The organism is Mycolicibacterium sp. SMGY-1XX (assembly GCF_059132455.1).
The window spans coordinates 6,647,979-6,705,151 of record NZ_CP101139.1 but is presented as its reverse complement, the minus strand read 5'-3'; the positions used below and the strand labels follow the sequence as shown (position 1 = coordinate 6,705,151).

Genomic DNA, 57,173 nt, shown 5'->3' with positions numbered 1-57,173 from the left:
CGGGTTTGGTCTCCCAGATCCGCTGGCTTTCCGCGGTGGTGTGCTCCGAGCCGACGGTGAGCACACCGACCAGCGTCTGCTTGTCGCCGAGCACCGCCACCGGGCCGAGCCCGAAGTTGCCGGGGTATATGGACCCCAGCGCGGACAGGTGCAGCGTGCCGTCCGGGTCCACCCGCTTCACGATCGTCGACAGCTCGTCGAGGTGAGCCATCACGCGCACGCCAGGGTGGTGCACCGGACCGCGATCGCCGCGGATCAGGCCCACCAGGTTTCCGGCGTCATCCACCCACAGGTCGTCGACCAGCTTCTCGAGTTCGCGGCGGCAGATGTCGCGCACGGCATCTTCTTGGCCGCAGGGTCCGTACGCCCACAGCAACTCCTGCAACAGCTCGCGGTTCAGGTCGGTCACATGACGCGGGTACCCACGGCACGCTGACTGCTCACCAACGAACTCACCGATGGATGACGACTTTGCCGACCATGCGACCGGACTCGACCTGGCGATGCGCTTCGCGGATACCCTCGGCACTGAAGTCGTCGATGGCCGCGGTCACCGTGCTACGCACCGTGCCGGCGTCCACCAACTCAGCCACAGAATTGAGCAGGTCCTGCTGGTAGCTCAGGTCATAGCCGTAGAGCGACCGGGTGAACATGAGCTCCCAGTGCCAGGCGATGCTCTTCTGCTTGAGGGACACCAGATCCAGGCCCGGCGGCTCGTCGATCGCGGTGATCTCGCCGAACGGCCGGACGATCTTCGCATAGGTCTCGATGTTGCCGGCGCTGTGCGGGGAGAACAGATAGCTGACGCCATCGGGTGCCACGTCCAAGGCCTGAGCCTCGAGATCACGGTGATCGATCACGACGTCGGCGCCCATCTGCCGGGCCCAGTCCCGTGAGTCATCCCGGCTGGCGGTGCCGATCACCCGGACACTGGTCAGCGCCTTGGCGAGCTGGATCATGATCGAGCCCACGCCGCCGGCGGCGCCCAGCACCAACAGGTCACCGGTGGACTCCTTCGTCAGCCGGAACCGTTCGAACAGAGCCTCCCACGCCGTGATGGCCGTCAGCGGCAAGGCCGCAGAATCCTTGAAGGACAACGACTTCGGCTTGCGCCCGACAATGCGCTCGTCGACGGCCTGGAATTGCGCGTTGCTGCCCGGCCTGCTGATGTCCCCGGCGTACCAGACCTCGTCGCCGACGGCGTACGTGCTGACCTCGGGGCCGACGGCTTCGACCACCCCGGCCGCGTCAAAACCCAGGATGACCGGTGTGTCCGAAGAATCGAGGGACTTGCGTCGTTTGACGTCGACAGGGTTGACCGACACCGCCTCGACGCGGACCAGGATGTCGTGGGGCCGAAGCTCAGGGATGTCGATGTCGATGTCTTGCAGGACATTTGGGTCGTCGACTGAGGAGCCGGCGAAGGAACCGATGGCTTTCATTGAGGACATGGTGCGATGGTAGGCCCGCTACCGCGGTTCCCTGCAAGGGCACTAACTTCCCTGTAGGGAAGGTTCGCCGGTCAGCGCGTCGACGCGAGCTGGCACGTGGTCGATGTGGTCTTCCACCCACTGCCGCAGGCGTGCCAGCGGGTCGCTGACGCTGATACCGAGTTCGGTGAGGTGGTACTCGACGCGTGGCGGCACCTCGGCGTAGACGGTACGGGTGAGCAGCCCTGCGTTCTCCAGGCGGCGCAATGTCTGGGTGAGCATCTTGGGCCCCACCCCTGGCAGGCCGGCCTGCAGGTGAGTGAACCGCTGCGGGCCGTCCTCGAGCAACCCGATGATCAACGCCGACCACTTGTTGGCCAGCAGATCCAGTAACGCCCGACAGGGGCAGGCTTCGGCGTACACGTCATGGTGGTCGTGCTGGCCCGTGGGACAGGTGCTCATGGCAGTGCCAACGGCTCGTCAGCCGGGATGCTTCCCGAACGGAAGTGGGTAAGTTTCCGCCCGGCCCTGGCGGGGCACAGACAGGCATGTCGGCAATCACCAAAGCCAAGTCAATCGTCAGCACCGCCGCGCGGACAGAGCGGCGGGTCGTGCGCATCCAGCGCCGCGTCTGGCTGGCACAGATCCTGCTGTGGCCGACACTGCTCGTCACCGCGGTGGCCGGCGCCGCGTGGCTGATCACGTCCCGCAAGCGCGCCGAACCGGTGCCGGCGAGCCCGCCGGCCGTCCAGTTGCCGTAACCCCGGCACGCCCGCCTATCCTTGCCGGAGTGTCCGAGAAGTCCCGCAACGAGCTCTATCAGCGGCTGGAGGCACTGACCTTCCGGGACGAGGCGCTCCTGCGCCGCCGGCTGCGCAGCCTCCGGGGTGATGACCCGGCCAAGCTCGAACCGATCGCGCAGCAGATCGCCGCGGCGGAAGCCCTGGTGGCGACCCGGCTGGCGGCCGTCCCGCAGATCACCTACCCGGACCTGCCCGTCAGTGACCTGCGTCGCGATATCGCCGCAGCGATCAGCGACAACCAGGTAGTGGTGGTAGCCGGGGAGACCGGTTCCGGCAAGACCACGCAGCTGCCCAAGATCTGCCTCGAGCTGGGCCGCGGGATCCGGGGCACCATCGGACACACCCAGCCGCGCCGGCTTGCCGCGCGCACGGTCGCCCAACGTATCGCCGACGAACTCGGCAGCCCACTGGGGGAGACGGTGGGCTACACCGTCCGGTTCACCGACCAGGCCAGCGACCGCACCCTGATCAAGCTGATGACCGACGGCATCCTGCTCGCCGAGATCCAGCGTGATCGTCGCCTACTGCGTTACGACACCCTGATCCTCGACGAGGCGCACGAACGCAGCCTCAACATCGACTTCCTGCTGGGCTATCTGCGCGAGCTGTTGCCCCGCCGCCCCGACCTCAAAGTGATCGTCACCTCGGCGACCATCGAGCCCGGCCGATTCGCCGCCCACTTCGGTGACGCACCCATCGTCGAGGTGTCCGGCCGCACCTACCCCGTCGAGATCCGGTACCGGCCGCTCGAGGTGGGCGTAGCGCCGGAGACCGACGACGACCCCGACGATCCCGACCATGATCTGGTGCGCACCGTGATGCGCGATCAAACCGAGGCGATCGTCGACGCGGTGGCCGAACTCGAGTCCGAGCCCCCCGGTGATGTCCTGGTGTTCCTGTCCGGCGAGCGCGAGATCCGCGACACCGCCGAAGCGCTGCGCGGTGCACCGGGTTTCAACCGGCACACCACCGAGGTGTTGCCGTTGTACGCCCGGCTGCCCACCGCCGAGCAGCAGAAGGTGTTCCAACCGCACGCCGGCAGGCGCATCGTGCTGGCCACCAACGTCGCCGAGACGTCACTGACCGTGCCGGGCATCCGGTACGTCGTCGACCCCGGCACCGCCCGCATCTCGCGCTACAGCCGGCGCACCAAAGTGCAGCGGCTGCCCATCGAGCCGATCTCGCAGGCGTCGGCCGCGCAACGCTCCGGACGGTCGGGCCGTACCGCGCCCGGTGTGTGCATCCGGCTGTATTCGGAGGAGGATTTCCAGAGCCGGCCGCGTTACACCGACCCGGAGATCCTGCGCACCAACCTCGCTGCCGTCATCTTGCAGATGGCCGCCCTGCAGCTCGGCGAGATCGAGGCATTCCCGTTCCTGGACCCTCCGGACAACCGCAGCATCCGCGACGGTGTGCAAGTGCTCCAGGAACTCGGCGCCTTCGACGGGCAGAGCACCTTGACCGAGGTGGGGCGCAGGCTCGCTCAGCTACCGCTGGATCCCCGCATCGGCCGGATGATCCTGGCCGCGCACGACGAAGGCTGTGTACGCGAGGTTCTTGTGCTGGCGGCGGCGTTGTCGATACCGGACCCCCGCGAGCGCCCGGCCGAGCACGAGGAGGCGGCCCGGCAGAAACACGCCAGGTTCGCCGACGAGCACTCCGACTTCATGTCCTATCTGAACCTGTGGCGATATCTGTCGGAGCAGCGAAAAGAGCGCTCCGGCAGTTCGTTCCGGCGGATGTGCCGTGAGGAGTTCCTGCACTACCTGCGGATCCGCGAATGGCAGGACCTCACCGGGCAGCTGCGCAGCATCGCCCGCGACCTGGGTATCCGCGAAGCCCCCGAGTCCGACGAACCCGCCGATGCGGCCACCGTGCACCGGGCCCTGGCCGCGGGTCTGCTGTCACACATCGGTGTACGCGAGGGGGAGACGCGAGACTTCCTGGGAGCACGCAACACCCGCTTCGTCCTGGCCCCGGGTTCGGTGCTGACCAAACGGCCCCCGCGGTGGGTGGTGGTCGCCGAACTGGTGGAGACCAGCCGGCTGTACGGCCGCACCGCCGCGCGGATCGAGCCGGAGGCCCTCGAGCGGATCGCGTCGCACCTGGTCCAGCGCACCTACAGTGAGCCGCACTGGGACGCCAAACGCGGTGCCGTGATGGCCTTCGAGCGGGTGACGTTGTTCGGACTGCCGCTGGTTCCGCGCCGTCGGGTGGGTTACGCCGAGGTGGATCCGGTGCTGGCCCGGGAACTGTTCATCCGGCACGCGCTCGTCGAAGGCGATTGGCAGACCCGGCACCATTTCTTCCGTGACAACACCCGGCTTCTGGAGGAGTTGGCGGAGATCGAGGAGCGGGCCCGGCGACGGGATCTCGTGGTGGGCGATGACGAGATCTACGCGCTGTACGACGCGCGAATTCCCGAGTCCGCGGTATCGGCAAGGCATTTCGATGCGTGGTGGAAGAAGCAACGACACAAGACCCCCGAGCTGCTGACCTTCAGGCGTGAGGAACTGCTGCGCAGCGACGACGACGCGGGCGACCGCCCGGACACCTGGCGGTCCGGCGAGGTCTCGCTTCCGCTGACGTACCGATTCGAGCCGGGGGCCGCCGACGACGGCGTCACCGTCCACGTGCCCGTCGAGGTGTTGGCCAATCTCGGTGGCCACGAATTCGCCTGGCAGGTACCGGCTCTACGTGAAGAACTGGTGACGTCGTTGATCCGCTCCCTGCCCAAGGAACTGCGCCGCAATTTCGTACCCGCACCGGACACCGCCCGCGCGGTACTGGCCGACCTGTCCCCGGACGAGGGCGCCCTGCTGGAGAGTCTGCAGCGAGAACTCAAGCGACGCAGTGGAATCCTGGTGCCGATCGACGCCTTCGACCTCGAGAAGCTGCCGCCGCATCTTCGGGTGACGTTCGCGGTGGAGAGCGCCGACGGCACCGAGGTGGCACGTGGAAAAGATCTGGACGCGCTGCAGACCCAGTTGGCGGCCCCGGTGCGCCAAGCCGTGGCCAAGGCCGTGGCAGGAGAATTGGAGCGAACGGGCCTGCGCGCGTGGCCGGCTGATCTCGACGAGATCCCGCGCAGCGTGTCCCGCAGCGGCGGCGCGCATACCGTGCGCGGCTACCCCGCGCTCGTCGACAACGGTGCCACCGTCGATCTGCGGGTGTTCGCCACCCAGGCCGAGCAGCAGGCCGCCATGGGACCGGGCACCCGTCGCCTGTTGCGGCTGACGGTCCCGTCGCCGTCGAAAAACGTCGAACGGGCCCTGGATCCGCGGGCACGGCTGACTCTGGGGTCGAACCCGGACGGGTCGCTGGCGGCGCTCATCGACGATTGTGCTGACGCCGCCGTCGCCGTCATCACACCTGCACCGGTCTGGAGCAAAGCCGATTTCACGGCAGCGCGAGACCGGGTGGCCGCCTCCTTGGTGCCCACCACGCTCGACATCGTGAAGCGCGTGCAGAAGGTACTCGTCGCGGCCCACGACGCGCAGATCGCCCTGCCCGAGCGCCCGACGGCGGCGCAGGCCGAGGCCGTCGCCGATATCCGGGCCCAGCTGAACGAGTTGATGCCACGGGGATTCGTCGCGCGGACGGGCGCGGCCAAGCTGAATCATCTGACGCGGTACCTGATCGCCATCGTCCGGCGCCTGGAACGGCTGCCGCAGGCGCCCGCGGCGGACCGGGAGCGGATGCAGCGCGTTCACGCGGTGCAGGACGCTTACGACGAACTGCGGCAGGCGCTTTCGCCGGTACGCGCCGCCGCCGAAGACGTGCGGGACATCGCCGTGATGATCGAGGAGCTGCGGGTCAGCCTGTGGGCCCAGCAGCTGGGGACGGCAATGCCGGTCAGTGAGAAACGGATCTACCGGGCGATCGACGCGATCACCTGAGTGAAATCAGTCCCGGACGATGACGGCGATGTAGCCGATCGGGATGCCGGTGTGCGCGGCGATGCATTCGCGTGCGGCTGCCGATACCGCGGCCCGGCGGCGGGCATAGGTCACGGCGTCGATCTCGGGCACCCGGATCACCCATCCGGACGCGTCGCGGCTGACCTCGATGTCGAAACACTGTCCGACGGTGGTGAAGCTGGCGCGCGGGGCAACACGTCGTCTGCGGAGACCGGACGCATGCGCGAGCGTGGGCTGAATGGGCATGAGTTTTCTTTCTGGGAGCGCTTCGACTGTCGTCGCAAGACCGCAGCAAAGATTAGTGCGTTTCGTCGTCAGCACCTAATCGGCGCAGGTACTCGCCGTGAACTGTGCGTGAACGTGCGGTACGCGACGCGCAACGGGTACAACTGCGGTCATGGCCTTGCGACGCGCTTCCGCCTTTCTCGTTGCCGCTGCGGCACTTCTGGCCGGTGTCACGCCGGTGGCGCGGGCCGAGCCGATCCCCATCCCGGTGGTGCAACCGGTGGTGCTGGCCGAGATCCCGCACGACCCGGGTGCCTACACCGAGGCCTTCGAGATCGAGGGCGACACACTGTACGAGGCCACCGGACTGATCGGCCGCTCCGAACTGCGTGAGGTGGACCCCGGCACCGGAGTGGTGCGCCGCGCGGTCCCGCTGCCCGGCGACTACTTCGCCGAGGGCATCACGCTCGTCGACGACACCATCTGGCAGCTCACCTATCAGGACGGTGTGGCGATCGTGTGGGACAAGGCCACGTTGACCCCGCTGCGCGAGATCCCGGTGGCGGGCGAAGGCTGGGGATTGTGCCGTGACGGCGGCCGTTTCATCATGAGCGACGGCACCGGCCGGTTGCAGTTCCGCGAGCTGGGGAGCTTCGCCGAGACCGGCGCCGTGACCGTCACCCGCGATGGCGTGCCGGTCACCGGGCTCAACGAGTTGGAATGTGTCAACGGCCACGTCTGGGCCAGCCTCTGGCCCACCGACGAGGTGGCGCGTATCGACCCGGCGACCGGGGCGATCACGATGATCGTCGATACCTCGGGGCTGTGGCATTTCGGTGAGCGCTCGCCTGCCCAGGTGTTCAGCGGCATCGCCCACATCGACGGTGAGGAGTTCCTGCTGACGGGCAAGAACTGGCCGGCGATGTTCCGGGTGCGCATCCCAGGGGCCTAGCCGACCCGGTACAGCCGTTCCGGGCGGCCGCCGCCGTACTTGAGCCGGACCTTGGCTTCCCGTACCTCCACCAGGTACTCGAGGTAGCGCCGGACCGTCGGCCGGGCCATCCCGGTGGCCTCCGCACACGTCGTGGCCGACAGCTCCTCGCCGCCGGCCAGCGCGGCCCGCACCAGGTCGAGGCTCTCGTTGCTCAATCCCTTAGGGGGCAGGGGCGCAGTCGCACTCACCGTGCGGGGTTGCGGTGACACGGAGAAGGCGGCGTCCACCGCGTTCTGGTCTGCCTTGCCAGCCGTGAGCCGGACCCGCGCATAGCGCAGGATGCGCGCCTTGAGCTCGTCGAGATCGAACGGCTTGATCAGGTACTGCGCGGCACCGCCGCGCAACGCCGCCTTCACGTACTCGGCGTCGCGCTCGGCGGTGACCACGATGGCATCGACGTCATCCCCACGCTCACGCAGGCGTCGGAGCACATCGATACCACTCATGTCTGGCAGGTGGACGTCCAGCAGCAACAGGTCCGGCGTCAATGACGTCACCATGTCCAATGCCTGCTGCCCATTGACCGCGGTGCCCGCGACCCGGAAGCCGTCGACCTCCTCGACGAGTTCCGCGTGGATACCCGCCACCATGAAGTCGTCGTCGACTACCAGGACCGCGAGGTCAGCCGTCTCTCCCGGCCGCATTCGCTTACGATACGGGCTGTTGGGCTTCGCCCGACCCGCGCACGAAGCGTTTTTCGATGTCGAAGTAGGACTCGATGTCGAACAAGGCGTACCAGTCGTCCGGGGCCAGCATCTGAGGCCGGACGCTGGTGGCCTGCCCTTCGTCCCGCAGGGTCTCCAGCGCTCTCTTGGCGGCGGCGGCCATCGAGAACCGGATGGGCCCGGGGTACAGCGCCAGCGAGAATCCCAACTTCTCGATCTCGGAGATGTGCAAGGTGGACATCGGCCCTTTTTCCTCGACCAGGGTGAGCAACGGGGTGTCGATGATCGACATCACGGTCTCGATGTCCTCGCGTTCCCGCACCCCGATCACCAGCGCCGAGTCCGCGCCGGCTTCGATGGCGCGCTTGGCGCGCTTGGCGGCTGCCTCGACACCGAGGGTGTTGGCGGCATCGGTGCGGGCGATGATGAGGAAGTCGGGGTCCTTACGCGCCCAGAGGGCGGCCTCGATCTTGCCGAGGTACTCACGCTCGGTGACCACGGGAATCGGAACATCCAGCACGCCACAGCGTTTCGGTGTCACCTGGTCCTCGAGCTTGATGGCCGCGACGCCGGAGTTCTCGAACTCCTGTACGGCGCGCGTGACATTGAGTGCGGTCCCGTAACCGGTGTCCGCGTCGAAGATCACCGGAATTTCCACCGCGCCAGCGATATTGCGCGCCACCTGGGAGCTCTCCGTCAGTGACACCAGGCCGACGTCGGGCCGCCCGAGCAGGCTGGCGGCCACCCCGTTGCCCGTCACGCTGACGGCCTGGAAACCGGTGGCCTGAGCCAGGCGAGCCGAGATGCCGTCGAAGACGGAAGGCACCTGGGTGATGTCGGGGGACTGCAGCAGCTGCTTGAGTTTCTGGCGGGCGTTCATCGATCTCCTTCGTTACTGGTGAGATCAAGGTCACTTGCCGACCGAAGTGTGGTCAATCTTGAGCTGACATTTGTCGTTGTGCTCTTTGTGGTCGAGACGCTCCTAGTTGGCGTGTCGGCGACGGACCCGCGTGACGACGAACCAGATCACGAAGCCGACGACCGCGGCGAGCACAACGTATTGCAGTGCTGCGGTGTAGGGCTCGATCGCGTGCCAGTTGGCACCCAGTAGATATCCGGCGCCGATGAACACGCTGTTCCACGTGACGCTGCCCAGGAGCGTGAGAAGCGTGAAGAGCGCGAAGTTCATTCGCTCGGTGCCGGCAGGCAACGAGATGAAACTCCGGAACAGTGGAACCATCCTGCCGAAGAACACCGCTTTGGTGCCGTGGCGGGCGAACCACGCCGTGGTCTTGTCGATGTCTTCGACGTCGATCAGGGGGATCTTCGCCGCAAGCGTGCGCAGGCGTTCATGACCCAACCACGCTCCGAGGCCGTAGAGGACCCAAGCCCCGAGCACCGATCCGAGCGTGGTCCAGACGATCGCCTCGGTCAGCGAGAGTTGACCCAGCCGCGCGGCGAACCCCGCCATCGGGAGGACCACTTCGCTCGGCACCGGAGGAAACAGGTTTTCGATGAAGATGGCCAGCCCGGCTCCCGGGCCTCCGATGCGTTCCATCAGATTCACCGCCCAGCCGGCGAGGCCACCGAGTTCGGCGGTGTCTGTTGGCAACGAGCAACCCTTTCTGACGGGCCACCCATGCTAGTCAGGTGCCGGAGCGGGCGCCGTGACCTGTGGGGATCTCGGCGGTGAACACCGCGCCGTCGTCATTGTGCACAGCGACGTGGCCTCCGCGTCGCTCACACACGTTGCGGGCCAGCGCCAGGCCGATACCGCGGGTGCGGTCGGTGGACTTGGTGCTTACGCCGCGTTCGAAGATCGAGCTCATCACGGTGTCGTCGACACCGGGACCGTTGTCGCGCACCTCGATCCAGATGCAGTCGCCGCGGTCGACGAGGAGCAGGTTGATGCTCGGACTCGGCGTTCCCACGCAGGCTTCCAGTGCGTTGTCCACGAAGTTGCCGAGCACAGTTTCCAGGTCGGCGGCCAGGTCGAGGGTCAGCGCGCCGACGTCGGAGGCCTGGTCGACGGTGAACTCGACCCCACGCTCGGAAGCCAGACTGCCTTTGGCGATGACGAGCGCCGCCAGGGTTGCGTCGTCGATGCGCGATGTCACTGCTTTCAGGAACTTGTTGTGCCCGGTCTGGACCTCGGTGACGTAACGCTGGGCGCGTTCGACGTGGCCGAGCTTCAGCAGGCCCGCGATGGTGTGCAGCCGGTTGGAGAACTCGTGGGTCTGGGCACGTAAGGCGTCGGCGGTGTGCCGGGTGACGTCGAGTTCCTGTTGCAGTCCCCACAGCTCCGTGCGGTCACGCAACGTGACGACAGCGCCGATGACCCGCCCCCTGGTGGTCACGGGCATGCGGTTCAGGATGAGGTGCCGGGCTTCTGTGTCCAGGATCCGGTCGGTGGTTCGGCGTTTGTCGGTCAGCGCCTCGACCACCTCCGGACTGAGGCTGAGCTTCGCGAGTCGCTGGCCTACGGCGTCGTCGGGCAGCTCGAGCAGTTCGATGGCCTCGGCGTTGACGATGGTGATGCGGTGCTCGAGGTCCAGGCCCAGAACCCCTTCCTTGATCCCGTACAACAACGCCTCGCGGTGCTCGACCAGGCCGGCGATATCGCGAGGTTCCAGGCCGAACGTCTGCCGTTTGATGCGGTTTGCCAGCAGCACCGACCCGAGCAATCCGAGTGCCGAGGCCACCCCGAGGTAGATCAACAGGTCGGGAACCGCACCCTCCAGACGTTCGACGACACTGCGCGAATAGCTGCCGATCACCACGTACCCCAACCGGCCGCGGTTGTCGGGGTCGAGTACCGGGACGTGCGCTTGCATCGACAGCCGGCCGTCCGGCAGGGTGGCCGAACCCACCCACGCCCGCCCGGACAGCACGTCGCCGCTGGCGAACGACCACGGCTGGCCGAGATGGCTCGGATCCTGGCTGGCCAGCACTTCGCCGTCGCGGTCGACCACCACCACGAAGTCGACACCTGACACCGACTGGACCCGTGCCGCGGCCGGTGGAATCGAGCTGAGCGGCAAGTCGCCGCGTAGCGCAGAACGCACCAGCTGATCGGTGGCGAATGTCTCGGCCAGGCCGAGCAGACGGTTGCCGGTCGAGCGCTGGAAGTCGGTGGTGGACTGGGCATATGTGATCGCCACGACGACGCCGAGGACCGCGAGGATGAGCACGAACTGCAGCACCAGGAGCTGCCGTGCCAACGGCAGTCTGGCGAGCCACCGGACGGGCGTGGGTCTCGCCACCGGGGAGGTCACCTCCGATCACAAGGAGCACAAGAAAATCTGTCAGCGCAAGCGTGACAGGCGCGTGTGGTCGCCGTCACTGTTCGATGGAAGCGTAGTGCTCACCACAGGAGGTACAACATGAGTCGGCTCACGAAAGTCGTTGCGCTCACCGCAGCCACGGCGGCTGTCAGCCTGGTGGCCGCATGCGGCTCCGGCTCTGGCGCCAGCGGTTCCGGTGACCGACTCGGCCAGTTCCGTTATCTGGTGCCGAACTCGGCAGGCAGCGGCTGGGACACCACAGCCCGGACGGCAGCCAAGATCATGGAGGACGAGAGTATCGCGCATCGCATCGACGTGTTCAACGTCGACGGCGCCAACGGCACCGTGGGGTTGTCCCGTCTGGTGGACGAAAAGGGCAATGGCGAGCTGGTCATGCAGATGGGTTTCGGCCTTGTTGCAGCGACGGTTTCGCAGTCGTCGCCGGTGAGTTTCGCCGACACCACGCCGATCGTGAAGTTGCTCGACGAATATCTCGCCGTGATCGTGCCCGGCGATTCGCCGATCAACACCTACGACGATCTGGTTGCCGCATGGAAGGCGAATCACCGCCTCAACGTGGGCGGGGGTTCGGCGATCGGCGGCGCCGACAATGTCGCGACCCTGCAGATGGCCGAGGCCAATGGTATTCCGCGTGCCGACGTCAACTATGTGACCTTCGGCGGCAGCGGGATCCTCCCTGCCGTGCTCGGCGGCCAGGTGGACGCCGGTGTCACCAGCGCCGCCGACGTCGTCGAACAGGTGAAGTCGGGCGATCTGAAGGCCATCGCCGTCACCGGCGCCGAGCGGGCCGAATTCCTGCCCGAAGTCCCCACACTCACCGAGGAGGGCGCCGATGTCGTGGTGGCCAACTGGCGCGGCGTCGTTGCGCCGCCGGAGATCAGCGACGAATCCACAGAAGCCCTGATCGAGGCCTTCGACAAGATGCATCAGACAGAAGAGTGGAAGGCCGCCGTCGAACGCAACGGCTGGGTCGACGCATTCATGTCCGGCGAAGAGTTCGGTACCTACCTCAGCGACCAGGCTGCCGACATCAAGCAGGCACTTGATGGGGTCGAGCCGTGAGTGCGCTGACCACTTCCCGGGCCCGTCTGTCTGGGAAGTCCGAATTACTGGTTGCGGTACTGCTTTTCGCACTCGGCGCCGTGGCGCTGATGGATGCCGCGACGCTGGAGACCAATGCCGCCAGTGTCGGGCCGCTCAGTTCGGCAGTGTTCCCCACAGTGGTCGGCGGGCTGCTGCTCGTCGTCGGGGTGGCGCTGGTGGTGGACGTTCTGCGCGGCGGGCGCGGTGAGATGGAGGGTGGCGAGGACATCGACCTCGACCAGCCCACCGCGTGGATCCCGTTCTTCGCCGTCGGCGGGTTTTTCCTGGCCAACGCCGTGCTGATCGAATCGGTCGGCTGGCCGATCACCGGCACCCTGCTGTTCTTCGGCAGCGCGGTCGCCCTCGGCAGTAAGCGCATCGTGATGACACTGGCGGTTGCCGCGGTGATCGCCCTGGGAAGCTATCTGCTGTTCGTGTACGCGCTGGGTGCCTACCTGCCGGCCGGGATCCTGCAGGCGGTGATCTGATGGACTCACTGACACTTCTGCTCGACGGCTTCGCGTCCGCGCTGACACCGACTTATCTGCTATACGCGTTGATCGGCGTGCTGCTCGGCACCGCCGTGGGGGTACTGCCCGGCATCGGACCCGCCATGACGGTGGCTCTGCTTCTGCCGTTGACGTTCAGTCTCGATGCCACCGGGTCCATCATCATGTTCGCCGGCATCTACTACGGTGGAATGTACGGCGGCTCAACCGCTTCGATCCTGCTCAACACCCCTGGTGAAGCGTCGGCAATGATGACGGCGATCGAAGGCAACAAGATGGCCAAGGCCGGCCGCGCCGCCCAGGCGCTGGCCACCGCGGCCATCGGGTCCTTCGTCGCCGGCACCATCGCCACGGGCCTGCTCGTCATGGTCGCTCCGCTCGTCGTCGACATCGCGATCTCGATTACTCCGGCCGACTACTTCGCGCTCATGGTGGTGGCCTTCGGCGCCGTCACCCTGGTGCTGGGCAAGTCGCGGATCCGCGGATTCGCCTCCCTCGGAATCGGTTTGTTCATCGGATTGATCGGCATCGACGGCTCGACCGGCCAGGAACGGCTGACCTTCGGCTTACCCCACCTCATGGACGGCATCAACGTCATCGTGGTCGCGGTGGGGATCTTCGCGCTCGGCGAAGCGCTGTGGATCGCTTTGCATCTGCGGCGGCGGGCACCCGAGGTGATCCCGGTGGGGCGCCCGTGGATGGACCGCCAGGACTGGTCCAGGTCATGGAAACCGTGGTTGCGCGGTGCGGCTCTGGGCTTCCCGTTCGGGGCGATGCCGGCCGGCGGTGCGGAGATCCCCACCTACCTCTCCTACGCCACCGAACGGAAACTGTCGAAACACCCTGAGGAGTTCGGCAAAGGCGCCATTGAAGGCGTCGCCGGACCGGAGGCCGCCAACAATGCCTCCGCTGCCGGTGTACTGGTCCCGCTGCTGACGTTGGGCCTGCCTACGTCGGCGACCGCAGCGGTACTGCTGGCAGCCTTCCAGCAGTACGGAATACAGCCTGGGCCACTGCTTTTCGACAACGAGCCAGCCCTGGTGTGGGGTCTGATCGCCAGTCTGTTCATCGGCAACTTCCTGCTGCTCGCGTTGAACTTGCCGCTGGCGCCACTGTGGGCAAAGCTACTGCTCATCCCGCGGCCCTACCTCTATGCCGGGATCCTGGTGTTCGCCGCCGTTGGAGCCTACGCCGCGGACGGTTCCAACATGGGCCTGTACCTGTTGCTGGTGATGGGTCTTCTCGGGGTGATCATGCGGCGGTTCGGGTTGCCCGTGGTGCCCGTCATCATCGGGGTGATCCTGGGACCGCTGGCCGAGCTGCAGCTGCGGCGCGCGATGCAACTCAGTGGCGGTGACCCCAGCGCTCTGGTGGCCTCGGGATTCTCCCTCGCGCTGTACGCCTTGCTGGCACTGGCGCTCGTGATGCCGCTGCTGTGGCGGTGGCGCAGAGGTAGAACAGAACGTCTTGTCGCGGACAATGTTCCAGAGGACAAGGTGCCGGCCAGCCAGGAGCATGGCCGCTGACCTAAGGCCGCGTGGCAGGTGGGGTGCGTGGACTCCGATCGGGGTCCACGCACTCTGCGTGCAGGCGGTCGGGTTGTCGGTTCGTCCGGCCGTGGCGTACGCAGCCCTGGATGCCGGTGTGGCGCCGGCATTGCTCGGTGTCCTCTCTGCGAGCTATGCGTTGGCGCCGCTGGTTCTCGCGCTTCCGACGGGCCGCGTCGTGGACAAGGTGGGGGAGCGGCCGGTTCTGATCGCGGGGGCCGTGCTGGCGGCCGTCGCCTGCGTCATCCTGATGGGGGGAACCGGGCGGCCGGCGCTCCTGATCGCCGGACTGATGGTTGCCGGCATCAGCCACCTGTTGTGTGTCGTCGGCGAACAGACGGCAGTGGCCAACATGTCCGACGGTTCAAGCGACAGCCGCTTCGCCGCTTACACTTTCGCGTCATCTTTGGGTCAAGCGGCGGGTCCGCTGCTGCTGGGTCTCGGTGATGGATCGCTGTTCGCCCTGGAACCCGTGTTGTTCGGGGCGCTGGGGTTGTCTGCATTGGTGCTGCTGACGTCGTTCTTCATCGGGACCGGCACGCCGGCTCCCAGTGTGCGCCCCACCGGCGGCGCCATGGCCTTGCTGAGGGACAAGAGGATCCGCGCAGCGGTGGTCGTGAGCGGCATCGTGATGGCCGCCGTCGACATCACCGTGATCTATCTGCCCGCTCTCGGGCAGGAGGTCGGGTTGAGTGCGGCGTTCGTCGGGGTGGTGCTGGCGGTACGGGCGCTGTCGTCCATGGCGATCCGGATGGTGACCGGAGTGGCGGTCCGTGTTCTCGGGCGCTCTCCTGTACTGCTCACCGGAATGTTCACGTCGGCCGCCGCACTGGTGGCGGCCGCAGCGTGGCCAACGCAGGCGGTGCTCGTGGCGGCCGCGGTGGCGCTGGGCGCGGGGCTGGGGGTAGCGCAGCCCGTCACGATGGCCACGGTGGCCGATGGCGCCCCGTCAGGTCAGCGCGGAACGGCAATGACGCTGCGGTTACTGGCCAATCGACTCGGCGTGGTGGTGCTGCCGGTTTCGGTTGGTGCCGTGGCCGCCTCTCTGGGCGCCGCGGGAGTGCTGGCCGCCACCGCCGCCGTTCTGTGTGCCGGGTGCGCTGTGTCGCTGCGACGGTGACCCAAGTGGTCAGCCCACCCGGGCGAGTACTCGCCCCGGGGTGCCGATGCGGTCGAATCGCAGTGTGCGAGCAGCGATGCCGCTCTCGTGGTGGTCATGGCCCAATGCGCCCAGTTCGTGCTGCACAAGCCGCCCGACCCGCCGGCAGAACGCCTCCGGCTCATCTGCGGCATCGGGTACTTCGGCGATGACGGAGTCGACGACACCTTGCTGATACAGGTCCATGGACCGGATGCCCTGCCTCTCGGCCATTACCTCGGCATGGGACACATCGTGATGGAGTATCGCACTGGCACCCTCGGGTGGTAGCGGGGACAGCCACCCGTGCTGCGCCGCCAGGATCCGGTCAGCGGGCAGGAGCGCAAGAGCGCCTCCTCCGGTGCCCTGCCCGAGCAGGACAGATACGGTAGGCACCGGAAGGGCGATGAGATCAGCGATGCAGCGGGCGATCTCACCGGCCAGACCACCTTCCTCGGCCTCCTTGGACAGTGCCGCTCCGGCGGTGTCGATGACCGTCACCAGCGGCAGTTCGAGATCAGCCGCCAGCCGCATACCGCGGCGGGCCTGGCGAAGCGCGCCGGGGCCCAGGGGAGCGTCGGGCGTCTGGGCACGCCGATCCTGGCCCAGCAGTAGACACGGGATGTCGCCGAACCGGGTCAGGGCCAGGAGCAACCCCTCTTCGTTCTCGCCTTGGCCGGTTCCGTTGAGTTCCAGGACATCTGAACCGGCATACCTGAGGAGGTCGCGAACGCCCGGTCGATCCGGCCGCCGGGTGGCGCAGACAGCCTGCCAAGCGGTCACCTCGGACACGGCTCGGGCGGGGACGGCGGTCATCGATACCGAGTTCGGGGGCGTCCGCGTGAGGATCGTCAAAGCGCGGTGCAACACGTCGCCGATCTCGTTGTTGGCCACCACAGAATCGACGAGCCCGCGCGCATAGAGGTTCTCGGCTGTCTGCACACCGGTGGGGAATGGGTTGCCGTACAACGCCTCATAAACGCGCGGTCCCAGGAATCCCACGAGCGCGCCCGGTTCGGCGAAGGTGACGTGCCCGAGCGAACCCCATGAGGCGAAGACGCCACCTGTCGTCGGGTTGCGTAAGTACACCAGGTAGGGCAGGTGGGCAGCCTTGTGGGCCACGATCGCCGAGCTGATCCTGACCATCTGGAGGAACGCCGTCGTGCCTTCCTGCATACGGGTTCCACCGGAGGTCGGCATGGCCAGAAGTGGTAGTCCTTCCGCGGTGGCACGTCGGATGGCGTCGGTCAGCCGTGCCCCGGCTGCCACACCTATCGACCCTCCCAGGAATCCGAAGTCACATGCCAGCAGCGCGATTCGGCGGCCGCGCAGGGTCGCTGTCCCAGTGATCACGGCTTCGTCGAGACCGGTGGCTCCGCGGGCGCGGGCCAGGTCGGCGGCATAGCCTTCGTCGGTGTCGATGTCGATCGGGGTGGTGTCCCAGGACGTCCACGACTGGTCGTCGACAACCTCGTCGATCAATTGAAGTGCTGTCAGTCGCGTCATCGCTGCTCCGTCTCCAAGGCGTCGATGAGGTTGTTGTCGGCGCCCAGCACCGGAGGTGCGGTATGTGAGCGCCGAGTGCGTTCCTCTCCGTCCAAGTCGAAGAACCGCAAGGGAGGCCCGGGTAGCGTGATGGTGCCCAGCGTGTCATGGTCGACGTCGACCAACAAACCCTGGGATCGGGTCTGATCCCACTCGTACACCTCGCGGATGTTGCGGATCCGCCCGGCGGGCACGCCGATTCGATCCAGCTTGGCGAGCAGTTCGTCGGTGCTGTAGAGCGCGAAGGCGCTCTGAACGAGTTCGTTGACACGCTTCTGGTTGGCAACCCGTTCGGGGTTGGACTCCATACCGGCGGTGGTGGGGTCGATATCGAAACCCTCGCAGAACCGCATCCACAGTCCTTCGCTGCCGACGGCGATCTGCACTGCACCATCCGCGCTGTCGAAGAGGCCGTACGGACAGATGGAGGGGTGGTGGTTGCCCGTCGCCTCACCCACTTGGCCGGCGACGGTCCATTTCGTGCCCTGGAAGGCGTGTACTCCTACAACGGCAGCCAACAGTGACGACCGCACCACCTGCCCGTTCCCGGTTCTGGCTCGTTCCTGCAGCGCGGCGAGGACGCCGAAGGCCCCGTACATGCCGGCAAGCAGGTCAGCGATGGGAACCCCAACCCGCTGGAGGTCATGCGGGCTGCCTCCGGTAATTGACATCAAGCCGGCTTCCCCCTGGGCGATCTGGTCGTATCCCGCACGTCCGGCCTCGGGTCCGTCATGGCCGAAACCACTGATGGACAACATGATCAGGCGGGGATTGAGTTCGCGGAGTCGCAATTCGGAGAAGCCGAGGCGCGTCATCACACCGGGCCGGAAGTTCTCCATCAATACGTCCGCGCGTCGGACCAGCGCTTCCAGTGCCTGGCGGCCCGAGTCGGCCTTGAGGTCGAGCGTGACGGACTTCTTGTTGCGGTTCGCGCAGAGGAAATACGTCGATTGACGGTCGGCTTCGGCGCCGACGAACGGTGGTCCCCAGCCGCGCGTGTCGTCACCGTCCGGGCTTTCCACCTTGATGACCTCGGCTCCGAGATCGCCGAGCATCATCGCGGCGTGCGGGCCTGCGAGGGCCCGGGTGAGGTCGACGACGAGAAGCCCATGGAGGGGGCCCGACGAGCCTGGCGTGGTGCTAGCAGTCGTGAAGTGAGTCATGGGAGTCCTTGGCCGGTGGAGGAGAGAGCTACTGGCTGAGTGGCCTAGCCAATTTAGGAAAACACGCTTGCGGGCTGGAGTCAACCTTGTGCTCATTGAATTTCGTGGCATGCATCACTGCCCAAAAGGTAACGTGCCCTGCGTAATTCACGCAGGGCACGTTGTTTCTTAGGACTTAGAGCCAGCCGGGCAACACCAGCACTCCCCAGGCGATGAGTGGTCCGATGATCACGACGAGCGCGCTGTACTTGAGGATCTGTTTGTAAAAGACGTCGCGGTCCACGCCCTGCGCGTTGGCCAGAACGAGGGCCCCGTTGGTGGAGAACGGGCTGACGTCGACGATGGTGGAAGCGATCGCCAGGGCCACGATGACTCCGACCGGGCCTATCTCACCGGCCATCAACAGTGGCACGGCGAGCGGGATGGTGGCACCGAGGATGGCCACCGAGGAGGCGAATGCCGAGACGATGGCGCCGAGGTAGCACAGAAGTAGCGACACCAGCAGCGGCATGCCGATCTGAGCCACGCCGTTGCCCACCCACTCGACGCTGCCGGCCTCCTGCAGGACGCCCACGAAGGTCAGCACGCCACCGATGAGAAGGACTGTGGACCAACTGATCTGCGATACTGCGCCCTTCTGCGCCTTGGGGGATGCCAGCGCGAGAACTGCGGCCACTGTCATGGACACGAACCCGATGTCGAGGTCGAGGATCAGTGACAGCAGGGCGAGTGCGCCGAGGCCGATCAGGGTCAGCACCTGGTCGAAGGAGACAGTGTGCCGGGGTAGCGGACTGGTCGGCGTATTGGGCGGTGCGGTGAGCGTTTTCGCCGAGGCGGCGGTGCCGTGACCCGAGAATGTCGGCGTGTCAGTGTTTTTCGGCGGCACGCTCGAACCGACCGCTCCCGGACCGGTTCCGTCGACCTCATCGTGGGTGGAACGGCCCAGCAGAGAACGCCCGCCGAGGAAGATGAACAGCAGTACGCCGATGCCGGCGTTGAAGAGCAGGCTGCCGAGAAACAGGGTCAGCGGGCTGTTCACCAGGCCGGCCTTGGCTGCGATGTTGTTCACGGTGACGCCGTAGATGCTGATCGGAGAGAAGCCGCCGGCCTGGGCCCCGTGAATCACCATCATGCCCATCAAAAGGGCGTTGATGCGGTACTGGCGGGCGAAGGTCAGTGCTATCGGCGCGATGATCGCGACAGCGGCGGGACCCAGGGCGCCCAGGGCGGTGAGGATGGCGGTGATTCCGAACATCACCCAGGGAATGAACGCGACACGTCCGCGGACGAGGTGCAACGCGCCGCGCACCATCAGGTCGACCGTGCCGTTGTTCTGGGCGATGGCGAAGAGGTAGGTCACGCCCACCAATGTCAGGAACAGGTCGCTGGGGAACCCGGCAATGATGTCGTCGGTATTCATCCCCACCGCGAGTGTGCCCACCAGGAACGCCGCGACGAACCCGAGGGTGCCCATGTTGATCGGTAACAGCGTCGCCGCGGCGAACATCGCGATGAGGGCGAGGATCGGAATGAGTTCGAGCGGCATCGGAGACTCCGAATCGTGAGAGCTACGCCAGGTGGCTCACTGGCCTAGCCATTACACCAGTGAGGCAGGTCACTGTCAACTGCGAGTGTGATCTGAAGGGCGCGGCCGCCTCACGTCGCCGAGTAAGGTGTGGCCTAGAGAGTGGGTGAGTGAGTGGTAGAGCAACTGAGGCCTGTGACGCGTCCTCGGCTGTACGAAGTGATCGTCGAGCAGTTGTGTACTTATATTTCCGACAACGAGATGACCCCTGGGGATCGGCTTCCGGCGGAGCGCGAACTGGCGGCCAAGCTCAGCGTCAGCCGGGCATCCCTCAGTCAGGCCCTCGTCGCGCTGGAAGTGCAGGGTGTCCTGGCGGTACGCCATGGCGATGGCGCCATCCTGGTCCGGCGCCCCACCGAGGAACGGGCCGTCAAAGCGCTGCGTGAACACGCTGACCGGATCCCCGACATCATCGAGGCGCGCGAGGCGTTGGAGGTGAAGCTGGCCGCACTTGCGGCCGCGCGTCGCACCGACGCTGAAATGGCCGCGATCGACGAAGCCATCTCCACCATGGAGCGGGAAGTAGAGTCGGGTGATCGCGGAGTCGTCGGCGACGAGATGTTTCACGAGGCGATCACCGCGGCAGCGCACTCGTCACTTCTGGCCAAGCTCATGCACGAGATCTCCGGGCTGGTACGTGAGACGCGTATCGAATCGCTGTCCCAACAGGACCGGCCCCGGTCTTCTCTGGAAGGGCATCGCCGGATCGCCGAGGCCGTCCGTAACAAGGACGTCGATGAGGCGGCCAGCGCCATGGCCGACCACATCCGCATGGTGTCGGACGTGGCATTGCTGCGTGCGCCGGACTGAGCGACCGGTGACGCGATACGTCGCGCTGCTGCGCGGCATCAACGTCGGGGGCCGCAACCTCATCGGCATGAAGGACCTGCGCGCCGCGATGGAAGATCATGGTCTGCACAACGTGTCCACCTACATCCAGTCCGGCAATGTCCTGTTCGAGACCGATGCCGCCCGCGCTGCGCTGGAAGCCGAGATCGAAGCCACCCTGCAAAAGCGTCTGGGCGTCCCGCTGGTGGTGGTGCTGCGCTCGCACCGGCAGATGCAGAACGTGCTCAAGCAGGCACCGTCCGGTTTCGGGACGGACCCTGACACCTATTACTCCGACGCGGTGTTCCTGAAAGCGCCACTGACCACCGAGCAGGTGATGGGAATCGTTGAACTCCGGGACGGGGTGGACCAGGCCTGGCCCGGCCCCGGCGTGGTCTATTTCGCCCGGCTCGGCGCCGAACGGACCAAGAGCAAGATGAGCAAGATCGTCGGTAAGCCCGAGTACAAGCAGATGACCATCCGCAGCTGGACCACCACCGTCAAACTCGTTGCGCTGCTCGACCAGATGCGCTGAGTACTACAGCCCGAGTGCAAAGGCGATGAAAGCGATCACCGGAACCGAGGCCACGGTGGTGATCAAGGTGGCGTCGCGGGCGAGTTTCTCACCGCGCTGGAACACCGCGGCGTAGGTGTTCAGGTTCTGAGCGGCAGGCAGCGCTGCCAGCACCGTCGCCACCGCTATCCCGTGCGCCGACATGTCGAACACCCAGCGGGCCAGCACGTACGCCAGCGCCGGCATCAGGATCACCTTGAACACCACGGCCAGAACGAGATCCACGCGGCTCTCTTCGCCGGAACCTCCGCGCTGGGTGACCAGCGCGATGCCGAAGGCCAACAGCACGGTGGGAATTGCCAAGTCCGCCAACAGGTCCAGCGGTTCGTGAATGGCCCGCGGCAGAGTGATCCCGGTGAAGGCCATCACCAGTCCGAGGGCACTTGCCACGATGATCGGGTTGGTGACGAGGTCTTTGACCTGTGCCTTCACCGATGAGGCGCCGCGGCCGTCGGAGTTGATGATCGCCACGCCGAGCGGTACCAGCACCACGGTCTGGAACACGATGAGGGCCGACACCTCGGTGGTGCTGCCCAGGACGTAGGTGCTCAGCGGTATGCCGAGATTGCCGGAATTGACCCACGACGCGGCCCAGGCGCCGACGGTGGCATCACCACGGCTGCGCCGCCGCAGTGCCATCGCGATGACGAAGTAGACGGCGAAGACGATGAACGTCGTGACCGCGGACACCAGCAGTGGGAACGAAAACACCTGCGAAGGTGTCGAGTCGGACAGTGACAGCAGCAGCAGCGCAGGCACTCCGACATGGAACGCCACGCGGTTGAGCACCATGCGGGCGTTCTCTCCGAGGACGCCGCGCCAGCCCACGATCATGCCCACCGCGATGATGACGGCGATGACGGCGAAGGCCTCCAACACCGCCAGCACTGAAACCCCTTTCCGGGGCAGTCAGCCCGGGCCCGTCAACACCTCGATTATCGGGGCGCGGCGTCGGTAGCGCGAAATCCAGGCCTCGAGCCGAGCCCGGACTGTGGCGAGTCTCTCGGCCCAGGGCGTGACACATGCCCTTGACCTCAGTCGACACCGTCGCATAACCGTCCACGCCGCTGCCGAATCCGAATGTGGTGCGGAACACAAAACCCGCTGAACCAGGCGGCGCCACAAGGGTTTTCAACGGGTTTCGATGTGACGGGATCAGGGGAAGTCCCGTACGGTCGATGACGACCCCCTGAACCCGCCCACGATTTTTCGAACGGGAGCGCAGAGTCAACGATGCCCGAAGAGATCGAGCTCGAATCCGCAACATCCCTGGCCGTGACGCTCGCCTGGGTGGCGGGCGCCATCGCCATCGCGTACCTGTTGGGCTTGCTGGTGCCCTGGCTGTTGCGGCGGCTCGGCCGCCGCAGCGCGTCGATCCTCGACGTCGCCCTGATCACGCGCACACCGTTCCGTTTCCTGCTGATGGTGATGGCGGCCAACATCGCGATCCGGCGCTTCGCCGATCCCGGTGCCAGCTGGCGGTCCTGGGTGGACCACACGTTGGTGATCCTGCTGATCGCCGCAGTCACCTGGTTGATCGCCAGCTTCGTGAAAGTGGTCGAGCGCCGGGTCATCGCCAAGTTCGGCGGCGGCGACGAGGAGATGACCGACGCCGACCGGCAACGCCGCCGGCTGCGGACGCAGGTCACGACCGTGCGCCGGCTGGTCATCGCGGTCGTGGTGCTACTCGGACTGGCCGCAGCGCTGATGACCTTCCCCGCCTTCGCCAACATCGGCACGACGCTGTTCGCCTCGGCCGGTGTGCTGTCGGTGGTCGCCGGCCTGGCCGCGCAGACCTCGTTGGGGTCGGTGTTCGCGGGCATGCAGATCGCGTTCTCCGACGCCATCCGCGTGGGTGACGTGGTGGTTCTCGAGGAGGAGTGGGGCCGTATCGAGGAGATCACCCTCACCTACGTCGTGGTGAAACTGTGGGACCAGCGCCGACTGGTGCTGCCCACCACCTACTTCACCACCACGCCGTTCCAGAACTGGACCCGCAACGCCACCGAGCTGTTGGGCACCGTCGAATTCGACGTCGACTTCACCGTGCCGATCGAGGACATGCGGGTGGAACTTCAGCGCCGGCTCGAGCAGAGCGATCTGTGGGACGGCCGCACCGGCGTCCTGCAGGTCACCGACGCCATCAACGGGGTCGTGCGGGTCCGCATGCTGCTCAGTGCCCCGAATGCCAGCGCGCTGTTCGACCTGCGCTGTTTTGTCCGCGAAGGACTGGTGGACTGGCTGCAGCGCACCAACCGGGGTGCCCTGCCGCATCAGCGGCTCGAGGAGGTCCAGTCGGCGCCGGCGCAGGAACTCGCCCGCCGCAACGGTCACAACGGTCAGCCCAAGGCCGCCGCCGGGGTGTTCAGCGGCAGCCGGGAAGCCGAGGAGCGGGCCCGCGAGTACGAGCGTGGTGGCGTGGCCGTCGACGAGAGGGTCAACGGGCACGACGCGATGCCCCGCGGTTACGACGACAACTGACAGGCCGACAACTGACCCGCCACCGACCGGGCCGCCCGTCAGTATCCTGCTGGCGATGGCGCACGATCGATCGAGCGGAAGGATCCGCCTCAGCCGGGGTCTCAAAGCGGCGCTGAACGGCAGCCGGGACCCGGCGCCGTTGGCCGGACAACGCCGCCGGACGTCCGGCGGCATGGGCGATGTCCACACCCGCAGCGTCCTGGACCTCACCATCCGCCTCGCCGAGGTGATGCTGTCCTCCGGTTCAGGAACCGCGGACGTCGTCGCCACCGCCCAGGATGTGGCCCAGGCCTATCAACTCACCGACTGCGTCGTCGACGTCACCTTCACCACGATCATCGTCTCGGCGCTGCCCACGGCGGACAGTCCGCCGGTGACGATCGTGCGGTCGGTCTGGACCCGATCGATCGACTACACCCGTCTCGACCAGCTGAACCGGCTGATCCAGCGCATCACCGCCGGCGGAGTCACCGTCAACGACGCCCACGCCGCGATGGACGACCTGACCGAACGTCCCCATCCGTACCCACGCTGGCTGGCCACGGTGAGCTGGGCGGGTTTCGCCCTCGGCATCGCGATGCTGCTGGGCGGCTCACCGCTGACGTGCCTGGTCGCGGCCGTCACCGCGGCACTGATCGACCGGGTGGGCCGCGTCCTGAACCGGATGAAGACGCCGTTCTTCTTCCAACACGCCGTCGGCGCGGCCATCGCAACCCTGGTCGCCGTCGTGGTGGCGCAGTTCGCCGGGCAGGGTCTCGCCGCCTTGGTGGCCACCGGAATCGTGGTGCTGTTGTCGGGGATGACGATCGTCGGTTCGATGCAGGACGCACTGACCGGTTACATGATCACGGCGCTGGCCCGGTTGGGTGACGCGCTGTTCCTGACCGGCGGGATCGTGGTCGGAATCCTGGCGGCGCTGCAGGTCGTCACCGTCGCCGGCGTGACCATCCAGTTGCACGTCGACGTCAGCCAGACATTCGTCACCCCCTCGCAGCCCCTGCCGATCGCCGTCGCGGTGGCGGGGGCGGCGCTGTCCGGTGTCTGCCTGACCATCGCCAGCTACGGCCCGCTGCGGTCGGCCGTTCCGGCCGGATTCGCGGCCGCGCTCGCATCGGCATTCGTCATCGGTCTCAGCGCCGTCGGGTTCGGTCAGGTGGTCGCCACCGGGATGGCCGCCGTCGGCGTCGGCCTGGTCGCGACCGTCATGTCGATCAGCCGGCGGGCACCGGCGCTGGTCACCGCGACCGCCGGCATCACTCCGCTGCTCCCGGGGCTGGCCGTCTTCCAGGCCGTGTTCGCCTTCGCGGTGGACAAACGCTTCGACGACGGATTGGCCCAGATGCTGGCCGCGGGGGCCACCGCGCTCGCGATCGGCAGCGGGGTGGTGATGGGGGAGTTCATCGGATCGCCGCTGCGGTCCGGTGCCGGCCGGTTCAGTCGCTTCTTCCAGCGACCGGAGCCACCCGGAATCCGCCGCGCGGTCGGCCGCGGGGTGCGGCTGCGGCCGGTGAAGACTCCTCGCCCCAAGAGCAGCGGGTACACGCGCTCGCACAGCGTGGCACTGGAACCGGCCGACGACGACACCGACTGAGTACCACTGCTGCAAGGCATACTGTTCGCCATACGGCAAGAGCCATCAGTCGAACGGGAGGGTCAGAGTTGACCAAGGTGATGTCAGGTGTCCGGGTCCTGGAAGTAGCACAGTTCACGTTCGTACCCGCCGCGGGCGCCATCCTCGCGGACTGGGGAGCTGATGTCATCAAGGTCGAACATCCCGTCCGGGGTGACACACAACGCGGATTCATCAACATGGGCGGATTCCAGCTCGACCCGGACCGCCACCCGCTGATCGAACATCCCAACCGCGGCAAGCGCAGCGTCGGGATCGATGTGTCCACCCCGGGCGGGCAGGAAGTGCTCTACGAGATCGCCAAGACCGCAGATGTCTTCCTCACCAATTACCTGCCCGCACAACGGCAGAAGAACAGGTTCGACGTCGAACACATCCGCGCGGTGAACCCGGACATCATCTACGCCCGCGGCAGCGCCTACGGTGACAAGGGTCCGGAGCGGGACACCGGCGGCTTCGACGGAACCGCGTTCTGGACGCGCAGCGGAGTGGGGCATGCGCTGACGCCGGAAGAGCTGGGCGGCGCTCTGTCGCAGGGCATTCCGGCGTTCGGCGACTCCATCGGCGGGATGAACATCGCCGGCGGCATCTCGGCGGCGCTGTTCCACCGGGAACGCACTGGTGAGGCGACCGAAATCGACGTGTCGTTGTTGTCCACCGCGTGGTGGGCCGCCGGTGCCAGTGTCACGCAGGGCATGGAGACCGGTCAGACCATGCGTTCGTTGATGCCGAATTCCACAGGGCCGTCCGTCAATCCGTTCATGGCCAACTACCAGACCTCGGACGGCGGCACCATCAACCTGTGCATCGTCAGCCCCACCGGCTACATCCGCGACGCCTTCGAGCACCTGGGCCTGCCGGAACTCGCCGACGACCCCCGGTTCTCCGAAGTGATGCCGCTGATCGAGAACGCCGCCGAGGGTGGGGCACTGATCGCCGAAGCGATCCGGAGTAAACCCTTCGAATACTGGCGTCAGCATCTGAGGACGATGCGCGGCCAATGGGCGCCCTTCCAGAGCCTCGTCGACCTGGCAGGTGATGAACAGGCGATCGCCAACGACATGGTGGTCGAGGTCGAAGCCGGCGACGGTGGCACCCCGTTCAAGGTGGTTCGCGGACCCGTCCAGTTCAACCACGAACCGCTGGAGACCACCCGCGCCCCGCAGGCCTCCGAACACACGGAGCTGGTGCTGATGGAACTGGGCATCGACTGGGACCGGATCGCCGAGCTCAAGGAGTCCGGCGCGATCGCGTGACCACCGCCGCGCGCACCACCGTGATGGCCACGGGCAGGGTGGACAGCACCGCGATGGCGAGCACCATGAGCTCCAGGTGCTGCGCGACGAACGCAACGTTGCCCAGGAAATAACCGACCGTCGTCAGACCCAGGCCCCACAAGCTGCTGCCGATGATGTTGAACAGGAGGAACATCCGGTAGCGCATCCCGGCGATACCGGCGACCACGGGTGTGAAAGTGCGCACCACGCCGATGAACGGCGCGATGACCAGGGCCTTGGCCCCGTGGCGCTCGAAGAAACGATGCGACTCACGCAGGTAGCGCTGTTTGAAGAACCGCGCATCGGGTTTGCCGAACAACGCCGGACCGATACGCCGGCCCAACCCGTAACCGACCTGACCGCCCGCCACCGCGGCGACGGCCGCGCACGGACCGACCGACCACAGGTCGACGGCTGAATGTGGCTGGGCCGCAATCAGACCTGCGGTGAACAACAGGGTGTCCCCCGGCAGGAACGGAAACAGCAGCCCTGTCTCGATGAAGACGATGACGACGACACCCAGCAGGACCGCCGACCCGAATGGCCCCGTGTCACCGAGCCAGTACATCGGGTCCATGACCTCGGGCAGCGCCAGGACCGCACCCGTCACAGCCTGCGAAACTACCTGCGCGACATTGCCGGCGAGGAAACTACAGGCGAATGTCGCTCACGCGGTGGCCTGATCGAAGATCCGGGTGATGATGCCGTTCTCCGGGTCGTAGAACAGCGGGTCCAGGACCGCCCAGCTACCGATCTCGTCGATGGTCCACAACTTCTCCGGGGTCGGGAAGTCCGCGGCGAACTCCGCCGCGATCTCCGGCAGTACCGGACGGAAGCCGGCCTCGGCCCAGAGTCGTTGCGCCTCAGGGGTGTACAGGTAGTCCACCAGTCGCGCCGCTTCGTCAGGATGCTCGCTGGTACTGACGACGGCAGCCTGGTTGTCGATCTTCAAGGTCTGCGGAGGAACGATGCGCTCCACGCCGGAGGAGTGCCGTTCGGCGTCGATGGCGCTGTTCTCCGGGGCGATCAGGACGTCGCCGGTGCCGGCGAGAAACAGGTCGATGGCCTCCGGGACGGTGGTGGGGCCGACGAGCACGTGTTCGAGGATCAACTTGTTGAGGTAGTCGATGCCGGCGGCTCTGTCCTGCCCGCCGCGGCTGGCGGCCGCATACCCCGCCATCAGTCCCCACTTGCCGGAGCCGGACAGGACGGGATTGGCGGCCATCACCTCGACGCCGGGCCGAAGCAGGTCGTTCCACGTCTGGATGTTGAGCGGGTTGCCCTCACGCACCACCAGAGTGGAGATCGAACCGAACGGCTGCCCGTGGTGGGGTCCGGTGTTCCAGTCGGCGGAGATCTTCTCCTCCCGCACCAGCCGATCGATATTGGGTTGATCGGCCAGGTAGACGATATCGGCCTGGGCCCCGTCGAGGACCGACTGCACGAGTTCGGCCGACGGTCCGTAGGTGGTCCGGACGGAGATGCCTTCGCCGGCCTCGGTAGCGCCGAAGGCCGGAATGCTGGCATTCCACCCGGGAGCGGCCGAGGTGAACGCCAGGACGGACAGCGACACGGTGCCGTCGGGAGCGTCTTCCGAGCCGGCCCCCGAGGTCGCGTTGGAGCAGCCGGCGATCAGCGTGGCCAGCAGGGTGATGGAGAGGAGCCGCCGCCACCGTCGGGCTGGCGCGCCGGTGTCGGTCATCGGTCCATCCTGTGAAGACTGGGACGCCAACGGGACAAGCATCCGCAACTGTTTGCCGACAGCATAGCGGGTACGTCGGCGAACCGGGCCCCACCGTTACTGGAACGTGTTACAGTTCTGCGGTCGTCGCCCTCATGACGGTGCCGGTGGGGCGCTCCCGTGAGACGCACGCTGGTTGCGCGTTTCCCGGTTGCGCCACAACAGAATCACTCGGGATCGTCCTGCCGTGGCGGCCGTTTCGTCGGCTCGCATCGAGCGTCGGCCGAGCGGGCCGGCGTGAGTGCGGAGCGATGCAAAGCGGCGGAGGAACGGTGGCCATCTTTGACTAGACCACGGAGCAAGTCGGCGTCGCTGGCGTGGGTGGTGCTCGCCTATTCCGTCGCCGTTGTCCTGGCGGTCTGCTGGCTGGTGTGGGGTCCGGACACCGGGCGGCTGTGGCTGGATGCGTTGATCGCCGATGTCCTCGCGACACTGGTGGTGTTTGCGTTCTCCCGCGCTTTTGGCAACTCGAGCTTCTATGACGCGTTCTGGAGCGTTGTCCCACCTTTGCTGCTGTTCTACTGGTGGCTCCGTGGTGAGGCCGGGTTCGATGATCCCCGCTGCTGGCTTGTCGCCATCGTGGTGGTGGCGTGGGCCATTCGCTTGACGGCCAACTGGGTGTACGCGTTCCCCGGGCTGCACCACGAGGACTGGCGTTACCCCATGTTCCGGGAGCGGGCGGGCCGGCTGGAGTTCGTCGCCGATCTGGTCGCGATCCACCTGATCCCCACTCTCCAGGTGTTTCTGGCGATGCTCCCCGTGTACATCGCGGTGACGCGGCCGAGCGACGGGATCGGGTGGCTCACCGTGGCCGCATTCACGCTGGGCCTGGCCGCGGTGCTGCTGGAACTCGTCGCAGACGTGCAGATGCATCGTTTTGTCCGCCACCGTGCGCCGGGTGAGGTGATGGATCGCGGCCTGTGGAGCTGGTCGCGGCATCCGAACTACTTCGGCGAGTTCCTGTTCTGGCTCGCGCTGGCGCTCTTCGGCATCGCCGCGGCTCCGGGTGACTGGTGGTGGCTGGTGCTCGGGGCAGCCTCGATGCTCGCCATGTTCCTGGGGGCGAGCATCCCGATGATGGAGGCTCGCAGTCTCGAACGCCGGCCGCACTACGGCGACGTGATCACCCGGGTGCCGCGGTTCGTGCCGCGCCCGCCGAAGAAGGCGCGGGTGTGACCCGTCCACGCGTGGTGGTCGCCGGTCTCGGCGATTCCGGTGTCCTGACGGCGATCCGGTTGGCCCGCACCGCCGACGTCGTGGGTGTGTCGGTGAAGCCGGGGCTGCTCAGCGGTCAAGAGCTGGGTGTGCGTCTGGCGCGGCCCGACGAGTGGGCCCGCGACTACTGGATCGCCTTCGAACGTTTCCGCGGCCTGGATGACGTACGTACCGTGCAGGGCACTCTCACCGGCGCCGACCCGGACGCGCGCACGGTCACGGTGACGGTCGCCGACGCCACCACCGTCAGACTCGACTACGACGTGCTCGTCATCGCCACGGGTGTCACCAACGGCTTCTGGCGACGACCCACAGTGCAGTCCGGTGCGGACATCGCCGCCGATCTGCATGCGGCACATGCCCAGTTGTCGGCCGCGACGTCGGTGATCGTCGTCGGGGGCGGCGCGGCAGCGGTCAGCAGCGCCGCCAATCTGGCCGGCAGATGGCCGGGCAAGTCCGTCCACCTGTACTACCCGGGTGAGCGCGCGCTGCCGGCGCACCACCTCAAGACCTGGACGACGGTGCGGCGGCGTCTGGTCGACCGCGGGGTCGTGCTGCATCCGGGACACCGGGCCGAGATCCCGCACGGGTTCGGGTTCGACAGGATCACCGACCGGCCCGTGCAGTGGACCACCGGCCAGCCGCCCGCCACTGCCGATGCGGTGCTGTGGGCCGTCGGGAAGGTGCAGCCGAACACGGGCTGGCTACCGTCGACGATGCTCGACGAACACGGCTTCGTCCGGGTCCTACCCGATCTGTCGGTGCCGGGCCATCCGGACGTGTTCGCCGTCGGTGATGTGGCGGCCACCGATCCGCTGCGCAGCTCAGCACGCAACCGCGCCGACAAACTGTTGGCGCACAACGTCACAGCGTCACTCGACGGTGCACCGCTGCGCACCTACACGCCGCCGAAGCGGCGGTGGGGTTCGGTGCTCGGCGTGCAACCGGACGGGCTGGAGGTGTTCGCTCCGTCCGGTCACGCGTTCCGTTTTCCGGCGTGGTCCATCGATCGGGTACTGCAACCGTGGATCGTCCGGCGTGGAATCTACCGCGGGATCCGGCGCTAGCCCGCTGCCACCCGCGGCGCCCGGTCTGCCGACGCCGTGTCGAGCACCATCGCGGCCACCCGATCCCGGTGCTGCTCAGCCGAACCCAGCAGGGCCGCATCGGTGCTGGCGCGTTTGAAGTACAGATGGGTCTGGTGTTCCCAGGTGAAGCCGATCCCGCCCAGCACCTGAATGGTGTCGGCGGCGATGCGGGCCGCCGCGGCAGAGCAGGTGGACTGCGCGATGCTCGCCGCCAGCGCCGGATCATCGGAGCCGTCGGTCAACGCCCAGGCTGCGTGGTAGGCGGTCGAGCGGGCATGCTCGGCGTCCACCAGCATGTCCGCCAGTCGGTGTTTGACGGCCTGGAACGAGCCGATGGGCCGACCGAACTGCAGCCGCGCCTTGGCGTAGTCGACGGCGAGGTCGAGCAGGTGTGCGGCGATACCCACCTGTTCGACCGCGAGCAGCGTGGCGCCGACGTGCAGCGCATGGCTGATGACCCGGTCGGCTTCACCGGCACCGGCAACGAGTTTCGCCGGCGCACCGGTCAATTGCACTGACGCCTGCGGCCGGGTCAGGTCCAGGGTGGCCAGGTCGGTGCGCTCCGTGGCAGAGCCGTCGACGGCGTACAACGCCACGCCGTCGGGGCCGTCGGCCGCCACCAGCAGGACATCGGCTGCGCCGGCGTCGACCACCTGGGTTGCGGACCCGGTCAGGGTGAACCCGTCGCCTGCCGCGGTCGCGGTGATGGACACCGACTCCGGGTGGAACATGCCGGCATGGTCGGGCACCACGACTGCCGCGGTGCGCCGTCCCTCGACCAGCTCGGCCAGCAGCTCGTCACGAGTGGGGGAGGCCGGCGCCGCGACAAGCGCGGGGATGGCGAGGAACACCGTGCCGAACACCGGCCCGCAGGCCAGGGCTGCGCCGAGCTCCTCGACGGCCACGGCCTGATCCACCAGGGTGCCGCCCGCGCCGCCGTCGTCCTCCGGAACCGCCAGGCCCAGCACACCGAGCTCCGATCCCAGCCGTTGCCAGGCCTTGGCGTCGAACGGCGGGTGGGTCTCCATCAGACGGCGCACCGACTGCTCGTCGAAGTTGTCGGCGCAGAATTTGCGCACCGCGCGGCGCAGCTGCTCCTGCTCGTCGGTGAACACGAACTCACTAGCCACGGGGAATCTCCTTCCAGGGCATCCCGGCGTCGGCGCGGAGGTCGCCGGGCAGCCCCAGTACGCGCTCGCCGAGGATGTTGCGCATGACGTCCGAGGTGCCACCCTCGATGGTGTTGGCGCGGCTGCGCAGGAACCGCTGCTGTACCGGTCCCCGCCAATCCGCGTTGTCGTCCTCATCCAGCAGGTCGTACGTGTGGTACAGGATTGCCTCTGCGCCAAGGAAATCCATGCACCATTCGTAGATGTGCTGATTGAGCTCGGCGCCCACCAGTTTCCCGATCGATCCTTCGGGGCCCGGTCCGCCGACCGTCGCCGCGGCGCGGGACCGTTCCGAGGTCAGGCGTTGGGCCTCGGCGCGCAGCCACAGTTGGGTGAGGCGGTCACGTAGCACCGGTGTCTGCTGTTCGGGGCGGGACGCCCACAGCGCGGTGGCGTCGGCGATGGTGCCCGCTCCGCGGCGAGATCCGCTGCCGCCGAGGGCGCTGCGCTCGTTCATCAGGGTGGTCATCGCCACCCGCCAGCCGTCGTTCACTGCGCCGAGGCGCATGGTGTCCGGAATCCGGGCGTCGGTGAAGTACACCTCGTTGAACTCGGCCTGGCCGGTCATCTGCCGCAGTGGCCGGGTCTCCACGCCAGGAGAGTGCATGTCGATGACGAAGTAGGTCAGTCCCTTGTGCTTGGGCAGGTCGGGATCGGTGCGTGCCAGCAGCAGGCCCCACCGCGCCCGGTGCGCCAGGCTGGTCCAGACCTTCTGGCCGTTGATCACCCAGTCGTCACCATCGCGGACCGCTGAGGTGGCCAGCCCGGCCAGATCTGAACCGGCCCCGGGTTCGGAGAACAGCTGGCACCAGATGTCCTCGGTGGTGGCCAGCGGACGGAGCAGGCGTTGCTTCACCTCGTCGGTCTGCGCGTGCTCACGCACAGTGGGCGCGGCCATGCCGTAGCCCATGGGGTTGAGCCCCAACGGAACCGGCCCGCCTGCGCCCTGCAGGATCCGGTCCGCGACGGCCTGTAAGCCGCGGGAGACCCCGAGGCCGCCCATGCCCTCGGGGAAGTGCACCCAGGACAGCCCGGCGTCGTAGCAGGCGCCGAGGTACTCGCGGACGGGGACCGATTTCGGATCGTGCTCCTGCACTACGGCTCGAGCGAGTTCGGCGACACGAACCTCGTCAGATGTGGTGCTCATCACGCCACTGTAGAAAATTGACTTCTGTCAACTCCGGGCGGGGTGACCGTTCGAGCGGCTTGCCCCGGCAACTCGCGCCCCACACCCGGCGACTCGCGCCCCACACCCGGCGACATATATGTGGGTTGCCGCGCGACACGCCGTGTGGCCGTCGCTGGGCACATATATGTGGCGGTCGAGCGCCGACCCTCGGCGACATATATGCGGTTTACCGCGCGACACGCCGTGTGGCCGTGGCTGGGCACATATATGTGGCAGCAGAGAGAGGTGGCGGTCGAGCGCGAGAGGGGACGGGGCGGGGTCAGACGCGCGGGATGGCCGCCGCGATGCTGTCCAACAGCGCGGTGTAACGGCCGGACTCGGGATGGCGGCCGGGCTTGCCACTGCTGACCACGCCGGCCGCGAGCTCACGCTCGGGGTCGGCCCAGATCGCGATCTCGGTGAGTCCGGTGTGGCCGAACGCCTGGGCTGCGTCGCGGCCGAACGGGCCGAACCGCTTGGAGCCCAACATGTATCCGGTACCCCAGCGCAGCGGCATCAGGCCCATGGCGAGATCCGGGCGCAGCCTGCGGGCTTCCGTCGTCGCGGCGCGCAGCGTCTCGGGTCGCAGCACCCGCACACCGTCGAGTTCGCCGCCGCGCACCAGGATCTCGGCGAATCGGGACAGCTCGAACGCTGTCGACACCGTGCTCGATGACGGGATGACGCTGGTGAGGAAGGCCGGGGTGTTGGAGAAGGGGATGATGCGTTGTGGGGTGCCGCCGACGGCGATCTTGAACGCCTTGGCGATCGGTGCGGGCAGCGGCTTACCGGTGACGTGACTCGGTGCGACCAGTGGCACATCGTCATGTGCCACACCGTAATTGGTCCACCGGAAGCCGAGGGGGTCCAGAATCTCGGTCGCCAGGATCTCGCGGATGTCACGGCCGGTGGCCGCCGAGACGATCTCGCGCATCAACGGTCCCCACGTCAGCCCGTGGTAGATGTGCACCAAGCCGGGTCGGTACACGGGCTTGAGTTGGGAGAGCATCTCGCGGGCGTACTCGCTGTCGTTCATCCGCTTCAGATCGACACGCGGACCGGTGGCGAAGGGCACGCCGGCGCTGTGTGTCATGACGTGACGGATGGTGGTGCGGTCCTTGCCGTGGCTGGTGTAGGTGGGCAGGTAGTCGCAGACCCGGTCGTCGAGGGAGAACTCGCCGCGCTCGACGAGCATGTGCACCACGGTGGTGGTGATGGCCTTGGCCGCGGAGTACACGCAGAACGGCGTATCGGTGGTGACGGGGATCTGCCTGGCATCCGGCGGGTCCGTGGGGCCGTTACCCCAGGCGTGTCCGATCGCCCGGTTGAGCACCACCCGGCCGCGGTGGCGCAGACAGACCTGGATCGCCGGTTGCATTCCGGCGGCGTACCAGTGCCGCGCCGCCTGCCAGATGCGCTCGAGCGCAGCCGGGTCGATGCCGGTGCGGTCCTCGTCACCGACAGCGGTGACGGAGTCGAGGTCCTTCGGGACGGCGATCCGCCCGTCCGCGGTCATTACGGCGTCGGGGTGGACGGCGCTTCTGCGGGAGCCGGGGCCGACGGAGCCGGTGGCGTCTTGGGGCCGGTGAGGACGCGGCCGAGCTGGCCCAACACGTCCAGCGGGGACGCGGGTACCGGCAGGCAGCCGGGCGCACAGTCGGTCTTCTGCCACGGCTGGCAGCCGCTGGTGGTGAACGCGGTGTCGGTGGCTTCGATCTGGACGGCCTGGGCCTTCTTGCTCATGGCGTTGTCGAGGATCTGGTCGCCGCCCACCCGCTTCCAGTAGCAGGCATCACCCTCGACCGGCCCGGGGGACTGGTAGGTGCCCGGCGCGATGTCGGTGCCCACCGCGTAGGTGCCGCTGGTGTCGATGGAGGTCTTGGGCGCCGGGGGCGGTGCGGGCTCGGGTTCTGCGTGGGCTGTTCCGCCCGCGACGCACAGGCCCGCAAGGGCCAGCGCCGATACCCATGCTGCTGATCTCTTCGTCCACACAGCAGACAAGAATAGACGAGCTAACTGAGAGCCCGGGTCACGCGCAGCACCGGCCACCCGGCTTCGGCGGCGGCCGCGGCGAGGGTCCGGCGCGGATTCACCGGGCGGGGGTTCCCCACCAATCGCATCGACGGGAGATCCTCCTCGCCGTCGGAGTAGAAGTAGCTCGCGGCCAGGTCCAGCTGGTGCTGTTCGCTGAACCGCGCGAGCGCCTCGGCCTTGCGGGTGCCCCAGATGATCGGCTTACGGATGTCGCCGGTGAGCCGGCCGTGGTCATCGACGGCGAAGTGGTTACACACCACGTTGGTGATGCCCAGCGAGCGGGCCACTTCGTCGATGTGGATGTTCAGGGCCGAGGTGAGGATGGTGACGGTGTGTCCCCGGCTCTGGTGGGCCGCGACGATTTCGCGCATCCGCGGGAACATCCGCGCTTCGATGCGGCGGTTGAACAGATCGGAACCCAGGACGTCGAGATCGGCCAGCGATTCGCCCCGCAGATAACCAGCAGCGCGCACCACGAGGCGTTCGAACTCCATCCGGCCGAGCCGGTAGCGCGTCGCGGCTTCGATGACTCCGAGAACCTCGCCGATCCTGGCCTGGCGCCGTCGGATTCGGTGACCTGCGTGCGGTACCGCGGTGAAACCGTCGACCAGGGTGCCGTCCACGTCGAAGAAGGCGCCGATGTGCGCTCCCGCAGGACTTGCGGCGACCGCGTCGGCTCCGGCCGGGGGGGTCATGTGGTCAGCCGGCGAGCCAACCGCGCCCCCGTACGCCTCATACCGTCGGAGATACGTATCGAGAAGAACGGATTGAAGATGTCCTCACGCAGCCGGGTGAGGGTGGAACTCGTGATCCGCCACTGGCCGTCGAGCTTCTCGTACGTCTCGTGATAGTGGCCGTATCCATTGAGATTGACCCCGGGGGCCAGGCGCACCACATCGTGGAGGGCCCAGACACCGCGTGCGGTGGTATCGGACGTCAGCTCGATCTCCGGGGCGTGCACCTGATGCACGGTCGGTTGGGAGCGCCGGCCGATGTTCTTTCTGGTGAACGCGACGAATTCGTCGGCGCCCATGATCACCGCGCCACCGGCGGCCGCGGTGTCACTGATGAAGTCATCGGCGAACACGGTGCGCCAGGACTGCCAGTCCTTGGCGTCGAGATGACGGCAGTAACGGGCTTTGAGCTGCTTGATCGAGTCGAGTTCGAGCACAGCGGTCGCGGCATCCATAGCTGAACCTCCGGCGGGTGACGAGGTGGCCAGACTACCTTCGGCGACGTCCTGGAGGCGGTACGGTCGAGCAGTGGCGGACGAACCGGTGGACCGGGAGCAGATCTGCCTCGCCTTCTGTGAGCACCGATTCGACGACGTCTTCCCCCACCTGGCCGCCGATGTGCGCTGGACGGTGCCCGGCTACATGGTGCTCGAAGGTGCCGACGCCCTGCGGCGCACCTGTCGTGAGACCGCGGGCAGTCTCGAGGACACCACCGAGGTGACGGATCGACGCGTGGTGGTCACCAGCCCGGATGCGGTGGTGATCGATTCGATGACCCGCTATCAGAGCCCCGGCGGGGTGACCGCTGTATCTGATTGCCACATCTTCGAATTCGACGGGAACCGGATCGCCGCCATCACGTCCTATGCGGTGGAGGTGGATCCCCGGGACGTCGGTGCGCCCGCGTCGGCCCAACGCTCGTGGCCGGTGTGAGCCGGGTCGACGAGGGCGCACCTTGACCCCATGCTGAGCAGCTGCATAGCATGACGCGATGGGCGTCTACTACGACCCGTACGACCAGGACATCGTGGCCGATCCGTATCCGGTGTACGCGCGGCTGCGCGAAGAAGCGCCGCTCTATCACAACGAGCGCTACGACTTCTGGGCGCTGTCGCGGCACGCCGACGTCGCTCACGCACTGAGCGACTGGGAGACGTTCTCCAACAGCCGAAGCGACATCCTGGAACTGGTGCAGTCGGATTTCGACATGCCGCCCGGGGTGATGATGTTCCAGGACCCGCCGCAGCACACCATGCTGCGTGGGCTGATGTCACGGGTGTTCACCCCTCGGCGCATGGCCGCCATCGAGGATCAGATCCGGCAGTACTGTGTGCGATGCCTGGATCCTCTTGTCGGATCAGGCGGATTCGACATCGTGGCCGAGTTGGCCGCCATGATGCCGATGCGGGTGATCGGGATGCTGCTGGGCATCCCGGAATCCGAGCAGACCGGCTTCCGCGACGCCAACGACGCGAATCTGCGAACCAGGCCGGGCGCCCCGATGAAGGTCGCCAACGCAGACCGGATCGCCGACGGGCGGATGTACGCCGACTACGTGGACTGGCGGGTGAACAACCCCGGCGATGACCTGATGACCGCGTTGCTCACCGTCGAGTTCGAGGACGAGACGGGCACGGTCCGCAAGCTCACCCGCACCGAGGTCCTGCACTACACCCAGGTGGTCGCGGGTGCGGGCAACGAAACCACCGGCAGATTGATCGGGTGGTTGGCCAAGGTGCTCGCCGACCATCCCGGGCAACGCCGCGAGGTCGCCCAGGACCGCTCGCTGTTGAACCAGGTGATCGACGAGACGTTGCGGTTCGAACCCACGGGCCCGCACGTAGCGCGTTGGATGGCAAGCGATTTCGAGGCGTACGGCACCACCGTGCCGGCGGGCAGCGCCATGCTGCTGCTCTTCGGCGCCGCCAACCGTGACCCCCGCCGGTTCATCGACCCCGATACCTTCGACATCCACCGCAGCAACAGCCACCTCACGTTCGGCAAGGGCACGCACTACTGCCTCGGGGCGAACCTGGCGCGCCTGGAGGGCCGGGTCGCGCTCGACGAACTGCTCAACCGGTTTCCGGAGTGGGACATCGATCACGACACGGCGCGGCTGGCGCCCACCTCGACGGTGCGCGGCTGGGAGGAGCTGCGGATCGTGCTGCCGTAACGCGTCGTTTACGCCGTCGGCGGAACGTGAAACACGGCCCGCGCCAGACTGGTTCGGGTGACCCTGCACCACCTGCCCGCCACCGCGCCCCTCGACGAGGTGATCGCAGCCCTGCGGCGCGACAACTACGTCATCATCGACAACCTCGTCTCCTCCGCGTTCATGGACGAGCTGGAGGCCGAACTGGACCCGTACATCAACGACAGTCCGGTCGGTGCCGAAGACCACCTGGGCAAGAAGACCCGTCGCACCGGTGCCCTGGTGGCCCGCTCACCGTTGTCACACCGGCTGATCCGCCACCCCACCATCCTGGGTGCGGTCGGTGATTTCCTCGGGCATGCCAGTGCCTACCAGTTGATGCTGACCCAGGTGATCTCCATCTACCCCGGCGAGTCGGCGCAGGGTCTGCATCAGGACGAAAACGCCTGGGATTACTTCCCTTTCCCGCTGGACTATCACGTACAGTGCAACACCTTGTGGGCGTTGTCGGACTACACCGCTGAGATGGGAGCCACCCGCGTGGTACCCGGCAGCCATACGGCCGGGCCCGACGCGCAGTTCAGCGACGCCGACTGTCTGCAAGCGGAGATGGAACGCGGTTCGGTGCTTCTGTACTCGGGCAAGATCTGGCACAGCGGCGGGGCGAACCGGTCGAGCCGGATCCGTAAGGCCGTCAACATCAATTACGCGGTCGGGTGGGTGCGGCAAGAGGAGAACCAGTATCTGGCCTGCCCGCCGGACGTGGCCGCGGGTCTCGATGACGACATGCTGAGGCTGATCGGCTACCAGCAGGGTGCGTACGCCATGGGCTACTACCGGGATGTGGAGGATCCGATCGTGGCCGTCCGTGGTGACGGCTACAGCGCCCGTCCCGGTGCCGACATCGACGAGATCACCCCGGCGGCCCGTGCTGCCATCGACAGGCTCATCGCCGCCAAGAGCGGATGATTCACATCCTGGTCAGGCGAATCGGATATGTGTAGCTGCCGCCCGGGGCGCCGTCGCAGCCGGTGGCGAACGACGAGACCATGGCTCCGGTGAGGGTGTTGGCGTCCCAGGTGTAGACGTCGCGGGTCGGGATGGTGGGGCCGTAGTAGACATTGCCGCAGCGCAGGCCGAACGGGTCGTCGATCGTCATCGTGTACTTGCCGTCGGCGTAGTAGGCGTTGACATACGCCTCATAGGCCTTGGCGATGGGCTGCGGCAGTGTGATGACGCTGACGCAGTCGGGCACCGATTCGTTGCAGCCGCTGATCGAGAAGATCCAGGTGTGGAAGTCGTAGCGGCCGTCGATGGCGACGTTGTAGGCGCCGTAGTACATCTTGGCCGCATGCGCGGTGGGCGCCAGCCCCAGAATCGACGCGGCGATCGCGACGACAGCCACCAGAATCCTCATGGCCTCAATCTAAGACGACCGGCGCTGGATTACACAACAAATCGAAGATGTAACTCTAGAGTCCCCGCCGCAGTGCCGCGACGGTGTCCAGGTCGCCGAGGGCCGCGACGCTGCGGGCCAGACCCTCGAGGGCGATGTCCTCGTTCTGCATCCCGCCCATCCCGGCCGTGGCCAGGGCGGCCACATACGCATACAGCGCGCCCTGGCGGTAGCGCAGCCACAGCTCGTCGGGGTCGAGCGCCGGGCCGCCGGCGGCCGCGAGCGCGCCGCGGTAGCGGTCCAGCAGATCCCGTTGGTGGGTCCGGCGTTCGTCGGGGGTCATGCCGGTGACCAGGGTGTAGGCGAGTTCGCGGCCGGGGTGGCCGCGGCGCACTGCCTGCCAGTCCAGCAGCCCCGCGCCCCCGCCGCGGAAGTACACATTGCCCGGGTGGGCGTCCCCGTGCATGACGGTGTGCGGCGGCCGGTCGATCAGCCGGGCGACCGCGCGGTAGTTGTCGATGATGAACCGGCCATCCTCGATCGGGATGGTGGTGCGGCGGGTCAGCCGGCGCGCCGACGTGTTCAGCAGCGAGCCGGTGAGCTGCGAGGTGGGGTCCTCGGAGGCGGTATAGGTCCACGCGAGTGGCCGTTCCCAGTACCGGCCGTGCAGCCGGGCGAGCAGTTCGATCACCAGGCCGGCGCGGTCGGCGCCCAGCGGGTGAAGCGTGTCGGGGAAGTCGCAGGGGCCGGCCGCCAGGTCCTCGAGCACCAGGACAAAACCACCGGTGAGTGGATCGAACGCCGCGGCATGACACTGCGGCACCCCGTCGATCTGTTGTGAGATCTGTTGGTAGAAGCGGACTTCGGTGTGTCCGAGGCGGCCCAGCTCGCCGATGAACCGGGTGCCTGCGGTGCGGGCGGGCATCTTCACGAAGACGGTGGCGGGCACGTCGTCGCCGGTGAGGGCCAGCCGGACACGCGAGGAGGTTCCGTCGTCACCGCCGAGTGGGGATGCCGAGGCTACGCGTCGCCCGAGCAGCCGGGACAGTGCCGGCGCGTCGAGCTGGGCGGGCCGCCGGGGCAGCGGCCGGGCCCACCCGATCAACGGTTGGGTGAGGACGCGCTGTATCCCGCGGCCCAGGTGAAGAGCGAGGCCGACCGAATCCCCACGATACGTCATGGTTTACAGTGATAGCAGAATATGTAATGCCGATAGGCGGGAATGCTCATGGACTTCTCCCACGTGCAGCTCAGCGACGAGGACCGGGCGTTCCGGGACGGCCTGCGGACATTCCTCGCCGAGCACGTCACCGGCGAGGTGATCGAGCGAGACCGCCGGACCGGTGAGAACTTCGACGAGGGGGTGCACCGTGCGCTGGGCGCGTCCGGATATCTGGCGGCGGACTGGGCCGACGAAGCCGATGGCGGTTTCTCCGCGGTGCGCCGCCGAATCTGGGAGCTGGAGATCGGGCGGGCGCACACTCCGTGGTTCCATTGGGGGACAACGGCTCTGGTGGCCAAGTTCGTTGCGCAGTTCGCCTCCGGAGAGCTGCGCGACGAGGTGCTGCCCGGGGTGCTCTCGGGTGAGATCCTGCTGTGCCTGGGCTACACCGAGCCCGACGGCGGTTCGGATGTGGCCACGTGCAAGACCAGGGCCGTCCGGGACGGTCAGGGCTGGATTGTCAACGGGTCCAAGATGTTCACCTCCAATGCGCACAACAGCCGGTATGTGTTCCTGTTGACCAACACCGACCCGGACGGGCCGAGGCATCACAATCTCACCCTGTTCCTGGTACCGCTGACCAGCCCCGGGATCGAGATCCAACCCGTCCGTACCGTCGACGGTGACCGGACCAACATCGTCTACTACAGCGACGTCCGGGTGGCCGACCGATACCGCATCGGCGACGTCAACGGCGGGTGGACGGTGATGCGAGCCGCGCTGGCTGCCGAACATGGTGTCAGAGAGCCGGATTCGGCAGGCCTGCAGAAGCTCGCGGTGATGACCGAACATGCCCTGCTGACCGCCGAGGCGCTCGACGCGGTGTCCGCGTCGGTGGGCACGCCCACCGACGACGTCGCTCTCCGGTTGGGGCGGTGCGTGGCGCGGCAGGAGGCCGCGTTGAGTACCTCCGGTGTGTACGGCCGGGTGGCCATCGCCCAGACCATGCGGGATGTCGCACCGGATCTGATGGACATCCTCGGCAGTGCTTCGGCGCTCTCGGACAGTGCCGCGGAGTATGTCTTCCGGTTGGCCGGACCGACCGGGATCTATGGCGGCACCCTGGAGGTGTTCCGCAACATGATCGCCCAGCACGAATTGGGCTTGGGCCGGCCGGTTTACCGGGCCACGCCCGCCAGGAGATGATCGAAGAGCCGGCCGGCGGACTGGGCCGCGCGCTGTTCGTCGCGGGCAGCGATGTGCTCGACGACCGCGCTGTGTTCGTCCGCCAGAGCTTCGGCGAAGGTCGACGTGGTAGCTGCGACGCTGGCGGCGATGGTCTCGCGCAGCCCGCGATACAGCTCGATCAGGATCGTGTTGTGCGAGTACTGCACCACCGCGAGGTGGAAATCGGCGTCGGCACGGGCGAACTCGTCGGGTCCGGTCCTGAGGCACTGATGACTCGTGGCGAGCAGTCGGCGCAGTTCGGCGAGTTCGTCGGGGGTGTGGTTGAGCGCTGCCAACCTGGCGCCTTCGACCTCGAGTGCGCGGCGCACCTGCAGGATCTCCCGCAGCTCACTGCCGCACAGTCGTCGTAGTGCCCCGGACACCTCACTGGTGGCACGCACGTAGGTGCCGTCGCCCTGGCGGACTTCCAGGATGCCGGCGTGAGCCAGGGCGCGGACGGCCTCGCGAACGGTGTTGCGGCCTACGCCCAGGTGCTCGACGAGCACGGCTTCGTTGGGGATGCGCTCACCCACCGGCCATTCGCCGCTGTTGACCGAACTTCGCAACTGCTCGATGACCTGCTCGACCAGGCCGGCTCGACGGGTAGTGGTCAACGGCACAGGACGTCCTTTCATCCAATCATGGGATGTATGCGACCATAGCAGCCGTGAGGGCCGAAACATGGATGAAACAATCGGATCGTCAGTACGGGTCCGCAGCGGAGTTGCGGACGACCGCTGTCACGGCGGTTGCCGGAGGGGCGCTGCTGGCCGTGGCGGTGATCCTCACGGCGCTGAACCTGCGTCCGGCGGTGACGAGTGTGGCGCCGCTGCTGGGCGAGATGCGCGCCGAGTTCGGCGTCTCGGCCACCTGGGCCGGTGTCCTCACCACCTTGCCCGCGCTGTGTTTTGCCGCCGCCGGACTGGCCGCACCGCGGTTGTCCGCTCGAATCGGGCTGGGGCGCACGGTGTCGTTGTCGCTGATGATCATCGCTGCGGGCCTGGTGATCCGCGCGGTGGGCGGGGCCACCGTGGTCCTGGGCGCCAGCCTGGTGGCGTGCGCGGGAATCGCCTTGGTGAACGTGCTGATCCCGGTGGTGATCAAAGGCTCGTTCCCGGCCCGGATCGGCGTGATGACCGGCATCTACACGGCCGCGCTGCAGGCAGGGGGAGCGTTGGGGTCCGCGCTCACGCCGGGGCTGGAGGAACCGCTGGGCGGCTGGCGCCCGGCGCTCGCCGTCTGGGGTGCGCTGGCCTTGATCGCGCTGGCGGTGTGGGTGCCGGTGTCCCGGCGCCACGGTGCCGCCTGGACGCGACGGGCCGAGCACTCCGAGCCGCGACGCTCGCTGCTGCGTAATCGGCTGGCCTGGATCGTCACCGTGTTCTTCGGGTGCCAGGCCTTCATGGCCTACATCGTGATGGGCTGGCTGCCAGAGGTTTTCATCGACAACGGGGTGCCGAAGCTGCAGGCCGGGATCCTGGTGGGCCTGACCGCGCTGATCGGCGTGCCGATCGCCTTGGTGGTGGCGCCCATGGCCGCCCGCCGCGGGAGCCAGAGCGGATGGATCGTCGGCCTCGGACTGGTCGGGGTGGTGGGCATCCTCGGGGTGATGCTGGCGCCGGCGGCCCAACCGGTGCTGTGGAGTGTGCTGATCGGCATCGGCCAGAGTGTGTTCGCGCTGGCGCTCGCGGTGATCGCACTCCGGGCCCGGACCGCGGACGAGACCGCGCAACTGTCCGGGATGGCGCAGGGGATCGGGTATCTGATAGCCGGCGTGGGACCGCTTCTGTTCGGAGTGCTGCACGACGTCACAGGTGGCTGGACGGTGCCGTGGATCCTGTTCCTCGCGGTGTATGCCGTGCAGATGGCCACCGGCGCGGTGGCCGGCCGCAACCGGTACGTCTAGCTAGGGAAGTGGCTGAGCGCCGACCGGGTTCAACGCGTCGAGCATCAGGCTCAGGTAGCGCCGGCGTAACTCCGGTGGCTGATCCAGGGCCACTGAAGCGGTGGTGACCATGGCCACGAAGGTGGCCACGTCATCCGCGGTCAGATCCAGGCGCAGCTCACCCTTGGCCTGACCGGTCGCCACGATGGCCGCGACGAGCTCGGAGTTGCGGTTGAACAGGGCGACGGTGAGTTCGGCCAGATGATCCAGTGAGGACAGCAATGGGCGCTGCTGGCACATCACCTCGGTGAGGCGCTCGATGACGTCGAGGAAGGATTCACGCGGCGCCTCACTCTCGACGAGCTGGGTGATCACCGGTTCGACCTCGGTGACGAAGATGTCCTCGTACACCGCCGCCGCCAGGGCCTGGCGGTTGGCGAAGTGTCGGTACAAAGTGGCATTGCCGACGCCGGCCGCAGCTGCGACGTCGGTGAGCGTGGCCGAGTCGCCGTGGATGGAGAACACCTCGCGGGCGGCGGCAACGATTCGGTTGACGTTGGCGAATGCGTCGGCGCGGCGGCGCTTGGCCGGTGCGGTGGCGGCGTCGGCGTCCGCCGAAATCTCGGTCACGGGAACCTCCGAGTAGTGGTCCAGATCATCCTGTCAGGCCGGTGGTGGTGTTGGCGACAATTGATAGCTCGCTCCCATTTTGGGAGCCTACTCTCATTTACATGTCGACCTTTCTCCATCGTCTGGGACGCTTCGCGTTCGGCCGCCCCTGGGCGGTGCTCGCCGCCTGGCTGGCGCTGATCGCCGTCGTCGCAGGCCTGCTGGTGGTGAACCCGCCCAAGATCTCCAACGAGATGCGGATCAGCGGCACGCCCGCCCAGGAGGTCATCGATCAGCTGGGCGCCGAGATGCCCGAGATGGCCGGCGGCCAGGGCATGATCGCCTTCGCCGCGCCCGACGGGCAGCGGGTCGACCAGGGGGCCAACCTGGCCGCGCTGACAGCCGCCGTCGACGCGGTGTCGCACGCCGAGCACGTCATCGATCCCCGCGCCCTCGCGCAGGCCGAACTCGCCAAGGGCGCGTCGAGCCCCACCCTGACCGCGGGGGCGGCGATCGCGCGGATCCAGCATCAGCTGCCGCCGCCGGCCGACGCACCCATCCCGTTGACCGTCAACGGACAGCAGGTGCCCGGTGTCGTCGTCTCCGCGGACGGCCAGACCGCGCTGTTCCAATTCCAGTTCGACAAGCAGACCAGCGACCTGCCCACCGGCGCGGTGGAGCACACCGTCTCGGCGGCCGAGTCTGCCGTGGCCAACACCGATCTGCAGGTGCTGCCGTCGGCGTCGATGGCCCAACTGCCCGAGATCGTCGGCGTCGGCGAGGTCATCGGGGTCATGGTGGCTGCGCTGGTCCTGGTGATCACCCTGGGCTCACTGGTGGCAGCCGGCCTGCCCCTGGCGACGGCGCTGACCTCGGTCGCCGTCGGGGTGGGTGGCACGTTCCTGTTCTCCCATCTGTTCACCATGCAGTCGATCACCGCGGTGCTGGCGCTGATGCTGGGCCTGGCGGTGGGTATCGACTACGCCATGTTCATCGTCAACCGGCAGCGGCGGCTGATCCTCGACCAGGGCCTGACCGCCGCCGACGCCGCCGCCCGTGCCGTCGGAACCTCCGGCAGCGCAGTGGTTTTCGCAGGCACGACGGTGGTGATCGCCCTCGTCGCGTTGTCGGTGGCGGGCATCCCGTTGTTGACCACCATGGCGCTGGCCGCCGCCGCGACCGTGATCGTGGCCGTGCTGGCCGCCCTGACCATCCTGCCCGCACTCCTGGGCCTGGTGGGTGAACGCATCTGCTCGGACAAGGCCCGTACCCAGGTGTCCGACGGCGCCGGCACTCCCCGCTTCGCCGCCGCCTGGGTGGGTGCGGTGCTGCGGCACCGCGTTCCGGTGGCCATCGCCGGGGTGCTGCTCACCGGCATGCTCGCAGTGCCTGCCCTCGGTATGCACCTGGGCCTGCCCGCCGGCTCCTCCTACAACGAGGGCACCCCGCAGCGGGCCGGCTATGACATGGTGGCCGACCATTACGGCGACGGGTTCAACGGCCCGCTGGTGGTGGTCGCCGAACCCCGTGACGCGGACACCCTGACCGAGGCCCAGATCGCCGACGTCTACACCGATCTGCGCCGCCTCGACGGTGTGCAGGCGGTGAACATGCAGATGGTGTCGGACAATTCGGACAAGGCGATCTTCTCGGTGGTCCCCACCGCGGGACCCACCGATGAGTCCACCGCCGACCTGGTGCGCGGTATCCGCGACCACACTGGCCCGCTCGCCGATGTGCACAACGTCGACCTCGGCGTCACGGGGATCACCGCCATGGGCATCGACATCTCCGACCGCATCGCCAGTGCGATCCCGCTGTACATCGGTGTGGTGGTCGGTCTTTCGCTGCTGGTGCTGATGGTGGTGTTCCGCTCCATCGCCGTACCGGTGAAAGCCACTGCCGGATTCCTGCTCAGCATCCTGGCCACCTTCGGTGCCACCACCGCACTGTTCCAATGGGGTTGGCTGCAGCAGTTGTTCGGCCTCAGTGCCACCGGGCCCATTCTGAGCCTGCTGCCGATCATCGTCACCGGGGTGCTCTACGGCCTCGCCATGGACTACGAGGTGTTCCTGGTGTCGTCGATGAAAGAGGCGCACGTGCACGGCCACCGCGGTGATGCGGCAGTGACACAGGGCTTCACCCAGGCCGCCCGGGTGGTGACCGCTGCCGCCGTGATCATGATGGCCGTGTTCGTCGGCTTCGTGTTCAATGCCGACCCGATGATCAAACAGATCGGATTCGCCTTGGCCTTCGGCGTTTTCATCGACGCTTTCGTGGTGCGGATGACGATGGTGCCCGCGGTGATGTCGCTGCTGGGTGACCGGGCCTGGTGGCTGCCCGAGCGCCTGGAGCGCCGACTGCCGGACCTCGACATCGAAGGCGAGAAGCTCAACCGGGCACTGGAGAATGATCGAGTCACGGTGTAGTGGCTACAGTTTGAGGCCCACCGCGTGCCGGAGCTGAGCCAGGAACTGTTCGCTGTCGTCGCTGCGCACGATGTAGTGCGCCACGGCGACGCGGATGGCGGTGGCGGCTTTGATGGCGCCACCGGTGCCGGGGATCAACCGCTGTAACCGCGCGCGCATCTGCGGGATCACCCGGGCCAACTGGGCGATGGCGACCTCGGGTTCGATGTCCACCACCCGGACCCCCGAATAGGACTGCTGGTACTCGACGATGAACCGCAACGCGGCATCGAGCCGGTCATTGCCGCGCAGCCCCGCGGTGGCCCGGTTGACCCCGTCGTCGAACATGTCCCGTTCGAAGGCGCCGAAAGCGTCGAGCAATTCGCCTTTGGAGGCGAACCAGCGATACAGCGTCGGCCGCGAGACGCCTGCTTGTGCCGCCACATCGGACAGGCTGAGCTTGGACTGGCCACTGCGGGCCAACACCTCTGCGGTGGCGCGCAGGATCCGCTGTCGCGACGAGGACTCGTTGTCCAGCGACGCGAGCGAGCCGGGCGGTGGTCGATTCACACAGGCCCCTTTCGGCTCGTCCGTTCAGAATTACAAAGCCCAGCGGGTTTGTAAACTGGCAAGCCGTGACGGGACCATTGGCGGGCATCCGGGTTGTCGAGTTGGGAGTGTGGGTCGCTGCACCCGCGGCGGGGGGTCTGCTGGCCGACTGGGGCGCCGACGTGATCAAGATCGAGCCGCCGGCCGGCGATCCCGCGCGGCGGTTCGGGCGGATGCTGGGGCTGGACCCTGAGGTCAATCCGCCGTTCGACATGGACAACCGGTCCAAGCGCAGTGTCGTCCTCGATCTGTCGACGGATGACGGCCGGGCGGTGGCCGACGAATTGATCTCCCGCGCAGACGTTTTCCTCACGAACGTGCGCCCCGCTGCGCTGCGGCGGCTCGGGTTCGACTTCGATACGCTGGCGCTGCGCCACCCCCGGTTGGTGTACGGGCTGATCACCGGCTACGGGGTCGGTGGACCCGACGCCGACCGTGCGGCGTACGACGTGGCGGCGTTCTGGGCGCGCGCCGGGTTGGCGCATCTGCTGACGAGCCCCGGGGAGACCCCGCCGTTTCAGCGCGGCGGAATGGGTGACCACGCCGCCGGTATGACACTGGCCGCCGGCATCTGCGCGGCGCTCGTGGCCCGTGGCCGCACCGGCGCAGGCCAACTGGTGGCGACGTCGCTGTACCGGCAGGGTGTCTACACCGTGAGCTTCGACCTCAACACCTTCCTGGCCACCGGGCATCCCATCGCCATCGGGCGCCGGGAGTCGATGGGCAATCCGTGTATGAACAACTACCGGGCCGGGGACGGCAAGCCGTTCTGGCTCGTGGGACTGGAGGGTGAACGGCACTGGCCGCCGCTGTGCCGGGCTGTGGGCCGGACCGACTGGCTCGACGATCCGCGTTACACCCGTCCGCGGGAGCGCGCCAGGAATGCTGAAACGTTGATCGCCGAACTGGACGCTGTTTTCGCCACCAGGACATTGGCTGAATGGGCTGACATCTTCGCATCCGAGCCCGACCTGTTCTGGTCTCCGATCAACACACTGGAGGACGTCCTCGGTGACGAACAGTTCCACGCCGCAGGCGGCATCGTCGACGTCCCCGTTCCCGACGGAACCGTCCCCATGGTGGCTTCGCCGGTGGACTTCTCCGCCACACCCTGGGCACCGCGCGGGCCGGCGCCTGCGCTCGGTGAACACACCGCGGAGATCCTGGCCGAGCTTTACAAATAGCATCAACAATGTCACGCTGATGCGATTGTGGAAGGAGCGCCCGTGGCCGTCGCAAGCTCAACGCACACACGCGAATACAGTTCGTTGGACATCACCTCCCATGCATTCTGGAGCCGGCCCTTCGCCGAACGCGACCTGGTCTTCGCGCAGTTGCGCGCCGCCGACGGATTGTCCTGGCAGCGACCCATGTCGTCGCTGTTCGATCTGCAGGAGGACGGCTTCTGGGCACTGACCCGGCGCGCTGATGTCGCCTTCGTCAGCCAGCATCCCGAGCTGTTCACCTCCAGTCGCGGGGTGGCGCTCGACCCGATGCCGGCCGAGGTGCAGAAGATCGCGACGTTCTTCCTGGCGATGGATCCGCCGCAGCACACCGTGTACCGGCGGCTGATCAGTTCGGCCTTCACCCCGCGCAACGTCCGCACGATCGAACAGCAGATCCAGCAGAACGCGGCACTGATCGTCGACGACCTGATAGGCGCGGGCGACATCGACTTCGTGGCCGCATGTTCCGCGCGGCTGCCCATGCTGACCATCATGGAGATGCTCGGTGTACCGCCGGCGGACCGACCCGCGGTGGCCCAGGCCGCCGAAAAGCTCTTCAGCATGAGCGATGACGAGTACTCCACCCTGGAGGAGCGGGCCACCGCCACCATCAACGAGATGATGCTGTTGGTCAGCACCGGGGTGGAACTGGCGAAATTCCGCCGTCAGCACCCGGGCGATGACCTGATGACCAGCATCGTCAACGCCGAGGTGGACGGGCACCGGTTGACCGACGACGAGATCGGGGCCTTTTTGATCCTGTTGTCATCGGCGGGTAACGACACCACCAAACAGGCCACCACGCACGCCATGATGGCGTTGACGGACAATCCCGCTCAACGCGATTGGCTGATGGCGGATTTCGACGGCCGGATCGGCACGGCGGTCGAGGAGTTCGTCCGGTGGTCCACGCCCGTGCTGCAGTTCGCCCGGTTCGCCACCACCGATGTCGAGATCGCGGGAACGCAGATCAGCGCGGGGGACAAGGTGGGCTTGTTCTACTGCTCGGCCAATCGTGATGAAGCCGTGTTCACCGACCCGGACCGTTTTGATCTGTCCCGCTCACCCAACCCGCACCTGGGCTTCGGCGGTGGCGGCCCGCACTTCTGCCTGGGTGTCCAGCTGGCCCGGTCCGAGCTGCGGAACCTGTTCCGCGAGTTGCTGACCCGGATCGATCGAATCGAGTTCGGTGAGCCCGACCACCTACACAGCAGCTTTGTGCACGGCATCAAACGCGTGCCGGCGTACGTCGGCTGATCAGCCGGCGGGCCGCGGACGCACCAGCACCGACTGCTGGATCGCGCCGACCGGCCCGGCCTCGTCGAACAGTGTGCCGACGGTTGTCCCGATACCGTCCGGCCCGTAGCTGGTCTGGGCGCGGATGCCGGTCCACTCGCCGGTGGGGATCCGGTGCACGTGCACCACCAGGTCGGTGTTGAGAAACGTCCACTTCCGGATGTCGAGTGTGGAGCCGATCCCGTTGGCATCGTCGGCCACCGCGAACAGCCGCTGCAGCGGTGTCATCGTCTCGCCCAGAACCAGATCCACTTCGGGCCGGATCCAGGACTCGCCAGGTCCCGGCGCCAGCGGCGTGGTGAGCCATCGCCAGTCCAGGCTGTGCACGTAGTTGCGATCCCAGTCCTTCTTCATGTCGCGGCTGACCGCCTCGGATACCGGCCGTAGAGGTGGCTCCGGAGCATGCAACAGCTCAGCGGTGTCGAGTTGTTGCAGTCGCCATCCGCTGGCGCGCGCGACGGGGCGTGGCCGGCCGTCGCGACCGGGGCCCAGCATCTCGGCGCTCACCAGTTCGATCTGCCTGCCGGGCCGCTCGACCTGGCCGCGTACCCAAAGGTCGCCGTCGGCGGGCACCCCGCCCAGCAGGTCGATGCTCACGCGGCTCAACCGGGTATCGTCGCGGTGCGCACACCGTTCCAGTGCGCGGACCAACAGCGCCGACACCGGAGCCGCGTGCTGAATCGCCGCCGTCCAGGTGCTCCGGACCAGATCGCTGGCGGTGAATTTCTCTCCCCGCGAATCGTTTTCATCGATCAGTTCGTAGTAGGCGTCCGACATTCGTCACCTTTCTCGGGTCACGGTAGGCCCGCACCGGGCACCGCGACCGTCACGGTGTCCAGCCGGGAGAGCTTGGTGCCGACCAGTCGTTGCGGGTAGGCGTCGGTGCTCGACAGCAGGAACAGCACCCGGCGTTCGGGGCCACCGAGCGTGCAGGCGATTGCGGTCCGGTCGCCGAGGTCGATCCGGTCGGTGACGCTGCCGCCGGCCATGATCCGGTCGAACCGGCAGGCCAGGGTCATCGACGTCCAAACCCCGCCCTCGTCGTCGAGGGTGATCCCATCCGGTGGTCCGGCGAGCGCATCCGCGAACAGTGAGCGTTCACCGAGACCGCCGGCGTCGTCGATGGGGAACGAGGTCAGCCGGCGCGCTGTCGACTCGGCCACGATGAGCCGCCGGTCCGGGGTGATCACCATGCCGTTGGGGAAGTCGAGATCTTCGGCGACGACGGTGGCGGTGTCATCGGGATCGAGGCGCACGATGACACCGCCGCTGCGGGCCTGGGAGCCGATGTAGGCGCGACCGGTGTCGTCGACCACCATGTCGCCGAGATCAGCGGGAACCAGATCGCTCAGATCGGCACAGGCGCCGACGTTCTCGCCGTCGTAGTGCAATACCTGGCGGAGCCGGGTGGAGTTGATCAGCAGGGTTCCGTCGGGGCGGAAACCCAAGCCCGACGGGGCATGTCCGGGCAGCGGCAGCGTCGTCATGGAGCCGTCCAAGGTGACCGTGTGCACCGCCTCGCCGAGCATGTCGGAGAACCACAGCATGCCCTCGAACCAGCGAGGACCCTCACCGAAACAGAAGCCGTTGGCCAGCGGGACCGGTTTCACACCATGCCTTTACAAAACACGTCTCAAGTGTCACGCTCGCAAGGTGTCAGTGTCAACCACGAAGCGCACCGCATGAAGAAGTATCACGGCCACACGCTGCTGTACCTGCACGAGACCGTCGCACTGGGTGCGATCGGCAGTCAGCGGTTCACCGACACGTTCAACACCGTCTACCACCCGATGATGAGCGATCTGGGGGCCCGGCTGTTCGCGATCTGGGAGACGACGCCCTACAACGGGCACTGGCCGCAGGCCACCGTCATCTGGGAACTCGACGCGTTCGCCGACTACGCCCGGATCGGGCGCGCGCAAGCACCGGGCGGAACCCACAGCGGGCCCGCCGGCGAGTGGGCTGCCTTCCTGACCCGGAACGGCGCCTCCGGTGAGGGCCGGATCATGTATGCGGGCCGCAGCAACAAGACCTTGGCCGAGCTGCAGGACAACGGTTTCGGGGCGGGCCTGGTGATACAGGAGATCATGCAGACCAAACCGGGCCGCCAGGATGACTACATCCGGGAGTTGGAACGGTTGTACGTGCCGTGGTCGGAGCGCACCGGTAAGCGTTGGCTGGGTTCGTTCATCACTACCTTCCGCTACAACGAGGTGATCCACTACTGGGCCCTCGACGGCGGCTGGGACTGCTTCGAGAACCACTACCCGTCCTGGAAGGACAACCCGCCGGCCGAGATCGTCACCTGGATGAGCGTCGCGCCGGCGTTGCGCGACGGTTGGGAGGACTCGATATTGCAAGCCCTACCCCCCTCGCCACTGCGATGAAGACGGACCTCTCGTACGACCCGTTCGATCCGGCCGTGATGGCGGATCCGCTGCCGTACTACCGGGTGCTGCGTGACGACCACCCGCTGTACTACGTCGAGAAGTGGGACACCTACGCCGTGTCGCGTTTCGACGACATCTGGCGGGTGCTCGAAATTCACGACGGCACCTTCGTGGCATCAGAGGGAACCCTGCCCGCCGCAACGGTTCTGGCCGAGCACAATCATGGCGCGGTCGCCGATCCACCGCTGCACCCCATGCCGTTCCACGCCAATTTCGACTCGCCGCTGTACGAGGATGTCCGGCGCTGCACGTCCGCGCAGTTCCGCCCCAGGTCGGTGTCGAAGCTGGCCGACCGGATCCGGACCCTGGCCAACGAACGACTCGACGAGCTACTTCCTCGCGGTGGCTTCGACCTGACCCAGGACTACGGCGGTATCGTCGCGTCGGCGGTGGTCTGCGAACTACTGGGTCTGCCAACCCAACTGGCCTCCGACGTGCTCGCCACCGTCAACGCCGGCAGTCTCGCGCAGCCCGGTAGCGGCGTGAATGTGGCCAACGCCCGGCCGGGGTACCTGAGCTACCTGACACCCATCGTGGAACGGCAGCGGGCCGGCGCCGCGCAGACACCGATCGCCGAGGCGCTGGTGAACTTCCGGCTGCCGGATGGCTCCGCCTTCACCGACGCGGAGGCGGCCACCCAGATGCTGGGGGTGTTCATCGGCGGTACCGAGACCGTGCCGAAGATCGTCGCGCACGGGCTGTGGGAACTGCTGCGCCATCCGGGACAGCTCGCGGAGGTGAGCGCCGATCCCGAGGCCAACGCGGTGATCGCACGGGAAGAGATGATCCGCTACTGCGCGCCGGCGCAGTGGTTCGCCCGCACGGTACGCAAGCCGTTCGTCCTGCACGGCACCACGCTGCAGCCCGGCCAGCGTGTCATCACCCTGCTCGCATCGGCGAACCGCGACGAGCGGGAGTACCACGACCCCGACGCGTTCGTCTGGAACCGCCCGATCCGACGGCTGCTGGCGTTCGGCCGCGGTCAGCACTTCTGTCTGGGTGTACACCTGGCCCGCCTGGAGATCACGATCATGGTGCAGGAGTGGCTCAAACGTGTACCCGAGTATCACATCGATGCCGCGGCAGCGGTACGCCCGCCGTCGAGCTTCCAGTGGGGCTGGAACAGCATCCCGGTGCAGGTGTGAGCATGTGGGCATACCGGCTGGTGGCCCCGTTCGTCTTCGAGAAGCTGTCCGTACCCGAACCGCAGGCGCCGGCGCCGGGTCAGGTGCTGCTGCGCTTCCTGGCCGCCGGGATCTGCGGCAGCGACATGCCCGGCTTTCGTGGTACGCAGGGTCGGCTGCCCGGCGATACCGGCGCCAGTACGGCGGGCATCGTGGGTTTCCCGATCCATGAGATCGTCGGAGAGGTTCTTGCCAGCCGCCATCCCGATCACCATCCGGGTGACCGGGTGGTCGGCTGGGCCTCGGGGTTCGACGGGCTGTCGGAACAGGTGATCACCGACGGCGACGGGGTGGCCGCCTACCGGCCTGCGCTGGAACCCCGGCACGCGGTCGGGCTGCAACCGCTGGCCTGTGTGCTGTACGCCTTCGAACAGCTACCTGACCTGGCCGGCCGCCGGGTCGCGGTGATCGGACAGGGCTCGATCGGCTTGCTGTTCGCCTTCGTCGCCAAAAGCCTTGGTGCTGAACATGTCACCGGCATCGACCCCATCGACCGGTCGGCGATCGCCCACCGGTTCGGGGTGGACACCGCGGTGCGGGCCACCAGCGACCGGTGGGTGCGGCACCGCAGCTCCGAGGACCGGCCTCATATCGTGATCGAAGCGGTCGGTCATCAGGTGGCCACGCTGGGGCACGCCATCGAGGCAGTCGCGTTCGGAGGCACCGTGTTCTACTTCGGGGTGCCGGACGACGACTGGTACCCGATCAGCATGCGTACCCTGTTGCGTAACAACCTGACTCTCAAATCCGGCGTGACGCTGGACCGTCGGCGGGTACTGCGCCGCGCCGACGAATTCGCCGCCGCCCACCCCGACCTGCTCGACGCGTACGTCACACACACGTTCGGAACCGACGACGTACAAGCAGCTTTCGAGCAGGCGGCCCGACCCGACCCCGCACGGGTCAAGATCGTGATCGCGCAGTGAGCGCCAGCCGGCTGCAGCAGGCACTGACCGCCAAACCACACGTGTGGGGCGGCTGGATCACCGGACCGTCGTTCTCGGGCCCGGAGGATTTCGCCCGGGCCGGTTACGATTACGTCGGGTTCGACACCCAGCACGGCTATCTCGACGATGCCGACGTCGCCGTGCTGCTGCGCCGGCTGGAGCCGGTGCCCATCGCCACCGCCGTGCGTCTGCCGTCAGCGGCACCGGCCCCGATCGGGCGCGTCCTCGACGCCGGTGCCGACGCGGTGATCATCGCCATGGTCGAGACTCCCGATCAAGCTGCCGCGGCAGTGGCGGCCACCCGGTACGCGCCCGCCGGTGTACGCAGCTTCGGTCCGCTGCGCGCCGGTCTCGGATCCGATACCGCCGCACTGCAAGACCGTGTCAGCGTGTTCGTCATGATCGAGACCGCGCGGGCGCTGGCCGTGGTCGACGAGATCTGTGCGGTCCCCGGGCTCACCGGTGTCTACGTGGGACCGGCAGACCTGGCGGTGTCCTCGGGGTTCGCCGCCGCCGGCGGCGGAGAAGTGGACGCCGCGATCGACCGCATCCAGCATGCCGCTTCCGAAGCCGGACTGGTGGCCGGGATCCATGCCGGGCACGGGCAAGCGGGAAAACTGTTCAGCGAACGAGGTTTTCGGATGCTCACTCTCATGTCGGAAGGGCAGGCCCTGCGGCACGGCGCAGCCGAGCAGCTGCGGCTGGCCGGTATCGACGCCGCCGGGCGCAGGTCGAAGGGATACCACTGAATGGGTCAACGAGTCGCGCTGGTCACCGGCGCCGCCCGCGGTCAGGGGGCTGCGATCGTGGCCCGCTTGCGCGCCGACGGGTATGCCGTCGCGGCGTGCGACGTGCGCACCGATGAGCTGGCCGCATCTGCTGCCGACGCCGTGCTGACGGTACCGCTGGACGTGACGTGCGAGCAGCAGTGGGCGCAGGCGGTCAGCGCCACGGTCCATCGGTTCGGTGGGCTGACCGCACTGGTGAACAACGCCGGCATCCTGCACCGGGCGCCCCTGGGCACCGAGACCGTCGACGGATTCGAACGCAGCTGGCGGGTGAACTGCCTGGGCCCGTTCCTCGGAATGCGCGCCACGCTGGACGAACTGACCCGCGCCGAGGGCGCCGCTATCGTCAACACCTGCAGCACCGGCGCCCTCCGGCCGTTCCCGAATCACGCCGCCTACGGCTCGGCCAAATGGGCGCTGCGCGGTCTGACCCAGGTGGCGGCCGCCGAACTGGCCCCCGCCGGGATCCGGGTCAACGCCGTGTTCCCGGGGCCCATCGCCACCCCGATGCTCGACGAGACCACCCAGGCCCGCCTGGCCGCACGGGCCATGTCGGGCAGGCTGGGCTCGCCGATGGAGGTGGCCGACGCGGTGGCCTTCCTGCTGTCCGAGCAGGCGTCCTTCATCACCGGTTCCGAGCTCGTCGTCGACGGCGGCCAAACCCTCCAGATTGGTTGACAGATGGCCAGACAACTGTCCGCGGGGATCATCGGCGCAGGCCCCGGTGGTCTGGCGCTGGCCATCTTCCTGAGGAGAGCCGGGTTCACCGAGTTCACCGTCTTCGACCGGGAAGACGGGGTGGGCGGCACCTGGCGAATCAACACCTACCCGGGCCTGGCCTGCGATGTGAAATCGCATTTGTATTCCTACTCGTTCGCGCTCAACGGGCGGTGGTCGCGGCTTTGGTCCGGGCAGCCGGAGATCCTGGCGTACTTCGAGGAGTGTGCCCGGCGCTACCGGTTGGCGTCTCATCTGCGCCTCAACACCGAAATCGCGGCAGCACGTTGGGATCCCGGACAGCAGTGCTGGCGGCTGACCACCACCGACGGTGCCGAGCACACGTTCGACGTGGTGGTCTCGGCTGTCGGCCTGTTCACCCAGCCGGTGATGCCCGCGCTGGTGCAGGAGCAGCCGTTCGCCGGCACGGTGATGCACACCGCACGCTGGGACCACGACATCGAGCTGGCCGGCCGGCGGGTCGCGGTGCTGGGGACGGGATCGACTGCGGCACAGCTGCTTCCCGAGATCGCGAAGGTGGCCGACACGGTGTACTCGGTGCAGCGCTCGCCCACCTGGATCCTGCCGAAGCCGGACCGGGCCTACACCGAGCGCGAGAAGTGGGTCTTCGAGCATGTGCCGTTCGCCAAGAAGGTCTACCGCACCCGGCTGTGGTTGCGCAGCGAATCCAACATCTCCGTCATCGAGAACGGCAGTGACAAGACCCAGGAGTTCAGGGCCATCGCGTTGAAAGTGCTGGAAGCCACGATCTCCGACGATGAACTGCGCGCCCAGCTGACACCCGAGCACCCGTTGGGCTGCAAGAGGCTGGTGTTCGCCACGGATTACCTGCAGGCACTGGCGCGCCCCAACGTCCAGGTGATCTCCAGTGCGGCCCGCGCGCTGCGGTCACGCTCGCTGGTCACCGAGGACGGCCGTGAACTCGACGTCGACGCCGTGGTGTGCGCCACCGGGTACGCCGCGGCCGATTATCTGGGGCAGATCGAGGTCACCGGTGCGGACGGTACGACGTTGCGGGAGCGCTGGCGCGACGGGGCATACGCCTACCTCGGAATGGCCGTTCCCGGGGTGCCCAACTTCTTCATGCTGTACGGGCCCAACACCAATGTCGGCTCCAACAGCGTCATCTTCATGCTGGAGGCACAGGCGCATTACATCGTCCGGGCGCTGCGGTACATGCGCAGACACCGCAAGTCCTCCATCGTGGTACGCCCCGAGGTGATGGCCGATTTCCTCGCCAAGATC

The 57,173-nt window shown here is 67.3% G+C and carries 55 protein-coding genes (2 of these 55 cut by a window edge); 28 read left to right on the top strand and 27 right to left on the bottom strand.

Annotated elements, in window-relative coordinates:
* The 3 genes in view from NL241_RS32010 to NL241_RS32000 are tightly spaced (at most 43 nt apart) and all read right to left on the bottom strand, a layout consistent with a single transcriptional unit that may run on beyond the window.
* A protein-coding gene (locus NL241_RS32010) for a M42 family metallopeptidase (protein WP_494396090.1) crosses the window boundary here: on the bottom strand, positions 1–409 show its start. 662 nt of this gene lie to the left of the window's left edge; 409 of the gene's 1,071 nt are visible here — the first part of the coding sequence; its start codon is at positions 407–409; the stop codon falls past the left edge of the window.
* A gap of 43 nt (positions 410–452) precedes the next feature.
* A complete protein-coding gene (locus tag NL241_RS32005; protein WP_494396089.1) occupies positions 453–1,451 on the bottom strand; it encodes a zinc-binding alcohol dehydrogenase family protein in 999 nt (332 codons plus the stop codon).
* A 42-nt stretch (positions 1,452–1,493) separates the two neighbouring features.
* Complete coding sequence (locus NL241_RS32000) at positions 1,494–1,892, bottom strand: winged helix-turn-helix transcriptional regulator (protein WP_487690372.1); 399 nt, start codon at positions 1,890–1,892, stop codon at positions 1,494–1,496.
* An 86-nt stretch (positions 1,893–1,978) separates the two neighbouring features.
* Here NL241_RS32000 and NL241_RS31995 point away from each other — a divergent pair, with 86 nt between their 5' ends.
* Together NL241_RS31995 and hrpA are read left to right on the top strand one after the other, a co-directional pair.
* Positions 1,979–2,191, top strand: a complete 213-nt coding sequence (locus NL241_RS31995; RefSeq protein WP_494396088.1) for a hypothetical protein — start codon at positions 1,979–1,981, stop codon at positions 2,189–2,191.
* 29 nt (positions 2,192–2,220) lie between these two features.
* Positions 2,221–6,132, top strand: coding sequence for an ATP-dependent RNA helicase HrpA (hrpA, locus tag NL241_RS31990; RefSeq protein ID WP_494396087.1), 3,912 nt, complete (start codon positions 2,221–2,223; stop codon positions 6,130–6,132).
* 6 nt (positions 6,133–6,138) lie between these two features.
* Here hrpA and NL241_RS31985 read toward each other — a convergent pair whose 3' ends face one another.
* Positions 6,139–6,303 carry a long chain fatty acid-CoA synthetase Faa4p gene (locus tag NL241_RS31985; protein WP_494398428.1) on the bottom strand — a complete coding sequence of 55 codons (165 nt, stop codon included), beginning with the start codon at positions 6,301–6,303 and terminating at the stop codon, positions 6,139–6,141.
* Positions 6,304–6,550: 247 nt separating this feature from the next.
* On the opposite strand from NL241_RS31985, the gene NL241_RS31980 reads away from it, so the two are divergent.
* Positions 6,551–7,330 (top strand): glutaminyl-peptide cyclotransferase, encoded by a 780-nt coding sequence (locus NL241_RS31980; protein WP_494396086.1) that lies wholly within the window; start codon positions 6,551–6,553, stop codon positions 7,328–7,330.
* Here NL241_RS31980 and NL241_RS31975 read toward each other — a convergent pair.
* From NL241_RS31975 to NL241_RS31960, 4 genes are all read right to left on the bottom strand, one after another.
* Positions 7,327–8,016, bottom strand: coding sequence for a response regulator (locus NL241_RS31975; protein ID WP_494396085.1), 690 nt, complete (start codon positions 8,014–8,016; stop codon positions 7,327–7,329). The genes NL241_RS31980 and NL241_RS31975 overlap by 4 nt on opposite strands.
* Positions 8,017–8,020: 4 nt before the next feature.
* Positions 8,021–8,917, bottom strand: a complete 897-nt coding sequence (locus NL241_RS31970; RefSeq protein ID WP_494396084.1) for an isocitrate lyase/PEP mutase family protein — start codon at positions 8,915–8,917, stop codon at positions 8,021–8,023.
* A 102-nt stretch (positions 8,918–9,019) separates the two neighbouring features.
* The gene (locus NL241_RS31965) at positions 9,020–9,595 is read right to left on the bottom strand and encodes a DedA family protein (RefSeq protein WP_494398427.1); all 576 of its coding nucleotides are present in this window, start codon (positions 9,593–9,595) and stop codon (positions 9,020–9,022) included.
* 88 nt (positions 9,596–9,683) lie between these two features.
* Positions 9,684–11,300 carry a sensor histidine kinase gene (locus NL241_RS31960; protein WP_494396083.1) on the bottom strand — a complete coding sequence of 539 codons (1,617 nt, stop codon included), beginning with the start codon at positions 11,298–11,300 and terminating at the stop codon, positions 9,684–9,686.
* 120 nt (positions 11,301–11,420) lie between these two features.
* On the opposite strand from NL241_RS31960, the gene NL241_RS31955 reads away from it, so the two are divergent.
* The 4 genes from NL241_RS31955 to NL241_RS31940 all read left to right on the top strand — a co-directional run bounded on the left by NL241_RS31955 (position 11,421) and on the right by NL241_RS31940 (position 15,601).
* Positions 11,421–12,404: a Bug family tripartite tricarboxylate transporter substrate binding protein gene (locus tag NL241_RS31955; RefSeq protein ID WP_494396082.1), complete on the top strand. Its 984-nt coding sequence runs from the start codon at positions 11,421–11,423 to the stop codon at positions 12,402–12,404.
* Positions 12,401–12,913 carry a tripartite tricarboxylate transporter TctB family protein gene (locus tag NL241_RS31950; protein WP_494396081.1) on the top strand — a complete coding sequence of 171 codons (513 nt, stop codon included), beginning with the start codon at positions 12,401–12,403 and terminating at the stop codon, positions 12,911–12,913. The genes NL241_RS31955 and NL241_RS31950 overlap by 4 nt, the downstream gene beginning before the upstream one ends.
* Positions 12,913–14,460, top strand: a complete 1,548-nt coding sequence (locus NL241_RS31945) for a tripartite tricarboxylate transporter permease (protein ID WP_494396080.1) — start codon at positions 12,913–12,915, stop codon at positions 14,458–14,460. Before NL241_RS31950 ends, NL241_RS31945 begins: the two co-directional genes overlap by 1 nt.
* Before the next feature lie 91 nt (positions 14,461–14,551).
* Positions 14,552–15,601 (top strand): MFS transporter, encoded by a 1,050-nt coding sequence (locus tag NL241_RS31940; protein WP_494396079.1) that lies wholly within the window; start codon positions 14,552–14,554, stop codon positions 15,599–15,601.
* A gap of 9 nt (positions 15,602–15,610) precedes the next feature.
* On the opposite strand, the gene NL241_RS31935 is transcribed toward NL241_RS31940, so the two are convergent.
* The 3 genes from NL241_RS31935 to NL241_RS31925 all read right to left on the bottom strand — a co-directional run bounded on the left by NL241_RS31935 (position 15,611) and on the right by NL241_RS31925 (position 19,873).
* Positions 15,611–17,125 carry a carboxyl transferase domain-containing protein gene (locus NL241_RS31935; protein WP_494396078.1) on the bottom strand — a complete coding sequence of 505 codons (1,515 nt, stop codon included), beginning with the start codon at positions 17,123–17,125 and terminating at the stop codon, positions 15,611–15,613.
* A complete protein-coding gene (locus NL241_RS31930) occupies positions 17,122–18,327 on the bottom strand; it encodes a CaiB/BaiF CoA transferase family protein (protein ID WP_494396077.1) in 1,206 nt (401 codons plus the stop codon). The genes NL241_RS31935 and NL241_RS31930 overlap by 4 nt, the downstream gene beginning before the upstream one ends.
* Positions 18,328–18,502: 175 nt before the next feature.
* Positions 18,503–19,873 (bottom strand): SLC13 family permease, encoded by a 1,371-nt coding sequence (locus tag NL241_RS31925; protein WP_494396076.1) that lies wholly within the window; start codon positions 19,871–19,873, stop codon positions 18,503–18,505.
* A 153-nt stretch (positions 19,874–20,026) separates the two neighbouring features.
* Here NL241_RS31925 and NL241_RS31920 point away from each other — a divergent pair, with 153 nt between their 5' ends.
* Positions 20,027–20,722 carry a FadR/GntR family transcriptional regulator gene (locus NL241_RS31920; protein ID WP_494396075.1) on the top strand — a complete coding sequence of 232 codons (696 nt, stop codon included), beginning with the start codon at positions 20,027–20,029 and terminating at the stop codon, positions 20,720–20,722.
* Positions 20,723–20,729: 7 nt separating this feature from the next.
* Positions 20,730–21,275, top strand: a complete 546-nt coding sequence (locus NL241_RS31915) for a DUF1697 domain-containing protein (RefSeq protein WP_494396074.1) — start codon at positions 20,730–20,732, stop codon at positions 21,273–21,275.
* A 3-nt stretch (positions 21,276–21,278) separates the two neighbouring features.
* Here the strand turns inward: NL241_RS31915 and NL241_RS31910 are convergent, their stop codons facing one another.
* Positions 21,279–22,202 (bottom strand): AEC family transporter, encoded by a 924-nt coding sequence (locus NL241_RS31910; protein ID WP_487690384.1) that lies wholly within the window; start codon positions 22,200–22,202, stop codon positions 21,279–21,281.
* Positions 22,203–22,547: 345 nt separating this feature from the next.
* On the opposite strand from NL241_RS31910, the gene NL241_RS31905 reads away from it, so the two are divergent.
* From NL241_RS31905 to NL241_RS31895, 3 genes are all read left to right on the top strand, one after another.
* Positions 22,548–23,795, top strand: coding sequence for a mechanosensitive ion channel family protein (locus NL241_RS31905; protein ID WP_487690386.1), 1,248 nt, complete (start codon positions 22,548–22,550; stop codon positions 23,793–23,795).
* A gap of 55 nt (positions 23,796–23,850) precedes the next feature.
* Entirely contained in the window at positions 23,851–25,386 is a 1,536-nt protein-coding gene (locus tag NL241_RS31900) for a threonine/serine exporter family protein (protein ID WP_487690389.1), read from the top strand.
* Positions 25,387–25,466: 80 nt separating this feature from the next.
* On the top strand, positions 25,467–26,681 hold the full coding sequence (locus NL241_RS31895; protein WP_487690621.1) for a CaiB/BaiF CoA transferase family protein: 1,215 nt from the start codon (positions 25,467–25,469) through the stop codon (positions 26,679–26,681).
* Here NL241_RS31895 and NL241_RS31890 read toward each other — a convergent pair.
* A complete protein-coding gene (locus NL241_RS31890) occupies positions 26,656–27,279 on the bottom strand; it encodes a VTT domain-containing protein (protein WP_487690623.1) in 624 nt (207 codons plus the stop codon). The two genes, NL241_RS31895 and NL241_RS31890, sit on opposite strands and share 26 nt — an antisense overlap.
* 90 nt (positions 27,280–27,369) lie before the next feature.
* Positions 27,370–28,404 carry an extracellular solute-binding protein gene (locus NL241_RS31885; RefSeq protein ID WP_487690392.1) on the bottom strand — a complete coding sequence of 345 codons (1,035 nt, stop codon included), beginning with the start codon at positions 28,402–28,404 and terminating at the stop codon, positions 27,370–27,372.
* 321 nt (positions 28,405–28,725) lie between these two features.
* Between NL241_RS31885 and NL241_RS31880 the strand changes: the two genes are divergently transcribed.
* Positions 28,726–29,619, top strand: a complete 894-nt coding sequence (locus NL241_RS31880) for a DUF1295 domain-containing protein (RefSeq protein WP_494396073.1) — start codon at positions 28,726–28,728, stop codon at positions 29,617–29,619.
* Positions 29,616–30,725, top strand: coding sequence for an FAD-dependent oxidoreductase (locus tag NL241_RS31875; RefSeq protein ID WP_487690397.1), 1,110 nt, complete (start codon positions 29,616–29,618; stop codon positions 30,723–30,725). Before NL241_RS31880 ends, NL241_RS31875 begins: the two co-directional genes overlap by 4 nt.
* Here NL241_RS31875 and NL241_RS31870 read toward each other — a convergent pair.
* From NL241_RS31870 to NL241_RS31845, 6 genes are all read right to left on the bottom strand, one after another.
* Positions 30,722–31,876: an acyl-CoA dehydrogenase family protein gene (locus tag NL241_RS31870; RefSeq protein ID WP_487690400.1), complete on the bottom strand. Its 1,155-nt coding sequence runs from the start codon at positions 31,874–31,876 to the stop codon at positions 30,722–30,724. The genes NL241_RS31875 and NL241_RS31870 overlap by 4 nt on opposite strands.
* Positions 31,869–33,062 (bottom strand): acyl-CoA dehydrogenase family protein, encoded by a 1,194-nt coding sequence (locus NL241_RS31865; protein ID WP_494396072.1) that lies wholly within the window; start codon positions 33,060–33,062, stop codon positions 31,869–31,871. The genes NL241_RS31870 and NL241_RS31865 overlap by 8 nt, the downstream gene beginning before the upstream one ends.
* A 301-nt stretch (positions 33,063–33,363) precedes the next feature.
* Positions 33,364–34,599, bottom strand: coding sequence for a lipase LipE (gene lipE / locus NL241_RS31860; protein ID WP_494396071.1), 1,236 nt, complete (start codon positions 34,597–34,599; stop codon positions 33,364–33,366).
* Entirely contained in the window at positions 34,599–35,075 is a 477-nt protein-coding gene (locus tag NL241_RS31855; RefSeq protein WP_487690409.1) for an Rv1352/Rv1906c domain-containing protein, read from the bottom strand. Before NL241_RS31855 ends, lipE begins: the two co-directional genes overlap by 1 nt.
* A gap of 20 nt (positions 35,076–35,095) precedes the next feature.
* Positions 35,096–35,812 (bottom strand): HAD-IB family hydrolase, encoded by a 717-nt coding sequence (locus NL241_RS31850; RefSeq protein ID WP_487690412.1) that lies wholly within the window; start codon positions 35,810–35,812, stop codon positions 35,096–35,098.
* A complete protein-coding gene (locus NL241_RS31845; protein ID WP_487690414.1) occupies positions 35,809–36,306 on the bottom strand; it encodes a nuclear transport factor 2 family protein in 498 nt (165 codons plus the stop codon). Before NL241_RS31845 ends, NL241_RS31850 begins: the two co-directional genes overlap by 4 nt.
* 73 nt (positions 36,307–36,379) lie before the next feature.
* Here NL241_RS31845 and NL241_RS31840 point away from each other — a divergent pair, with 73 nt between their 5' ends.
* Genes NL241_RS31840 through NL241_RS31830 form a run of 3 tightly spaced genes read left to right on the top strand, consistent with a single transcriptional unit; the run spans position 36,380 to position 38,972 of the window.
* Positions 36,380–36,784 carry a nuclear transport factor 2 family protein gene (locus NL241_RS31840; protein ID WP_487690417.1) on the top strand — a complete coding sequence of 135 codons (405 nt, stop codon included), beginning with the start codon at positions 36,380–36,382 and terminating at the stop codon, positions 36,782–36,784.
* Positions 36,785–36,842: 58 nt separating this feature from the next.
* Positions 36,843–38,024 carry a cytochrome P450 gene (locus NL241_RS31835; protein ID WP_494396070.1) on the top strand — a complete coding sequence of 394 codons (1,182 nt, stop codon included), beginning with the start codon at positions 36,843–36,845 and terminating at the stop codon, positions 38,022–38,024.
* Positions 38,025–38,081: 57 nt separating this feature from the next.
* Positions 38,082–38,972 (top strand): phytanoyl-CoA dioxygenase family protein, encoded by an 891-nt coding sequence (locus NL241_RS31830; RefSeq protein WP_487690422.1) that lies wholly within the window; start codon positions 38,082–38,084, stop codon positions 38,970–38,972.
* A gap of 1 nt (position 38,973) precedes the next feature.
* Here the strand turns inward: NL241_RS31830 and NL241_RS31825 are convergent, their stop codons facing one another.
* Together NL241_RS31825 and NL241_RS31820 are read right to left on the bottom strand one after the other, a co-directional pair.
* Positions 38,974–39,420 carry a hypothetical protein gene (locus NL241_RS31825; RefSeq protein ID WP_487690425.1) on the bottom strand — a complete coding sequence of 149 codons (447 nt, stop codon included), beginning with the start codon at positions 39,418–39,420 and terminating at the stop codon, positions 38,974–38,976.
* 55 nt (positions 39,421–39,475) lie between these two features.
* Positions 39,476–40,579: a phosphotransferase family protein gene (locus NL241_RS31820; protein ID WP_494396069.1), complete on the bottom strand. Its 1,104-nt coding sequence runs from the start codon at positions 40,577–40,579 to the stop codon at positions 39,476–39,478.
* A 48-nt stretch (positions 40,580–40,627) separates the two neighbouring features.
* Between NL241_RS31820 and NL241_RS31815 the strand changes: the two genes are divergently transcribed.
* Entirely contained in the window at positions 40,628–41,767 is a 1,140-nt protein-coding gene (locus NL241_RS31815) for an acyl-CoA dehydrogenase family protein (RefSeq protein ID WP_494396068.1), read from the top strand.
* Here NL241_RS31815 and NL241_RS31810 read toward each other — a convergent pair.
* Positions 41,740–42,408: a FadR/GntR family transcriptional regulator gene (locus NL241_RS31810; RefSeq protein ID WP_494396067.1), complete on the bottom strand. Its 669-nt coding sequence runs from the start codon at positions 42,406–42,408 to the stop codon at positions 41,740–41,742. The genes NL241_RS31815 and NL241_RS31810 overlap by 28 nt on opposite strands.
* Before the next feature lie 65 nt (positions 42,409–42,473).
* Here NL241_RS31810 and NL241_RS31805 point away from each other — a divergent pair, with 65 nt between their 5' ends.
* A complete protein-coding gene (locus NL241_RS31805) occupies positions 42,474–43,694 on the top strand; it encodes a CynX/NimT family MFS transporter (protein ID WP_487690624.1) in 1,221 nt (406 codons plus the stop codon).
* Here NL241_RS31805 and NL241_RS31800 read toward each other — a convergent pair whose 3' ends face one another.
* Positions 43,695–44,303 (bottom strand): TetR/AcrR family transcriptional regulator, encoded by a 609-nt coding sequence (locus tag NL241_RS31800; RefSeq protein ID WP_487690437.1) that lies wholly within the window; start codon positions 44,301–44,303, stop codon positions 43,695–43,697.
* Between the two features lie 101 nt (positions 44,304–44,404).
* Between NL241_RS31800 and NL241_RS31795 the strand changes: the two genes are divergently transcribed.
* The gene (locus NL241_RS31795; RefSeq protein WP_494396066.1) at positions 44,405–46,711 is read left to right on the top strand and encodes an MMPL family transporter; all 2,307 of its coding nucleotides are present in this window, start codon (positions 44,405–44,407) and stop codon (positions 46,709–46,711) included.
* Between the two features lie 3 nt (positions 46,712–46,714).
* Here NL241_RS31795 and NL241_RS31790 read toward each other — a convergent pair whose 3' ends face one another.
* Positions 46,715–47,260: a TetR/AcrR family transcriptional regulator gene (locus tag NL241_RS31790; RefSeq protein WP_487690443.1), complete on the bottom strand. Its 546-nt coding sequence runs from the start codon at positions 47,258–47,260 to the stop codon at positions 46,715–46,717.
* Between the two features lie 65 nt (positions 47,261–47,325).
* Here NL241_RS31790 and NL241_RS31785 point away from each other — a divergent pair, with 65 nt between their 5' ends.
* Together NL241_RS31785 and NL241_RS31780 are read left to right on the top strand one after the other, a co-directional pair.
* Complete coding sequence (locus tag NL241_RS31785; protein WP_494396065.1) at positions 47,326–48,483, top strand: CaiB/BaiF CoA transferase family protein; 1,158 nt, start codon at positions 47,326–47,328, stop codon at positions 48,481–48,483.
* A gap of 42 nt (positions 48,484–48,525) precedes the next feature.
* Entirely contained in the window at positions 48,526–49,782 is a 1,257-nt protein-coding gene (locus tag NL241_RS31780) for a cytochrome P450 (protein ID WP_494396064.1), read from the top strand.
* Here the strand turns inward: NL241_RS31780 and NL241_RS31775 are convergent, their stop codons facing one another.
* Both NL241_RS31775 and NL241_RS31770 read right to left on the bottom strand, forming a co-directional pair.
* The gene (locus NL241_RS31775) at positions 49,783–50,598 is read right to left on the bottom strand and encodes a thioesterase family protein (protein ID WP_494396063.1); all 816 of its coding nucleotides are present in this window, start codon (positions 50,596–50,598) and stop codon (positions 49,783–49,785) included.
* A 17-nt stretch (positions 50,599–50,615) separates the two neighbouring features.
* Complete coding sequence (locus NL241_RS31770; RefSeq protein ID WP_494396062.1) at positions 50,616–51,431, bottom strand: SMP-30/gluconolactonase/LRE family protein; 816 nt, start codon at positions 51,429–51,431, stop codon at positions 50,616–50,618.
* Positions 51,432–51,503: 72 nt separating this feature from the next.
* Here NL241_RS31770 and NL241_RS31765 point away from each other — a divergent pair, with 72 nt between their 5' ends.
* The 6 genes in view from NL241_RS31765 to NL241_RS31740 are tightly spaced (at most 3 nt apart) and all read left to right on the top strand, a layout consistent with a single transcriptional unit that may run on beyond the window.
* Entirely contained in the window at positions 51,504–52,208 is a 705-nt protein-coding gene (locus NL241_RS31765) for an NIPSNAP family protein (protein ID WP_494396061.1), read from the top strand.
* A complete protein-coding gene (locus NL241_RS31760) occupies positions 52,205–53,416 on the top strand; it encodes a cytochrome P450 (RefSeq protein WP_494396060.1) in 1,212 nt (403 codons plus the stop codon). The genes NL241_RS31765 and NL241_RS31760 overlap by 4 nt, the downstream gene beginning before the upstream one ends.
* 2 nt (positions 53,417–53,418) lie before the next feature.
* The gene (locus NL241_RS31755; protein WP_494396059.1) at positions 53,419–54,381 is read left to right on the top strand and encodes a zinc-binding dehydrogenase; all 963 of its coding nucleotides are present in this window, start codon (positions 53,419–53,421) and stop codon (positions 54,379–54,381) included.
* Positions 54,378–55,151: an HpcH/HpaI aldolase family protein gene (locus NL241_RS31750; RefSeq protein WP_494396058.1), complete on the top strand. Its 774-nt coding sequence runs from the start codon at positions 54,378–54,380 to the stop codon at positions 55,149–55,151. Before NL241_RS31755 ends, NL241_RS31750 begins: the two co-directional genes overlap by 4 nt.
* Entirely contained in the window at positions 55,152–55,868 is a 717-nt protein-coding gene (locus NL241_RS31745; protein WP_487690468.1) for an SDR family NAD(P)-dependent oxidoreductase, read from the top strand. It begins immediately after the preceding gene.
* A gap of 3 nt (positions 55,869–55,871) precedes the next feature.
* A protein-coding gene (locus NL241_RS31740) for a flavin-containing monooxygenase (protein WP_494396057.1) crosses the window boundary here: on the top strand, positions 55,872–57,173 show its 5' portion. It continues 165 nt past the right edge of the window; 1,302 of the gene's 1,467 nt are visible here — the first part of the coding sequence; it begins with the start codon at positions 55,872–55,874; its stop codon lies beyond the right edge, outside the window.

Coding starts and splice junctions, on each gene's coding strand:
- NL241_RS31965 (WP_494398427.1), bottom strand. CDS start 9,595: ATGGAACGCATCGGAGGCCCGGGAGCCGGGCTGGCCATCTTCATCGAA.
- NL241_RS31945 (WP_494396080.1), top strand. CDS start 12,913: ATGGACTCACTGACACTTCTGCTCGACGGCTTCGCGTCCGCGCTGACA.
- NL241_RS31995 (WP_494396088.1), top strand. CDS start 1,979: ATGTCGGCAATCACCAAAGCCAAGTCAATCGTCAGCACCGCCGCGCGG.
- NL241_RS31885 (WP_487690392.1), bottom strand. CDS start 28,404: ATGACCGACACCGGCGCGCCAGCCCGACGGTGGCGGCGGCTCCTCTCC.
- NL241_RS31755 (WP_494396059.1), top strand. CDS start 53,419: ATGTGGGCATACCGGCTGGTGGCCCCGTTCGTCTTCGAGAAGCTGTCC.
- NL241_RS31825 (WP_487690425.1), bottom strand. CDS start 39,420: ATGAGGATTCTGGTGGCTGTCGTCGCGATCGCCGCGTCGATTCTGGGG.
- NL241_RS32005 (WP_494396089.1), bottom strand. CDS start 1,451: ATGTCCTCAATGAAAGCCATCGGTTCCTTCGCCGGCTCCTCAGTCGAC.
- NL241_RS31905 (WP_487690386.1), top strand. CDS start 22,548: ATGCCCGAAGAGATCGAGCTCGAATCCGCAACATCCCTGGCCGTGACG.
- NL241_RS31850 (WP_487690412.1), bottom strand. CDS start 35,812: ATGACCCCCCCGGCCGGAGCCGACGCGGTCGCCGCAAGTCCTGCGGGA.
- NL241_RS31925 (WP_494396076.1), bottom strand. CDS start 19,873: ATGCCGCTCGAACTCATTCCGATCCTCGCCCTCATCGCGATGTTCGCC.
- lipE (WP_494396071.1), bottom strand. CDS start 34,599: ATGACCGCGGACGGGCGGATCGCCGTCCCGAAGGACCTCGACTCCGTC.
- NL241_RS32000 (WP_487690372.1), bottom strand. CDS start 1,892: ATGAGCACCTGTCCCACGGGCCAGCACGACCACCATGACGTGTACGCC.
- NL241_RS31765 (WP_494396061.1), top strand. CDS start 51,504: ATGAAGAAGTATCACGGCCACACGCTGCTGTACCTGCACGAGACCGTC.
- NL241_RS31900 (WP_487690389.1), top strand. CDS start 23,851: ATGGCGCACGATCGATCGAGCGGAAGGATCCGCCTCAGCCGGGGTCTC.
- NL241_RS31820 (WP_494396069.1), bottom strand. CDS start 40,579: ATGACGTATCGTGGGGATTCGGTCGGCCTCGCTCTTCACCTGGGCCGC.
- NL241_RS31935 (WP_494396078.1), bottom strand. CDS start 17,125: ATGACGCGACTGACAGCACTTCAATTGATCGACGAGGTTGTCGACGAC.
- NL241_RS31980 (WP_494396086.1), top strand. CDS start 6,551: ATGGCCTTGCGACGCGCTTCCGCCTTTCTCGTTGCCGCTGCGGCACTT.
- NL241_RS31865 (WP_494396072.1), bottom strand. CDS start 33,062: ATGAGCACCACATCTGACGAGGTTCGTGTCGCCGAACTCGCTCGAGCC.
- NL241_RS31815 (WP_494396068.1), top strand. CDS start 40,628: ATGGACTTCTCCCACGTGCAGCTCAGCGACGAGGACCGGGCGTTCCGG.
- NL241_RS31975 (WP_494396085.1), bottom strand. CDS start 8,016: ATGCGGCCGGGAGAGACGGCTGACCTCGCGGTCCTGGTAGTCGACGAC.
- NL241_RS31805 (WP_487690624.1), top strand. CDS start 42,474: ATGAAACAATCGGATCGTCAGTACGGGTCCGCAGCGGAGTTGCGGACG.
- NL241_RS31890 (WP_487690623.1), bottom strand. CDS start 27,279: ATGGACCCGATGTACTGGCTCGGTGACACGGGGCCATTCGGGTCGGCG.
- NL241_RS31745 (WP_487690468.1), top strand. CDS start 55,152: ATGGGTCAACGAGTCGCGCTGGTCACCGGCGCCGCCCGCGGTCAGGGG.
- NL241_RS31795 (WP_494396066.1), top strand. CDS start 44,405: ATGTCGACCTTTCTCCATCGTCTGGGACGCTTCGCGTTCGGCCGCCCC.
- NL241_RS31895 (WP_487690621.1), top strand. CDS start 25,467: ATGTCAGGTGTCCGGGTCCTGGAAGTAGCACAGTTCACGTTCGTACCC.
- NL241_RS31955 (WP_494396082.1), top strand. CDS start 11,421: ATGAGTCGGCTCACGAAAGTCGTTGCGCTCACCGCAGCCACGGCGGCT.
- NL241_RS31970 (WP_494396084.1), bottom strand. CDS start 8,917: ATGAACGCCCGCCAGAAACTCAAGCAGCTGCTGCAGTCCCCCGACATC.
- NL241_RS31845 (WP_487690414.1), bottom strand. CDS start 36,306: ATGGATGCCGCGACCGCTGTGCTCGAACTCGACTCGATCAAGCAGCTC.
- NL241_RS31930 (WP_494396077.1), bottom strand. CDS start 18,327: ATGACTCACTTCACGACTGCTAGCACCACGCCAGGCTCGTCGGGCCCC.
- NL241_RS31760 (WP_494396060.1), top strand. CDS start 52,205: ATGAAGACGGACCTCTCGTACGACCCGTTCGATCCGGCCGTGATGGCG.
- NL241_RS31835 (WP_494396070.1), top strand. CDS start 36,843: ATGGGCGTCTACTACGACCCGTACGACCAGGACATCGTGGCCGATCCG.
- NL241_RS31775 (WP_494396063.1), bottom strand. CDS start 50,598: ATGTCGGACGCCTACTACGAACTGATCGATGAAAACGATTCGCGGGGA.